49 protein-coding genes and 1 pseudogene (1 of these 50 running past the window's edge) are annotated in these 57,671 nt (G+C 43.5%); 32 read left to right on the top strand and 18 right to left on the bottom strand.

The annotated features are described in order from the left end of the window. Window positions 1-256: 256 nt before the first annotated feature. From C7H79_RS03855 to C7H79_RS03865, 3 genes are all read left to right on the top strand, one after another. Entirely contained in the window at window positions 257-1,474 is a 1,218-nt protein-coding gene (locus tag C7H79_RS03855) for a pyridoxal-phosphate-dependent aminotransferase family protein (RefSeq protein WP_106705981.1), read from the top strand. Between the two features lie 104 nt (window positions 1,475-1,578). After that, window positions 1,579-2,574 carry an MraY family glycosyltransferase gene (locus tag C7H79_RS03860; protein WP_106705982.1) on the top strand — a complete coding sequence of 332 codons (996 nt, stop codon included), beginning with the start codon at window positions 1,579-1,581 and terminating at the stop codon, window positions 2,572-2,574. Between the two features lie 5 nt (window positions 2,575-2,579). Beyond that, window positions 2,580-4,457, top strand: a complete 1,878-nt coding sequence (locus C7H79_RS03865; protein WP_106705983.1) for a polysaccharide biosynthesis protein — start codon at window positions 2,580-2,582, stop codon at window positions 4,455-4,457. 12 nt (window positions 4,458-4,469) lie between these two features. On the opposite strand, the gene C7H79_RS03870 is transcribed toward C7H79_RS03865, so the two are convergent. Then, window positions 4,470-6,119: an ABC transporter transmembrane domain-containing protein gene (locus C7H79_RS03870; RefSeq protein WP_242447130.1), complete on the bottom strand. Its 1,650-nt coding sequence runs from the start codon at window positions 6,117-6,119 to the stop codon at window positions 4,470-4,472. A gap of 215 nt (window positions 6,120-6,334) precedes the next feature. Here C7H79_RS03870 and rfbA point away from each other — a divergent pair, with 215 nt between their 5' ends. From rfbA to C7H79_RS03920, 9 genes are all read left to right on the top strand, one after another. Next, window positions 6,335-7,267, top strand: a complete 933-nt coding sequence (gene rfbA, locus C7H79_RS03875; protein ID WP_106705985.1) for a glucose-1-phosphate thymidylyltransferase RfbA — start codon at window positions 6,335-6,337, stop codon at window positions 7,265-7,267. 16 nt (window positions 7,268-7,283) lie between these two features. Then, complete coding sequence (rfbC, locus tag C7H79_RS03880) at window positions 7,284-7,829, top strand: dTDP-4-dehydrorhamnose 3,5-epimerase (protein ID WP_106705986.1); 546 nt, start codon at window positions 7,284-7,286, stop codon at window positions 7,827-7,829. Window positions 7,830-7,880: 51 nt separating this feature from the next. Next, window positions 7,881-9,242, top strand: coding sequence for a DNA repair protein RadA (gene radA / locus C7H79_RS03885; RefSeq protein ID WP_106705987.1), 1,362 nt, complete (start codon window positions 7,881-7,883; stop codon window positions 9,240-9,242). Window positions 9,243-10,346: 1,104 nt separating this feature from the next. Further along, window positions 10,347-11,093 (top strand): alkaline phytoceramidase, encoded by a 747-nt coding sequence (locus C7H79_RS03895; protein ID WP_242447131.1) that lies wholly within the window; start codon window positions 10,347-10,349, stop codon window positions 11,091-11,093. A gap of 423 nt (window positions 11,094-11,516) precedes the next feature. Next, the gene (locus tag C7H79_RS03900; RefSeq protein ID WP_106706060.1) at window positions 11,517-13,340 is read left to right on the top strand and encodes a fatty acyl-AMP ligase; all 1,824 of its coding nucleotides are present in this window, start codon (window positions 11,517-11,519) and stop codon (window positions 13,338-13,340) included. Between the two features lie 5 nt (window positions 13,341-13,345). After that, window positions 13,346-14,260: an NAD-dependent epimerase/dehydratase family protein gene (locus tag C7H79_RS03905; protein ID WP_106705989.1), complete on the top strand. Its 915-nt coding sequence runs from the start codon at window positions 13,346-13,348 to the stop codon at window positions 14,258-14,260. 29 nt (window positions 14,261-14,289) lie between these two features. Further along, a complete protein-coding gene (locus C7H79_RS03910) occupies window positions 14,290-14,547 on the top strand; it encodes an acyl carrier protein (protein ID WP_106705990.1) in 258 nt (85 codons plus the stop codon). After that, on the top strand, window positions 14,547-15,740 hold the full coding sequence (spt, locus tag C7H79_RS03915; protein ID WP_106705991.1) for a serine palmitoyltransferase: 1,194 nt from the start codon (window positions 14,547-14,549) through the stop codon (window positions 15,738-15,740). Before C7H79_RS03910 ends, spt begins: the two co-directional genes overlap by 1 nt. A 138-nt stretch (window positions 15,741-15,878) precedes the next feature. Next, the gene (locus C7H79_RS03920; RefSeq protein WP_106705992.1) at window positions 15,879-16,529 is read left to right on the top strand and encodes a hypothetical protein; all 651 of its coding nucleotides are present in this window, start codon (window positions 15,879-15,881) and stop codon (window positions 16,527-16,529) included. A 191-nt stretch (window positions 16,530-16,720) separates the two neighbouring features. Here C7H79_RS03920 and C7H79_RS03925 read toward each other — a convergent pair whose 3' ends face one another. Beyond that, a complete protein-coding gene (locus C7H79_RS03925) occupies window positions 16,721-18,055 on the bottom strand; it encodes a PhoH family protein (RefSeq protein WP_106705993.1) in 1,335 nt (444 codons plus the stop codon). A gap of 466 nt (window positions 18,056-18,521) precedes the next feature. On the opposite strand from C7H79_RS03925, the gene C7H79_RS17635 reads away from it, so the two are divergent. The 3 genes from C7H79_RS17635 to wecB all read left to right on the top strand — a co-directional run bounded on the left by C7H79_RS17635 (window position 18,522) and on the right by wecB (window position 20,734). Continuing rightward, window positions 18,522-18,719, top strand: coding sequence for a hypothetical protein (locus C7H79_RS17635; RefSeq protein ID WP_172592347.1), 198 nt, complete (start codon window positions 18,522-18,524; stop codon window positions 18,717-18,719). 396 nt (window positions 18,720-19,115) lie between these two features. After that, window positions 19,116-19,679 carry an SGNH/GDSL hydrolase family protein gene (locus tag C7H79_RS03935; protein ID WP_106705994.1) on the top strand — a complete coding sequence of 188 codons (564 nt, stop codon included), beginning with the start codon at window positions 19,116-19,118 and terminating at the stop codon, window positions 19,677-19,679. Beyond that, on the top strand, window positions 19,676-20,734 hold the full coding sequence (gene wecB / locus C7H79_RS03940; RefSeq protein WP_106705995.1) for a non-hydrolyzing UDP-N-acetylglucosamine 2-epimerase: 1,059 nt from the start codon (window positions 19,676-19,678) through the stop codon (window positions 20,732-20,734). The genes C7H79_RS03935 and wecB overlap by 4 nt, the downstream gene beginning before the upstream one ends. A 123-nt stretch (window positions 20,735-20,857) precedes the next feature. On the opposite strand, the gene C7H79_RS03945 is transcribed toward wecB, so the two are convergent. Together C7H79_RS03945 and C7H79_RS03950 are read right to left on the bottom strand one after the other, a co-directional pair. After that, window positions 20,858-22,741 carry a heparinase II/III family protein gene (locus tag C7H79_RS03945; RefSeq protein ID WP_106705996.1) on the bottom strand — a complete coding sequence of 628 codons (1,884 nt, stop codon included), beginning with the start codon at window positions 22,739-22,741 and terminating at the stop codon, window positions 20,858-20,860. Beyond that, window positions 22,728-23,867: a radical SAM protein gene (locus C7H79_RS03950; RefSeq protein WP_172592348.1), complete on the bottom strand. Its 1,140-nt coding sequence runs from the start codon at window positions 23,865-23,867 to the stop codon at window positions 22,728-22,730. The genes C7H79_RS03945 and C7H79_RS03950 overlap by 14 nt, the downstream gene beginning before the upstream one ends. Before the next feature lie 344 nt (window positions 23,868-24,211). Between C7H79_RS03950 and C7H79_RS03955 the strand changes: the two genes are divergently transcribed. From C7H79_RS03955 to ada, 3 genes are all read left to right on the top strand, one after another. Further along, window positions 24,212-25,186 carry a Gfo/Idh/MocA family protein gene (locus C7H79_RS03955; RefSeq protein ID WP_106706061.1) on the top strand — a complete coding sequence of 325 codons (975 nt, stop codon included), beginning with the start codon at window positions 24,212-24,214 and terminating at the stop codon, window positions 25,184-25,186. Window positions 25,187-25,546: 360 nt separating this feature from the next. Next, window positions 25,547-25,711, top strand: a complete 165-nt coding sequence (locus tag C7H79_RS18390) for a hypothetical protein (protein ID WP_197714591.1) — start codon at window positions 25,547-25,549, stop codon at window positions 25,709-25,711. A gap of 232 nt (window positions 25,712-25,943) precedes the next feature. Beyond that, window positions 25,944-27,026, top strand: a complete 1,083-nt coding sequence (ada, locus tag C7H79_RS03965; RefSeq protein ID WP_106705998.1) for a bifunctional DNA-binding transcriptional regulator/O6-methylguanine-DNA methyltransferase Ada — start codon at window positions 25,944-25,946, stop codon at window positions 27,024-27,026. 113 nt (window positions 27,027-27,139) lie between these two features. Here ada and C7H79_RS03970 read toward each other — a convergent pair whose 3' ends face one another. Together C7H79_RS03970 and C7H79_RS03980 are read right to left on the bottom strand one after the other, a co-directional pair. Then, on the bottom strand, window positions 27,140-28,141 hold the full coding sequence (locus C7H79_RS03970) for a sulfate ABC transporter substrate-binding protein (protein WP_106705999.1): 1,002 nt from the start codon (window positions 28,139-28,141) through the stop codon (window positions 27,140-27,142). Between the two features lie 320 nt (window positions 28,142-28,461). Further along, window positions 28,462-28,659, bottom strand: a complete 198-nt coding sequence (locus C7H79_RS03980; protein ID WP_106706001.1) for a YezD family protein — start codon at window positions 28,657-28,659, stop codon at window positions 28,462-28,464. Between the two features lie 388 nt (window positions 28,660-29,047). Between C7H79_RS03980 and C7H79_RS03985 the strand changes: the two genes are divergently transcribed. After that, window positions 29,048-29,569, top strand: coding sequence for an FxDxF family PEP-CTERM protein (locus C7H79_RS03985; RefSeq protein ID WP_106706002.1), 522 nt, complete (start codon window positions 29,048-29,050; stop codon window positions 29,567-29,569). A gap of 162 nt (window positions 29,570-29,731) precedes the next feature. Here C7H79_RS03985 and C7H79_RS03990 read toward each other — a convergent pair whose 3' ends face one another. Both C7H79_RS03990 and tadA read right to left on the bottom strand, forming a co-directional pair. Further along, window positions 29,732-30,211: a L,D-transpeptidase gene (locus C7H79_RS03990; RefSeq protein WP_106706003.1), complete on the bottom strand. Its 480-nt coding sequence runs from the start codon at window positions 30,209-30,211 to the stop codon at window positions 29,732-29,734. Continuing rightward, window positions 30,201-30,692: a tRNA adenosine(34) deaminase TadA gene (gene tadA / locus C7H79_RS03995; protein WP_106706004.1), complete on the bottom strand. Its 492-nt coding sequence runs from the start codon at window positions 30,690-30,692 to the stop codon at window positions 30,201-30,203. The genes C7H79_RS03990 and tadA overlap by 11 nt, the downstream gene beginning before the upstream one ends. 134 nt (window positions 30,693-30,826) lie before the next feature. Between tadA and prmB the strand changes: the two genes are divergently transcribed. Beyond that, on the top strand, window positions 30,827-31,726 hold the full coding sequence (prmB, locus tag C7H79_RS04000; protein ID WP_106706005.1) for a 50S ribosomal protein L3 N(5)-glutamine methyltransferase: 900 nt from the start codon (window positions 30,827-30,829) through the stop codon (window positions 31,724-31,726). Between the two features lie 1,232 nt (window positions 31,727-32,958). On the opposite strand, the gene C7H79_RS04005 is transcribed toward prmB, so the two are convergent. Further along, complete coding sequence (locus tag C7H79_RS04005) at window positions 32,959-35,199, bottom strand: bifunctional diguanylate cyclase/phosphodiesterase (protein WP_106706006.1); 2,241 nt, start codon at window positions 35,197-35,199, stop codon at window positions 32,959-32,961. Between the two features lie 576 nt (window positions 35,200-35,775). On the opposite strand from C7H79_RS04005, the gene C7H79_RS04010 reads away from it, so the two are divergent. Continuing rightward, a complete protein-coding gene (locus tag C7H79_RS04010; protein ID WP_106706007.1) occupies window positions 35,776-36,465 on the top strand; it encodes a Crp/Fnr family transcriptional regulator in 690 nt (229 codons plus the stop codon). A 114-nt stretch (window positions 36,466-36,579) separates the two neighbouring features. Further along, window positions 36,580-36,936, top strand: coding sequence for an SPW repeat domain-containing protein (locus C7H79_RS04015; protein WP_106706008.1), 357 nt, complete (start codon window positions 36,580-36,582; stop codon window positions 36,934-36,936). 137 nt (window positions 36,937-37,073) lie between these two features. On the opposite strand, the gene C7H79_RS04020 is transcribed toward C7H79_RS04015, so the two are convergent. Together C7H79_RS04020 and C7H79_RS04025 are read right to left on the bottom strand one after the other, a co-directional pair. Further along, window positions 37,074-37,409: an outer membrane protein assembly factor BamD gene (locus C7H79_RS04020; RefSeq protein ID WP_106706009.1), complete on the bottom strand. Its 336-nt coding sequence runs from the start codon at window positions 37,407-37,409 to the stop codon at window positions 37,074-37,076. A 747-nt stretch (window positions 37,410-38,156) separates the two neighbouring features. Beyond that, the gene (locus C7H79_RS04025) at window positions 38,157-38,528 is read right to left on the bottom strand and encodes a DUF4156 domain-containing protein (RefSeq protein WP_106706010.1); all 372 of its coding nucleotides are present in this window, start codon (window positions 38,526-38,528) and stop codon (window positions 38,157-38,159) included. Window positions 38,529-38,763: 235 nt separating this feature from the next. On the opposite strand from C7H79_RS04025, the gene C7H79_RS04030 reads away from it, so the two are divergent. Together C7H79_RS04030 and C7H79_RS04035 are read left to right on the top strand one after the other, a co-directional pair. Next, entirely contained in the window at window positions 38,764-39,312 is a 549-nt protein-coding gene (locus C7H79_RS04030) for a LemA family protein (RefSeq protein WP_172592350.1), read from the top strand. Window positions 39,313-39,327: 15 nt separating this feature from the next. Further along, window positions 39,328-40,257 (top strand): GIDE domain-containing protein, encoded by a 930-nt coding sequence (locus tag C7H79_RS04035; protein ID WP_106706012.1) that lies wholly within the window; start codon window positions 39,328-39,330, stop codon window positions 40,255-40,257. A gap of 100 nt (window positions 40,258-40,357) precedes the next feature. Here the strand turns inward: C7H79_RS04035 and C7H79_RS04040 are convergent, their stop codons facing one another. The 4 genes from C7H79_RS04040 to C7H79_RS04055 form a co-directional block, all read right to left on the bottom strand. Continuing rightward, complete coding sequence (locus C7H79_RS04040; RefSeq protein ID WP_106706013.1) at window positions 40,358-41,851, bottom strand: CYTH and CHAD domain-containing protein; 1,494 nt, start codon at window positions 41,849-41,851, stop codon at window positions 40,358-40,360. 44 nt (window positions 41,852-41,895) lie between these two features. After that, window positions 41,896-42,714, bottom strand: coding sequence for a polyphosphate kinase 2 family protein (locus tag C7H79_RS04045; RefSeq protein ID WP_106706014.1), 819 nt, complete (start codon window positions 42,712-42,714; stop codon window positions 41,896-41,898). A 75-nt stretch (window positions 42,715-42,789) separates the two neighbouring features. Then, window positions 42,790-43,854: an isoaspartyl peptidase/L-asparaginase family protein gene (locus tag C7H79_RS04050; RefSeq protein WP_242447132.1), complete on the bottom strand. Its 1,065-nt coding sequence runs from the start codon at window positions 43,852-43,854 to the stop codon at window positions 42,790-42,792. 309 nt (window positions 43,855-44,163) lie between these two features. Continuing rightward, window positions 44,164-45,342 carry a L,D-transpeptidase family protein gene (locus C7H79_RS04055; RefSeq protein WP_106706015.1) on the bottom strand — a complete coding sequence of 393 codons (1,179 nt, stop codon included), beginning with the start codon at window positions 45,340-45,342 and terminating at the stop codon, window positions 44,164-44,166. Between the two features lie 374 nt (window positions 45,343-45,716). On the opposite strand from C7H79_RS04055, the gene C7H79_RS04060 reads away from it, so the two are divergent. Beyond that, window positions 45,717-46,811, top strand: coding sequence for a hypothetical protein (locus tag C7H79_RS04060; protein ID WP_106706016.1), 1,095 nt, complete (start codon window positions 45,717-45,719; stop codon window positions 46,809-46,811). Between the two features lie 114 nt (window positions 46,812-46,925). On the opposite strand, the gene C7H79_RS18395 is transcribed toward C7H79_RS04060, so the two are convergent. Then, the gene (locus C7H79_RS18395) at window positions 46,926-47,306 is read right to left on the bottom strand and encodes an FxDxF family PEP-CTERM protein (RefSeq protein ID WP_197714592.1); all 381 of its coding nucleotides are present in this window, start codon (window positions 47,304-47,306) and stop codon (window positions 46,926-46,928) included. Window positions 47,307-47,948: 642 nt separating this feature from the next. Here C7H79_RS18395 and C7H79_RS04070 point away from each other — a divergent pair. Together C7H79_RS04070 and C7H79_RS04075 are read left to right on the top strand one after the other, a co-directional pair. Further along, window positions 47,949-48,278: a hypothetical protein gene (locus tag C7H79_RS04070; RefSeq protein ID WP_106706017.1), complete on the top strand. Its 330-nt coding sequence runs from the start codon at window positions 47,949-47,951 to the stop codon at window positions 48,276-48,278. Between the two features lie 91 nt (window positions 48,279-48,369). Beyond that, window positions 48,370-48,840, top strand: a complete 471-nt coding sequence (locus tag C7H79_RS04075) for a hypothetical protein (RefSeq protein ID WP_106706018.1) — start codon at window positions 48,370-48,372, stop codon at window positions 48,838-48,840. A gap of 181 nt (window positions 48,841-49,021) precedes the next feature. Here C7H79_RS04075 and C7H79_RS04080 read toward each other — a convergent pair whose 3' ends face one another. Further along, window positions 49,022-50,044 (bottom strand): cupredoxin domain-containing protein, encoded by a 1,023-nt coding sequence (locus C7H79_RS04080; protein WP_106706019.1) that lies wholly within the window; start codon window positions 50,042-50,044, stop codon window positions 49,022-49,024. Continuing rightward, window positions 50,037-51,752 carry a multicopper oxidase domain-containing protein gene (locus C7H79_RS04085; protein ID WP_106706020.1) on the bottom strand — a complete coding sequence of 572 codons (1,716 nt, stop codon included), beginning with the start codon at window positions 51,750-51,752 and terminating at the stop codon, window positions 50,037-50,039. The genes C7H79_RS04080 and C7H79_RS04085 overlap by 8 nt, the downstream gene beginning before the upstream one ends. 469 nt (window positions 51,753-52,221) lie before the next feature. On the opposite strand from C7H79_RS04085, the gene C7H79_RS04090 reads away from it, so the two are divergent. The 5 genes and pseudogenes from C7H79_RS04090 to aroB form a co-directional block, all read left to right on the top strand. Beyond that, window positions 52,222-53,274, top strand: a complete 1,053-nt coding sequence (locus C7H79_RS04090; protein ID WP_242447133.1) for an efflux RND transporter periplasmic adaptor subunit — start codon at window positions 52,222-52,224, stop codon at window positions 53,272-53,274. 15 nt (window positions 53,275-53,289) lie between these two features. Then, a complete protein-coding gene (locus C7H79_RS04095; RefSeq protein WP_106706022.1) occupies window positions 53,290-56,445 on the top strand; it encodes an efflux RND transporter permease subunit in 3,156 nt (1,051 codons plus the stop codon). A 62-nt stretch (window positions 56,446-56,507) separates the two neighbouring features. Further along, the gene (locus tag C7H79_RS17640; protein ID WP_147383561.1) at window positions 56,508-56,726 is read left to right on the top strand and encodes a hypothetical protein; all 219 of its coding nucleotides are present in this window, start codon (window positions 56,508-56,510) and stop codon (window positions 56,724-56,726) included. Between the two features lie 114 nt (window positions 56,727-56,840). Then, window positions 56,841-57,299 (top strand): annotated as a pseudogene (locus C7H79_RS18735) (shikimate kinase); the annotation flags it as partial. Window positions 57,300-57,359: 60 nt separating this feature from the next. After that, on the top strand, window positions 57,360-57,671 hold the 5' end (the start) of the coding sequence (aroB, locus tag C7H79_RS18740; protein WP_242447141.1) for a 3-dehydroquinate synthase. It continues 789 nt past the right edge of the window; only the first 312 of its 1,101 coding nucleotides appear in the window; it begins with the start codon at window positions 57,360-57,362; its stop codon lies off the right edge, out of view.

The raw sequence follows: 57,671 nt of genomic DNA on the forward strand, positions 1-57,671 counted from the left end.
TATTAGATAGTCTTTTATATCGTAGACTCGGACGAGAGCCGAAATTTTCTAAAAGTCTGTTGGGTAATGCAGGGAGAGATTCGATCTGTTTTGCAAGCAATAACGCGATCTTTCAAATTGTTATGAAAAATTCCTGGGTTATCCATGCGGATAATTTTTTGAGCATATCATGGTTTATAGTAAACTCTCGTTTCACTTGTAAAAATTAATATTTTTCAAAAATTAATCAGACTCTATTATTTATTTAGGATTGTTCATGAATACCGAAGATTTTCGTCCCGAAAAAGAAGTAAAAGTTTTTTATCCACCGCAACGGGTTCTGATGGGACCCGGACCATCAGATACGCACCCACGTGTGTTGAATGCCATGGCCCGTCCAACCCTGGGACATCTGGATCCCGTTTTTACCGAAATGATGGAAGAAATCAAAGGCCTGATGCGGTATGCCTTCCAAACCAAGAACCGCATGACATTCCCGGTTTCGGGGCCTGGATCTGTCGGTATGGAGATGTGTTTTGTCAATATGATTGAGCCGGGTGACAAGGTGATTGTTTGCAGCAATGGGGTATTTGGCGGTCGTATGATCGAGAATGTCGAGCGTCATGGTGGTGTTGCTGTGGCGGTGCATGACAAATGGGGAGAACCGGTCGATCCGCAGAAAGTTGAAGATGCGCTGAAAAAAAATCCCGATACCAAGATTATCGCGTTTGTGCATGCGGAAACCTCGACCGGCGCTTCATCGGATGCCAAAACGCTGTGCGAGCTCGCGCACAAGCATAATTGCATGACCATTGTTGATACTGTTACATCGCTGGGTGGAACGCCGATCAAGGTTGATGAATGGGGGATTGATGCGATCTATTCCGGTAGTCAGAAATGTTTATCCTGTCCTCCGGGTCTGTCTCCGGTAAGTTTCTCTGATCGTGTGACGGAGCTGGTTAAAAATCGCAAAACTAAAGTACATAGCTGGTTCATGGATATCGGTCTGCTGTTGAATTACTGGGGATCGGCTGCGCGTACTTATCACCATACTGCGCCGACCAATGCATTATATGCATTACATGAATCTTTGCTGATGTTGGCGGAAGAAGGTTTGGAGCATTCCTGGGCGCGCCATCGCAATAATTACGAGGCACTCAAAGACGGTTTTGCGACATTGGGAATGAACTATGTGGTGGCAGAGCAATATCGTCTGCCGCAATTAAACTCCGTTTTTGTACCTGCGGGTGTGGATGAAAAAGAGGTGCGTCGCCGTCTGTTGGCTGAATATAGCCTTGAAATTGGCGCTGGATTAGGTGACTTTGCTGGAAAAGTTTGGCGTTTCGGATTGATGGGTACGTCCAGCCGGATAGATAAGGTGATTTTCTGTCTGACTGCGCTTGAAGCGGTTTTATCCGATATGGGAATGAAAGTAGAGCGTGGCGCTGCTGCATCTGCGGCGCATAAGAGCTATGCTGCAAATCCAATGCTCTAAGACTATACTCCGTTAGTTGCAATAGATAATTTGAAACCACTTTCTTGTCGGGTGCGATGGGGAAGTGGTTCATTTTTTAATCTAGCACGGATGATCCGGTCATTATGGATTTGAGCTTTCCTCTATCGATAACAGTAGCAGCGCCGTTGTTATCATTTTTATTGTCATTTTTCTCCATTTTATGGTTGATTACAGTCAAAAATGACTTGTTTTTAGATCAACCCAATGAACGTTCGCTTCATCGTGTGCCCGTTTCACGCATTGGTGGTTTGGGCTTGTTGTTCGGTGTGATTGCAACCTGGTTGTGTTACTCAATTACGATACCTGATTCGGTATTAATCGGAATCGGATCGTTGATGGTAATATCATTGGCTGATGATGTGTGGCGAGCACCGATTTGGTGCCGCTTAATGGTTCAAACAGTGGTTGCCGTCTGGTTCTCCATGTCGTTATTGTTGGATGTTTATGGTTGGGGGTTTGTGGCTGGTACGGTTGTAGCGATTATCTGGATGTCGAATCTTTATAATTTTATGGATGGCTCCGATGGGCTTGCGGGTGGAATGGCCGTGATTGGGTTCGGAGTCTATGGTTGGCTTGCCTACGTGGCAGGAGCAAATGACTTTGCTGTGATAAATTTTTCAATAACTGCAGCGGCAATGGCTTTTTTAATGCACAATTTTTATCCGGCGCGCATTTTTATGGGTGATGTGGGATCGATTCCTCTTGGATATCTGGCGGCAGCTTTAGGCGTGTTGGGGTGGCTTTATCATTTGTGGTCAATGTGGATACCTGTACTCGTCTTCTTCCCCTTTATCGCAGATGCAACCGTTACACTGATAAAGCGATTATTACAAGGAAAAAAAATCTGGCGGGCGCATCGGGAGCACTATTATCAACGCATAGTGCAAAGTGGTTTTGGACATCGGAATACTGCGTTAGCGATTTACGGACTGATGCTGGCAACCGGCGCAAGTGCGGTATGGACCAATGAGCAAGATATGGCGATACAAATCCGGGTTGTGATGGTTTGGGGAAGTATATATTTAGTATTAATGGGTGTTTCTGATTGGAATCACGGAACTCATTCCGATCAAGGATAAGATAAATGTTTGCCAACCAATATGGAATTCGTACTTTTATCGCTTTTACCCACGACTTTCTTGCAGTCGCGGTCTCTTGGTGGCTGGCGTATTTGTGCCGTTTCAATTTTGAAATTCCGGCTTTGTCGGTAATATTTTTACTGCAAACCATGCCTTGGATTGTACTGATCCAAGGCAGTTTTTTTTTGTGGTTGGGGCTTTATCGAGGCTTGTGGCGTTATGCCAGTTTGCCTGATTTAAAAAGAATTGTTGTGGCGGTGGTTGCCGGCTCAGTGGCGGTTACCTTGATATTGTGGTTATGTGGTATGTTGGTCAATGTCCCTGGGGCAGTGATTCTGTTAGCTCCATTGTTATTGCTGTTGATTATGGGCGGTAGCCGCTTGATGTATCGTGCATGGAAAGAGCGTCGTCTGTACAGTCTGGAAAATTATGAAGCAAAGTTGGTTTTGATTCTGGGTGCCGGTAGCACAGCCGTTAATCTGGTGAAGGCCTTGACAGGAAGTCGGGAGTGGCATGTTGTAGGTATGCTGGATGATGATCCTCGTAAAATAGGTACGCACTTACAAGGTGTACGTGTACATGGGACGATCAATGAACTACCGCAATGGGTGCTGAAGCTGAATGTTGGACATGTGATTATCGCTATACCCTCTGTTTCTCGCCGAATACACCGTCAGGCATTGGAGATGTGTTCGGAAATCGGTGTGAAAGCAATGACGGTACCGTCATATACGGATTTGATAAGTGGCAAAACGACTGTGTCACAGATTCGTGAAATCCAGTTGGATGATCTGCTAGGCAGAGCTCCCGTGATTTTGGACGATGACGGTTTACATGGATTGCTGACAGAAAAAGTGATTCTGGTGACAGGAGCCGGTGGTTCGATCGGTTCTGAACTATGCCGGCAGCTTACTGCATTCTGCCCTGAACGTATTGTTTTTGTAGAGTTAAGTGAGTTCTTGCTCTACACCATTCAAGAAGAATTTATGGCTCGTTTCCCGACAATGAAAATGTCGTTTGTAATCGGTGATATCAAAGATCATGCGCGGATGACTCAATTATTCATGCAATATAATCCGGCAGTGGTTTTTCATGCGGCTGCGTATAAGCATGTGCCACTGATGGAGCAAGAAAATGCGTGCCAGGCTATTTTGAATAATGTATTGGGTACTTACGTGCTGGCTCAGGTGGCGATTGATTTTGCGGTGGAAAAATTTGTATTGATTTCCACCGATAAGGCGGTCAATCCTGTGAGCGTCATGGGAGCCAGCAAGCGCCTGGCAGAAATGGTGTGCCAAGCCTTACAGCAATCTATTTCAAAGAATGTAGACTCTGATCAGAGTCGCCATACCTGTTTTGTTATGGTGCGGTTTGGCAATGTTCTGGGTAGTACCGGCAGTGTTATTCCAAAATTCCGTGAACAGATTGCTAAAGGTGGTCCGATCACCATTACTCATCCAGAAATGACGCGCTATTTCATGTCCATTCCTGAGGCTGCGCAACTGGTTCTACAGGCCGGGCTGATGGGCGGTACGCAAGGTGGTGGAGAAATATTTGTGCTGGATATGGGAGATCCGGTAAAAATTGTTGATCTGGCCAATGATTTGATCCATTTGTCCGGATTGGGAGAAGGCGATATTCGTATTGTATTTACGGGATTGCGCCTGGGTGAAAAGATACATGAGGAGTTATTGGCAGCGAGTGAAAGTACGCTCCCGACACCGCATCAAAAATTACGCATTGCACAGGCATGCGAGATAGATGATCTGTGGTTGTCGGAATTGACGACCTGGCTGGATGAAGTGACTGTATTAAGCGACCAGGAAGTCCGGAATCAACTGATTAAATGGGTTCCAGAATATACCAATAAGGCAATGGAATAAGATAAATGGATGCTAATGACTGATTATACGTTTCTCTTGCGTTAATTGAGAATGGCCGAAGCTTTTTAAGTTTTCTGTAATACATCCATGTTCCAGAACGACAATTCGATCGATCCGTTTTAATTGTGGAATCTGTTGATTGAAAATCAATGTGGTACGATTTTGCATCAATCTTTCCAAAGGAGAAAGCAGGTTTGCGGAATCGGAATCTTGCGTTGCAAATACTTCATCCAGAATTAATATCGGAGCATTTTTAACAAGTGCCCGTGCGATTGCAAGTTGCATAATTTGCTTCTGACTGATTTCATTGCCATTCTTGGTAATTAGAGTTTGTAATCCCTCAGGCATTTTCCGGATAAATTCCATAGCATAAGAAGCATGGGCAGCAGCAGTAATTTTCGCTTCATTGGCGCATCGCATTGCACCGTAAGCGATGTTGCCCGCAATGCTTTCGTCGAGCAAAAAGGTGTCGGCCGTCACTAGGGCAATATTGGCATATATATGATTTAACTTGATTTGGCTGAGCGGATATTCGTCCAGTAATATTCTGCCGCTAGCGGGTTGTCGCAATCTGAGTATCATATCAATGAATGCATTTTTTTCCACATCAGTATAACCGGTGAAAACAATGATCTCAGATGGCCTAATCGTCAAGCTAATATGATTCAGGATCGGTTTTATTTGGATAGGGTCATTGAAGCGCACTTGCTCAAATACCAATTTGCCACGAAAGTGCTGAATACTGATAGTGCCTATATCCTGTTCTGGGGTCAAATCAAGAAACGAGAAAATGGTTTCTATCATTTCCTGGTTATGTTCAAATTGTCTGGGAATGCCTGCTATGCGCAGAATCGGGAAAATCAGGAGTACTGCAATTGCTATTAAGGCACCTGCTTCGGATAGGCTCAGTGCACCATTTATAACCTGTAATGCCATAATGTAAGTAGCAGCAGTTAGTATCAGTGCGGTGATAAGTTGGCCTGAAGAAATAGCGATGGCTCTGATTTTTTCAGGTTGCATTTCGGCGTGAAATAGATTCTCGGAGATGTTACCGAGGCGTTGACGTTCGTCAGCCTGCCCGTCATCCAGTCTGATTTTTCGGTAATGCTTGACTGACTGTGTAAGTTGGTCGGTCAGATTTCTCAAGTGCAATGAGTTAGTTTGATTAGTTTTGTTGAAATGACTGCGGATCATTTCATGCATTAATATGGTGAATGCTGCTACTAGCAGCAATAGCAACGAGAATTCCTGGCTGAGATAGAGCGTGCAGATCAATAATCCAATGATCGAAAGAGAATCTTGTACTAACAGAGCAAGGTGACGAACTGTGACATGGGAGATCTTGTTGATATTATTAATTAACAGGTCAATTTGATTGCTGTGATTAAGATGAGTGTAAGAATCAACTGGCAATGACAGAAGTTGGTCAAAAAAATCCATACGCAAATCAGTCTCCAGTTTTCCACTGATCGCGCTGACAAAATAAATACTGATGTAGCCAAACATCCAACGTACGACAAATAATGTAACGATTGCCAGTGAGGTCTGTTGTATCAATGATGGATCCTTCAGAAGGAACGCACTTGCTAGCATTTGTTCAACCAGTATGGGTAGAAAAGCCATGCTTGCGGCCAGGATCAACATGGCAAATAATACGCGCAAGAGTAATTTCCAATAAGGTACAAGCTTTTTGAGTAAGCGGAGGTAGAGTTGAGAAAGGATCATAATGTGTAATTCTACATCAACATACTGTGATTACTGCATCGTGTAATTTTCTGGAATAAAAACCAGATATAGTACAATCACCATTCCTTTCTAATGAGCGAGCACGGATGGAGACGAACATTAATAAGTTTGAGAACATCACGATGTTATGAATGCCAATATTAAATATTACTGATAGAAAAAAAGACTTTTCAAGAGATGTCATTCCTCGACGCAAAGGAATCGTACTTGCGGGTGGCTCCGGGACACGGCTTTATCCGGTTACGCAGACGGTATCCAAGCAGTTGTTGCCGGTATTCGATAAGCCCATGATTTATTATCCGCTTAGCACATTGATGCTGGCAGGTATTCGAGAAATTCTGGTAATTTCAACGCCGCGTGACGTTGGCAATTATCAGCAATTATTGCGTGACGGAAGTCAATGGGGATTGAGTATTACCTATGCAGAACAACCTTCACCCGATGGCCTGGCGCAAGCCTTCCTGATTGGCGAATCGTTCATAGGTAATGATTGCTCAGCGCTGGTATTGGGCGATAATATTTTTTATGGGCATGATTTTCATCATTTGCTCTTGAGCGCGATGCAGCGTATCAAAGGGGCCAGTGTTTTCGCCTATCACGTGAACGATCCGGAACGTTATGGCGTGGTCGAATTTGATGCGACGGGCAAGGTAGTGAATCTGGAAGAAAAGCCCAAAGACCCTAAATCACCATATGCGGTAACAGGACTCTATTTTTATGATCAGAATGTGGTTGATTACGCCAAAAGCCTGAAACCTTCCAGTCGCAACGAGCTGGAAATTACCGATTTGAATCGCATATATCTTGATCATTCCGCGCTTAATGTTGAGATTATGAGACGCGGTTATGCCTGGCTGGATACAGGTACGCATGAGTCCTTGCTTGATGCAAGTCAGTTTGTTGCCACGATCGAACGTCGGCAGGGATTGAAAATTGCCTGTCCGGAGGAAATCGCATTCTTGCGCGGTTGGATAAGTGCGATGGAATTGGAAGCGCTGGCAACGCCGTTGGCAAAGAATTGCTATGGTCAGTACCTGTTGCATGTGTTGAAACGTGAATTTTGACTGAGGCGTATATTGGATGAAATCGACCCCACTTACAATTCCGGATGTTCTGCTGATTGAGCCCAAGGTTTTCGGCGATGAACGCGGATTTTTCTTTGAGAGTTTTAACCAACGCAGTTTTGAATCGGTTGCGGGAAAATCAGTGCAATTTGTGCAAAGCAATCATTCGCGCTCTGCGCGTAATGTTCTGCGTGGCTTGCATTATCAAATTAAGCAAGCGCAGGGGAAACTCGCGCGTGTGATAGTCGGGGAAGTATTCGATGTGGCCGTGGATCTTCGCCGATCTTCACCAACATTCGGAAAATGGGTGGGTGGAATACTGAGCGCTGAGAACAAGAATCAATTATGGATTCCACCGGGATTTGCGCATGGCTTCGTAGTATTGTCCGAGTACGCCGAGTTTTTGTACAACACCACTGATTACTGGGCACCCGAACATGAGCGCTGTATTGTTTGGAATGATCCAACTTTGGCTATTAACTGGCCGATTACCGAATTACCGGTGTTGTCCGACAAAGATGCGGGTGGTGTTTGGTTCGACTCGGCTGAGGTCTATGATTAACTGGCAATTTTTAACATCTAAATTGCGAGCTTAATCGAATTTCTCTGAACTATGGTCAAACAAAAAACCATTTACTCGTGCACTGAGTGTGGTGGACAAATCCTAAAATGGCAGGGTCAATGTCCCCATTGTCAAGCCTGGAATACTTTGGTGGAAACGCTCGCAGAGCAAGTTGTGTCGCGTTTCAGCCCCGTATCGGAAATCGGTCAAGTACAAAACTTAAGTACTATTGAGGCTCGAGAAGTTCCGCGCTATCCGACCGGTATCCAAGAACTGGATCGGGTGCTGGGAGGCGGATTGGTGCATGGCGGCGTGGTGCTGTTGGGTGGAGATCCAGGGATCGGTAAATCGACTTTGTTGCTGCAAGCATTATCTTTTATGTCGATGCAGTATCCGGTGTTGTATGTCAGTGGTGAAGAATCCGCACAGCAAGTGGCAATGCGTGCTAAAAGACTGGCATTGAATGTGCAATCTGTAGATTTGTATGCGGAAATTCAATTGGAGAAAATCCAGGCCGTACTGTCTGAATGCAAACCGTCGGTGGCGGTTATCGATTCGATCCAGACTATCTATTCCGAGGTGCTGCAATCCGCACCAGGATCGGTTGCACAAGTACGTGAATGCGCAGCGCAATTGACCCGTTTGGCCAAATCGAGTGGTACCTGCATTATTTTGGTGGGCCATGTCACCAAAGAAGGTGCTTTGGCTGGCCCGCGTGTGCTGGAGCATATGGTCGACACGGTGTTGTATTTCGAAGGCGAGATGCATTCCAGTTTTCGCTTGGTTCGCGCGTTCAAAAATCGTTTTGGTGCGGTTAATGAGCTTGGTGTTTTTGCGATGAGCGAGAAGGGGTTGCTCGAAGTGAAGAATCCATCGGCCTTGTTTCTTTCACATCATGACAAGCAAGTGCCGGGATCATGCATTATGGTTACGCAAGAAGGTACGCGTCCGCTATTGGTTGAAATTCAAGCTCTGGTCGATGAAGCACGCTCACCTAATCCGCGACGACTCTGTGTCGGATTAGAACAAAACAGGCTGGCGATGTTGTTGGCGGTGTTGCATCGTCATGCAGGCATTCCTTGTTATGATCAGGATGTTTTTGTCAATGCCGTAGGCGGCGTGAAAATTACTGAACCAGGTGCGGATCTTGCAGTAATGTTGGCAGTGGTTTCGTCTCTAAAAAATAAACCAATAGCGGAAAAGATGATTGTGATTGGCGAGATTGGATTGGCAGGAGAAATACGCCCGGTGCAGCGTGGGCAAGAACGTCTCAAGGAGGCCGCGAAGCTTGGCTTTAATCAAGCTATTATTCCAATGGCCAATAAACCCAAGCAGATCATAGCAGGCATTAACGTCATTGCCGTTGGCAGAATTGGAGAGGCCGTTGCGCAGATGTATTCAGATAATTTGTAAGTTATTGAATGATAATTACAGATAAAAAATATGCCAATCAGTGCTTACCTCCTGCAGAAAAAATGAGCGGGCTGTCCCAGGTATGTGGAGAAAAAGCTTCAGCCAGAGTAATTAGAATGGGTATGGTCACCAGCGCGGTAATTCGCTGAATTGAGTTGAAATATTGATGAAGCAATAATATTGCGATAAAAATTGTCACAAAAACGCAAGTACTGCCAGCATAACTACGAACAAACCTTTCCTTTGTAAAATTCGCATAGGTAGTATTTTCTTTGCAAATCTTATGCCTGTTGGTTTGACAAGGCCATCTCTCACGCCATTGGCAATAATTGTAATCATAATTAACGGTAGCATATCGTGACTTTCGAGGTAAACTAATAATGAAATGAGTGCTAAATAACTGGCGATGAACTTTGTATAAAGCTAAATAGATGTAACTGGCCTATCTTCTGTTCTATCAAACGAACGAAACATTACTGAAAGTGGCCTAATTTTATCCCTTAAAGGTGCTGCAAAGAATGTCAAAAATATGAGTGCACGCAATATCCATGGAAAATGTTGCTGCGCTATATGTGTTCAATCGTTGATGACAATGCCATTGGAAGAAAGAAAAATACGAAATGATTTGTCTTTCGTGTGTAGTCAATTTTAAGATTTCGATATATTACCAATAATCCGTTTATATAATGACTTGAAGATAGTAATGCGTAAGTGAAAGCGTGATGCAACCAATATTCTAGGGGGATACTCGTGCGACTCTGGAAAATAAAATTGCATTTTCTCCTGTGAGTATTCGTTTTTCCTGTATGCAAAAGATTATAAATGGCCAGTCGACATGGGGCTCCACGCAAAAACAGAGCTGCCACCAATAATTGTTGTGTGATATAGGTCCGTTGTGATTAATTCATGTATTTCTGTTGATTAAAAACTCACAGCTTATATGGATAAAGAAGGCCTTGAGTCATTAAAATTTGTGTTGGTTTTTAACAATGTCGCGGCAGCGCAGGTAATTTCTCGCTGGTTTGATAAGGAATTCAGAATGATGCCATGTTTTTTCGGATGAACATGCGGCGACATCTTTGGTTGATATGCGGACTATCAGTTGTGATCTTTATAATAGCTATGCTGCTCCCGTCCGTTCCACAGCCGGTCGAATATCACGACTTTGCCGATCAGCGTAGCTTCCTTGGTATTCCTAATTTCAACGATGTAATATCCAACTTGGCTTTTTTGCTCAGTGGCGGCGCTGGTCTGATGTTCCTTTGGCGAGTTCAGAAAACTCCAACGCAAACCGCATTTTATAACCTCAAAGAAAGTCTGCCATACTGGGTGCTGTTTTTAAGCGTAACTTTGGTCGCATTTGGTTCCATTTATTACCACTGGGCGCCGGATATCGATCGTTTGTTGTGGGATCGGGTACCCATTGTCATTGCCATTGCCGCGCTTCTGTCCGCGACGCTGATCGAGCGGATAAGCCCAGTCATAGGCTTTAAGGCATTACCTGTATTGGTGGTTTTGGCGATGATGAGTGTATTGTATTGGTATTGGACCGAACAGCAAGGCATTGGCAACCTGAACTTTTATATCGTTATGCAATATTATTCGATCCTGTTGATAGTCTGGATCTGCTCGCGCTTCCAATCGCGCTACAGCTTTGGCAATGATGTCCATCAGGTTATGGTGTTGTACGCGGTTGCGAAAGTGGCAGAGTTTTTGGATCGACCGATATTTGCCTGGACAGATGGCTGGATTAGCGGGCATACGCTAAAACACCTGATTGCTGCGTATGCCGCTTACCGGATTGTGCAGATATTGCGTAAGAGATTTTATTTTGATGGGGTTGTGCTATGAATTCCTTCCCTAAAGAATATCGTGACGTTCCAGACTAAGGTTTTGTATATCAGTTGCAGAAAGAGGAGAATGAATGTTCGAGGCATCAATGTCGACTCTGAAAAAGGATCGATCAAAAAATCGATAGAACCAAATTGTAAATCGATCAGCGTTCTCATAGCTCTATTTGAACAAATGTTGTATTGGTACAACACCAATCTAATATTGCCTTGACAGTAAAAAGCACCTTATATAAGCTTCTGAGTGGTCAAATATGACACACTTATATTTGTTAAGCAATGTCAGCGGTAGGCGTTTAAATGAAAATTTCCAGCCAGAAAAATATGTATTATTTAAAATTGAATATAAAAATTGGCACGCTCAACCGAGTTTCTTGCAAAAAAAAAGAAAAATGACAAGTACAATTACTTCGAGGGGAAGATCTTGAGTTCGACAATAACCAAGTTGAACGCTCCGCTAACGCAAGCGTTTGATTTTCAGCCTTCAAGCGAATTGCATCTAACACCGACACCGACACTCAATACGCTAATTCAGCAGTTAGCTGGTTTTGATACACTAACAAGCGCTTTAGAATATGCAGCGAAGGGGATAACGGGGTATAATTTTTATGACGCGAAGGGAAATGTACGTTCAGTTTTGCCATACAAGACACTTAGGCAGAACGCTCGTATTTTAGCTCAACGTATATCTGGCTTTGATTTGCCCGGTGGTAGCCGGGTTGCAATCATCGCTGATACCTCCCCGGAATTTGTTGAATTGTTTTTTGCGTGCCGCTATGCCGGGTTAGTTCCATTTGCAATGCCAGTTCCAGTTAATCTTGGAAGCCATGCAATATATGTACAGCAATTGAGAGGTATGCTTGAAAGTAGTCAGGCGAGTATTGCGCTAGCTAATATTGATTACATTAATTTTCTTGAAGAAGCCGTAACGGGTGTTGCCAGCATACGGTGGGCAGGGACGCCAGGAAAATTGAGTGAGCTTCCTGTCAGTGATGTTGTGTTGCAACCTAATGATCCTGATGAGACTGCATATTTACAATTCACATCGGGCAGTACTCGTACCCCGCGGGGTGTGGTTATAACCGAGCGCGCCTTGATGTGTAATTTGCAAGGGATCGTGCGTAACGGTTTGGAAATTAAACCTGATGATCGTTCTGCATCCTGGCTGCCGTTTTATCATGATATGGGATTGGTTGGGCTGGTTCTGGCTCCAATGGTTACGCAGATTTCAGTTGATTATTTAGCGACGAGGGATTTTGCAATTCGTCCTTTACAGTGGTTGCGCTTAATCAGTCGGAATCGCTGTACGATTGCATTCAGTCAACCATTTGGCCTTAAGCTATGTACTCTTCGTGTACGGGAATCTGATCTTAATGAATTAGACTTAAGTTGTTGGCGAGCGGCTGGTATTGGCGCAGAAATGATTCGCCCTGAAACTTTAAGAAACTTCTCCGAAAAATTTGCATCGGCAGGTTTCGATGAAAGTGCCTTTTTGCCATGCTATGGACTTGCAGAATCGACACTTGCTGTTACATTTTCAAAAATTAATCAGGGATGTAATAGTCTGAAAGTGGATAGTAAGACGCTGATTGATAAGAAATTGGCTGTAAGGCTGCAAGCTGATGGTAGGAAGCAGAATGAATTTGTAAATTGTGGACGTCCACTGCCTGGGCATATCGTTAAGATAGTTGATGAGGATGGCCATCAACTATCTGAAATGATGGTTGGCAGTGTGCTGGTGAAAGGTGATAGCGTAATGACTGGCTATTACAATAATCCGGAAGAAACGAGCAAAGCACTTAGGCCTGGAAATTGGCTGGATACCGGTGATATTGGTTTTCTGTTTGAAGGTGATTTGTTTATAACTGGACGTCGCACCGATGTGATTATCGTTAACGGTCGCAATATTCGAGCGCAAGATATCGAAGAGTTGGCTGAGCAGCAACCAGAAGTTAGATCACGAGAGGCATCTGCTTTCGGAGTCAATGGTGAAGATGGTACAACGACGATTGTGCTGGTAATTGAATGTAGGCTTACCTCTACACCAGAGCGTCAGTCATTGGTTACCAGATTGCAACAGCTTGTTTATATGGCATTTGGAGTCAATTGTGTGGTTGAGCTTGTGCCACCACATACTCTGCCAAGAACTTCGTCTGGTAAGCTTTCGCGTTTTGCGGCTAGACAAGGGTATATTCAAAGAACGAAATTGGTAGATCAATTATCTTTTGTAGAGTCTGGTGACAGATAAAAGAAATGCAAAAATTAGTAGCTGTAACAGGTGCTACTGGTTTTATTGGCAGCGTACTCATTCAAAGGCTAATTCTGGATGGCTGGATAGTTCGTGCACTTACTCGAACTATCCGCTTCTCAGATACTGAATCTCTTCAGTGGATCCAAGGTGATTTAGAAAACTTAAGTGCATTACATCGCCTTGTGGATGGTGTGGCATATGTAGTCCATTGTGCTGCAACAGTAAGAGGAAGTTCTTTTCAAGAATTTGAGCGCACCAACATTACAGGCACAGAAAATATCTTGTGCGTCCTTGCTAAACAAAAACATTTTCCACGTTTTCTACTTATTTCTTCCTTAGCCGCACGTCAGCCAGAGTTATCTTGGTATGCTCAAAGCAAGTATTTGTCAGAACAGAAACTGATTGAATTCTCAGATCAACTGCAATGGGCAATCTTTCGCCCTACAGCGGTATATGGTCCGGGTGACAAGGAAATGAAGCCGCTTTTTCAATCCATGTATCGTGGATTTTTTCCAGTTGTTGGAGAAAATCAAAATCGGTTTGGACTAATACATGTATATGATCTGGTCGCGGCTATTCATGTCTGGCTTAATTCTGAAAGAATAATCAATGGCGTATTTGAACTCGATGACGGTACTCCAGAAGGATATAGTTATCAGAGTCTTAGGGTAATAGCTCAGCAAGTATGGAAGCGCCCGGTGCATTTTATTGCGATTCCAAATTTGCTTATTCGGTGTATTGCATTGACAAATCTATGGCTTGGTCGCTTCTTTAGATATTCACCCATGCTGACTCCAGGAAAAGTTAATGAATTACAGCATGAAGACTGGGTGTGCAATAATACCCCCTTAATTAATGCCTTACCAGAATGGCGTCCGAGAATTCGTTTACAAGATGTATTATCTGAAGTAATCTAACTTCAAAATTAACTAAGCTGAAATAACCTATGACTGAAAGTAATTATGATGAGATCATGCAGTTGCTCTGTGACCGCCTTAGAGATTTGGCCAGTACCGATGTCTTAATCACCCCAGAAACAAACCTGATCAACCAATTATCGATTGATTCCATTAAATTACTCAATCTGATTATGGAAATTGAAGATACTTTTGATATTTCAATTCCTATAAATGCATTGACAGATGTTCAAACAGTTGGTGAATTAGTTGACTTGGTGCATAAAATTAAAACGACATCATCATAATGAATTTACTTGAGAAGTTAGATGCTGCTGCAGCAGCAAGAAAAGCACTTTTACCTAATGGAATTGGTGCTTTCGGTATTCCAATCGAAGAGGTTTTTTCTGCTACTGAGGCCAGAATTGGAGATCGCCGCGTACTTCTGATGGGCACAAATAATTACCTGGGATTAACTTTTGATCCTGAATGCATTCGTGCGGCGCACGAGGCGATTGATAAAGAAGGAACAGGTACCACAGGTTCACGGATGGCGAATGGCAGTTATTTTGGCCACCGGGCATTAGAGAGAGAATTTGCCGATTTTTATCAATGTAGCTCGGGTATTGTTTTTACAACGGGCTATCAAGCGAACTTAGGTACCATCTCTGGTCTAGTGGGTCCGGGTGATACGGTTCTAATTGATGGTGATTCTCACGCAAGTATTTTCGATGGTTGTATTCTCAGTGGCGCGGATATTATTCGTTTCAAACATAATGACATGGTCGACATGGAGAAACGGTTGCGCCGTCTGGGTGATAGTGCTGAAACTACGCTAATTATTGCTGAAGGCATCTATAGTATGCTTGGAGATCAGGCGCCCTTGTCCGATATCGTACAATTGAAAAATAAGTATGGTGGCATATTACTGCTTGATGAGGCTCACTCGCTTGGCGTTCTAGGTAAAACAGGTCAAGGTCTTGTTGAAGCAACGGGCTTGTTAGATGAGGTTGATTTTATTACTGGAACTTTTAGTAAAAGCTTATGCAGTATTGGCGGGTTTTGTGTAAGTAATCACCCGCAGCTCGAACAATTACGGTATGTCAGCCATCCCTATATTTTTACTGCATCTCCATCACCGGCAACAATTGCCTCAACTCGGGCCGCCTTGGAATTGCTTAGAAAAGGAACTCATTTGCGCGACAAATTATGGAGCAATTGTCAGCAACTCTATTCACAGCTTAAAGAAATTGGCTATCAGCTAGGTCCGGATCCTGGTCCAGTCATTGCTGCTGTTGTTGAAACGCCACAACAAGCGCTGTTACTCTGGCAACAGTTACTCGAGCATAATATTTATGTAAATCTGATTTTGCCGCCAGCAGCACCCGAAGGTAAATCGCTCGTGCGTTGCAGCGTGAATGCTGCGCATACAGCGGAACAAATTGGATATGTAGGTGATACTTTTGCTAAGTTGTATAAAATGATAAACGTATCATCATGAATAGATTTCTGTTTTGATGGGAATTTGGGAATTGACGTGTCTGCCAGTTTTGTTGAAAAATAACATCTTATAAACAAACTCTTTGTCCTGGATCGTACATTGGACTGTGTATACTTAATTCTTACATGAGGTCTCACGATGAAAATAATGCAAGGGTTGGCCTTAACATTATTTTCCTTACTTTTGCATAGTTATACTCTGGCGACAAGTATTGTGTACGATGGATTTAACTGTCTGAATGCAGTTGATGCCAATGATCCCACCCCTGGCATTACTCGAGTACAAAGTAAATTTGAGGTCATAGAAATTGTCGGAGAAGGAATATATCGTTTAAGCCTAACAGGCGGCATCCCCCGTTTTGTTAATAACAATCAGAATGTGTGTATTGATGGTGCAACGGCAATTGGATACTCGGGAATTCCTGATGTAGACGGATTTCCGCGTCCGCTGGAATCCATCGATGCCACAGCCTATTTCAATGGACAGGAATTGGTGATTGTCATCAGTTCAATGTATACAGACCTGAGCGCAACAAGAAGTAATCCCTTTTTGCCTTTTGCTACGAGCAAAATATTTGCCATAACAAACACGCTCATCTTGGAGTTTAATTCTGATTCTGCTTCGTTTAAGTTGAAGAAAATTATAAGTAACCGTGGATTCACGCAGACTAAAGAATCAAGAAACTTAATACCGTTTCTGGAGACAATTCTGCCATCATTTAATGAGACGCCACAGGACAAACCCAGGATACTTACTCCGGCGTCTAATATAGACTTCTCGTTGCAGTAAATAATCGCACAATTGCCTAGGCACGAAAGAACAGTGAAACGGTTATGAAAAGATGCCGAGTCATCATTCAATACTGGCAGTGTGTGGATCGCAAGGCTTCAAAACAAATTTATTCTTAATTCATCGATTTTATTTCCTCTACATGATCAATTGACTTACGTTTGCCGTTATGGAAATAAAAGCGTTCATTCTTACAGCAACTGATTAGCCAAATTCGCAAGGTCAGATCGCTCGCCTTTTTCCAGTCGTACATGCGCATAAATTTCATGATGTCTGATTTTATCGATTAAATAGGATAATCCATTACTCTGGGAATCTAGATAAGGAGTATCGATTTGGTAAATATCGCCGGTAAAGACGATCTTGGTGTTTTCACCTGCACGCGTGATGATTGTTTTGACTTCGTGTGGCGTGAGATTCTGTGCTTCATCCACAATAAAAAAAACATTTGAAATACTGCGTCCGCGGATATAAGCGAGTGGAGTGATTTTTAGTTTTTCTTGATCAACGGCATCTGTAATCTGTTTATATTCCCTGTCTTTTTCAGTAAAAAGACTTTTTATGAATTTAAGATTGTCCCACAGCGGCTCCATATAAGGATTTAGTTTTGAAATGATGTCGCCTGGCAAAAAACCAATATCTTTATTGCTTAAAGGCACAATCGGGCGCGCCAAGTAAATCTGTTTGAAATGTCTTTTCTGGTCGAGTGCGCCGGCGAGTGCGAGTAATGTTTTTCCTGTTCCAGCAACACCCTGTAAGGTAACGAGTTGGATATTCGGATTTGTAATTGCATGCAAAGCAAATACTTGCTCGGCATTTCTGGGTTTAATTCCAAAGGCGGATTCTTTTTCAATACGTTCAATTCTTTGTGATACCGGATTATAAAATACCAATACAGAAGCTCGACTATTTTTAAGGATAAAATAATGATTGGGTATGGGATTCTGTATCCCTATTTCTGCAGGCATACAAAAATTCTGGGTATAAATGCTGTCAATAATCTCTTTTGTCAATCCCTCGATCACAGTTTTTCCGGTATATAAAGAATCAAGATCCTTGATCTTTCCGGTTTCAAAATCTTCTGCTGGAATGTTCAGGGATTTTGCCTTGAGGCGTAAATTGATATCCTTGGATACCAAGATTATTTTTCTTCCCGGATATGTATGACTCAGTGAAATTACTGCATTTAGAATGCGATGATCCGCTGTGTCCTCTCCAAATACTTCTGTGGCATCCAGTCCGATGATCTTTTCTTGCATGCATACCCTGAAATGACCATGATTTGTCTGATCAATGGGTATCCAGTTTTGCAGCGAATGATTTGACGACAATCTGTCCATGATTCGTATGAATTCTCTTGCCTCAAAGTTCTTGATGTCATTGCCTTTCTTAAAATGATCAAGTTCTTCCAGTACGGTAATCGGAATGGCTACATCATTGTCTTCAAAGCTGTAAATTGCGCTGTGGTTATATAAGATGACCGAAGTATCCAGGACAAATATTTTCTTTGTTTGCATTCTTGGCATGAGGAGCTGGAGTAATAAAAAACGAAACTGCTAATTATTAATTATTGCTACAAGTTGAATTTATGAAACTTTGAAAAAACAAATGTACTCTGTTTTCAGTAAAGTTGCCACATCAGTTAGCAGTCGGTATTTAGAAACGGCGAAGTCAATGCTCGAATGGGTTTTGAGCTGGTATTAAGCTCAATCGTTTTTTTAGCTTCGATATCACGATTGCGAAAATAATCTCCATCGCCTTAACCAACTTATGTCGGTACCGCACGCTATTGCGGAAGGCCAGACATTGGGGAAAATTTGCCATCGATGTGGAACAACATTTCTAAGAGGCTATCCCGAGCACACCCGATATTCCGGTCAATGGTATGCGCTATCATGAAACAAGTTCAAGAATCACCTTCGGTATAAAGGAAACAGATATTCTGAGGTTGACTTCAAACCCTCATCTGCATGACAATAAGTTGCTGAAATTATGGTAGAAGCAATGACCAGTATCCAGGGCAAGTGTCAGCAACAAGTTGCTTGCCACCTTAAATTTTCCATCTCTACAAAACCGAAGCAACCGGCACTCATTGTAACCCGTCGAGCCGATCGTCTGATGGATTGCCACTGCAGTCTGAGGCTGGCGCAAGTCTGGGACGCAGAGTACTGGCAGCATGAAGCGGTCTGATAGATAAATGTGATCAAACAGTTGCGTATTTCGGATTTTGTTACAATCGAATGAGTGCAGAAAAATAGTACTGCGGTGCATAGGCATTTTAAAACCTTTGGTACCGAAGAACTGATAGGTGAGATAAAATCGGATATGATCGGATTCGGTAAAAGATGCATCGTCTCTTGTTTATTGAATATAATTTATCTTGCTTGTCAAAATCCTGCGAAGCAAAAAGAAAATCGTTGAGAACAGATTATATTTATGCTCTTTGAAGGTAGGAAACTTTTTCTTTCCAGAGCAGGATGGATGCTAAATTCGCGCTATCACTTCCTTATTATTTTTACAGAAGTACATCAAGAATTAAGTTCGCGACATTATTATTAAGCGCAGGATTATTAGAGGAAAGGTGATATGCATTATCAGAATCTGCTTTGCATCGGAGATAGTCAAACTTTTGGTGCTCGGACTTATGGCTGTTACCCGCTGTACCTTGCTCAAATGCTTACACAACGAACGCCGTATCAATGGCGTACGATTAATCGAAGTGTTAATGGGTATACAGCCCGAGATTTATGGTTTTTGCTCAGTAATGATATCGAAGTCATCAGCGATACTTATCAGGTATGCGTACTCATAGGTACAAACGACGTGGGGAATGAAACTCCGCTTGATCTTTTTGAAGAATATTACCGGCAAATTGTTCGGACATTCTTAATCAAGAAATATAAGGCTGTTTTTTGTAGTGAAATTCCACCGATTTTTCCAGATGGCCATATTTTCTTCCGTAAAGAAGCAGTAGATCAGCGCAATCAATATAATGCCGCGATCAGGAAAATTTCAACCGAAAATAGAAAAACTCATTATGTGTCGATTGATGGATTAAGTCGTGACTGTTATGTAGATTCCGTTCACTTCAATGAACAAGGGAATCGAGTTGTCGCTGAATTATTTGCCAAGGCTATTTTAGAGCGGTGAAGATCGGGATTGTAATTGGCACTCGTCCCGAGGTCATGAAAAATTATTCCATTGTGAAAGCTTTGCGCGAAGCGAATGTGGATTTTGTCGTTCTGCATACTAACCAGCATCAGGATCCCCTGCTTCGAGAAGTGGTGTTTGCCAAAATGGGTTATGTGCCAGATTTTATTTACCCTAGATCTTATAGGATTGGCGCAGCGATTGATTGGGTATGCGAAATCATTCGCTCGCAGCAAATTGACCTGGTCCTGGTGAATGGTGATACTGCAGCCTCAATTGTGGGTGCCGTAGCTGCTGTTTATTCGGATGTTGGGTTAGCTCATGTCGAGGCTGGATTGCGTTCTTATGACAATCATATGTATGAAGAGCGTAACCGTATCATGGTCGATAGTGCAGCCCATTATTTGTTTACGTATACTGAGCGTCATACTGAATACTTAAAGAAGGTTCCGGATTTGCGCGGTCGAATTTTCAATGTCGGCAACACCACTGTAGATTTAATTCATGATTTTTCTGCCGAATTGATTAAACCACGTTCCGATACCTACGCATACATTACTCTGCATCGTAAGGAATTTACCGACAGCCGCATAAGAATGGTTGACGTTTTTACAACGCTCAACGGCTTGAGAGATGAATTTGATGCCATGATTTTTCCCATGCATCCACGGACACGGGACGCAATGAAAAGTTATGGACTCAGCTTTGATCTTTTGTCGCAGATAATAGTTATTGATCCGGTCGATCCATTTTTATCGCTTTCTTACGAAAAATTTGCGGCACTCATCATTACGGACAGTGGCTGCATTCAGGAAGAAGCCTATATTTTTGGTGTTCCATGTGTGACTGTTCGAAATAACACCGAGCGACCCGAAACTATTCAAGCTGGCGCCAATGTATTAACCGGCTTTTCCCCAGCCGTAATTCGGGACAAGATATGTTTGCAAAGAAGATTTGGCAACCAGCAATTCCCGCCCGTCTATGGGGAGTATGGAGTTGGTAATCGTATTGTTCAAGCATTGCGGAAATATTTTATAGATTGGAATGATTATTAATTGCTTGAGTAGATTTCTTTAATATTTACATAAGGCATCATTGCATCAACCAATAATATTTGGTGAGCAGTGTGCTGAGCAATACTAGTACCTAACTGTTAGTTTTCTGACCTGAAATTAAGATTATGCACATTTATCTCGTAGCATATTGATTAATGTGTCATCGATGGGAAAATCACTTTGATTTCCATGCATTGGATTAATGATTGTCAGGAACTCATGTGGCAGGCGAGTGCGGATTTCTACCCTTAGAGTATTAATAGGTTCCTTTATGCCATATTTTCTGGAAATCCAACCCAATGGCAAATGCTCGTTACCTCGATATAAGGAAAGTTTTCCGCCTTTCACGCTAATAAACCACGGTCCATCTTCGCATGCTATGACGATTCCATCACTTGTCATTTCAACATGCGCATCAACATGCCAGTGCATTGCCAGGGTGTGTTCGTCCGTACCATCAAGTCGATCCCATATCATCCACCCGAACTGGGGATCATAGATCAGCGCTCGCCAGTGCATAATTCCGATATCAGAGTAGCCATTATGGTTGGCTAGCAGTACTGTTTTGCCATTATAATTTTTTCTGTGCCATATTAGTTTTGCTGAATATGCGCGTAACCAGCCAAATGCGGTTTCCTTATTTTGCAAAGCCTGGTCAGTATTATCCACCACAATCGTGTTATGAGCTGATGTACCGCGAAAGTAGCGCCTGAAAAACATGTCTCTCCCATATAGATATGTGCCTGGGTCGACTAATAATGGTTTGTCGTCAAGATTCCAACAAACAGACAAGGCATCGGCATGTCCATGGCCGAATGTACTTGCCATGCCAAGCTTTCCATGACTGAATCGCATGTTGCCATGGTTTGCTGTGCCCAAAATTTGCGAATGCCCGGATACCGCAAAAATTTGAAGATGTTCGATGGGTAATTCGATTGCATGAGAACTGTCTTTCCATGATAGTCGGAGGTATGGTGACAATGCATATCCATCGTCGCTGTCACCCACTGCGGGCAAGTTATTAGGCGAGGAAGAAAACTTCTGTAAATAACTACTGCCACGAATCCAGGCCTGTTCGATATCATAGGAGGTGGCTTTGCCGTGATGTCTTAACAGACGAGTCACGAGCCCACAAAGATCAACAATCATCGCCAGATACTGGAATGATTGTTCGCGATTTCCTCCGTCCTGTAGAATTTGAACCTGCGCTTCACGCTCCATATATTTTAAACCAGCAGTCAGCCATTCTTCCGCATCTGGCAGTTCTGGAAAGAGAACGCCGGCGTAAACGAGTCCAGCACATTCTCCAAGCGTATGATTCCCGGCAGAAGAAAAAAGACAAAGTCGTCTCCGGATAAAGTAGGCATGGCTATGCACAAGAAACACCAATCCTTGCCAGACTTGCGAACTTAATGGGTGATTTCTCACCATATCGAATGCATGACAAATACTTATTAACCTAAGGCTGCATTCCATAGTGGAAATATAATTCACGCCGATTAGCCATGGATTCTGATTGATCCATGACAACATCAATTTTTCCATGTGCTGGATAACTGGGTACTTACTGCTGTGATCCTTTATTTGGTTATAAATCAGGCCTAAAGTAACTAAATCTTGTAGCCGGGATCGCGCCCAAACAAGCTGAATATCCCCAATTGGATTGCCCGGTGCAAATGAGATTCGCGTAAAGAATTTTAGGGGCCAGTAGCGTCCGGTATCTGGCGCTTTATGCCAGCACAGATCGTGCGTGTCGATTGCAAGGTTGGCAGGATTGTGAACAACGCAAGCTTGTTTGTCATCTGACTTGATAAGATCGGATAGTTCAAGATCTTCGCAAAACCAAGCAAATTGAGGAAGGCAAGGTAGTTCGCTGCGACAAAACGTATAGTTTTGTGGATTGATTGTCTTTCTGAAGCGAAAGCCGTAGCCTGTGCATTGCCTGATCCACATCCCGGCAAGCGATGCTCGTCTCCTGATACGGTATAGTGATTCACTGAGGTTCATTTTCGGTTCGGTGTGCCATTTTAGGCAACTCACCCGGTTTGCGGATTTTTGCCGCGTTCATAACCCACGCAGGATTACACACTTTTTTCCCAAGTATGGGTTTTACATCAGCTTCACCATAGATATCGTGATAATGTCGGTATAAGTAGTCACAAACATTTACATAAGCGCACTTTTTGCAACTTTTAGTCTTAATTCTATCTTTGATTACATAGAATCGGCTGAGTCCGGCCGTACACACAGCTCTGAAACCGTATTTGGCGACAAAAGTAATATACGGTATTTTTAGAATACCGAGTAGCAGGCACAGCCAAGTGACTAAACTTCCTTTCCTGATCAGGAAACTAGTAAAATTGTCCCACTCGTCTGGATCAAATGTCATTTGATCCATGTTTGTCACATATTGCTCGTAACCTGGAAGAAAGCAGAACGGTATGTATCTTACGTTGAAATGTGGAAGTTTATCTTCGCACGATTTGATAGCCTTGATGATCTCCCTGCCTGCATCCGCGTAATTGACATACACGTCTTTGACAATATCAATATTCTTTGCCTGTAATACTGGATTGAACATCACAAAATTGATGTTATCGACCTTTTTTTTAATGAGCAGTTGCATGATTTCAGTCAGATGCATGTAATTTGATTTACAAACAACCGTGTTGGTCCGGACCCTTAAATGAAATTCTCTGGCATGGTCAATAGCTTCCAGAATGTGATCAAAACTATGAGGTACTTTTGTCAGATCATCATGAGTAATTGCATCATGGCCATGGATGCTGAACAAAATGTCATCAACGCCTGCAGCGACGAGGCTGGCAACGTAATTCCGTTTAGACAGCCTGATGCCGTTTGTAATCAGGCAGACAATGGAAAAACCGAGCTCTTTTTTGGCATAACTAATCAGTTCGGGTAAATCCTTGCGCAGGGTCACTTCTCCGCCGGTAAACTCTATTTCTTGTATTCCAAGAATTTTGGCTTGTTTGAGCTGTGTTTTGGCTTGTTCGGTGGTCAGAGTATTTTCATTGGATTTCGTGATGACGGAATCATAGTAATAACAAAAAGGGCATTTGGCATTGCATGCATAGCCCAAATTAATCTCTACTTTTTTGGTATGGTAAAGCACGGTTAGCGATTCCTCTGTTTTTTGAATTGGAAGTAATGGATTGAGTTGAATTGAAGAGTAGCGCAATCCTAGTCGCAGAGGCTTGGTAATTTTTATATCAGGTCACAAGCTTTTGCTTGAACCGGAATTTATTTTTATGCTGAGATTATATTCAATTCCCACCAATAAAAACTATCGTAATTGAGAGTTTCGATCATATCGGCAATATAACATCACACTTTATCTGAGCGGTATGGGATAGAATAATTCTTAGAGATAAGATGAGTACGAATATGCTTGGACGTCCATAAAAATGATGGAAAAGCCCAAAACATCTTATGCAATTAATAACGGAAGTATTTTCTATGGTCGCGTTAGTTCGGTGGGGTATATTAGGAGCGGGAAGAATGGCTGATCGCTTCGCAGTTGATCTCAGGAAGACTCCTGGTATAGAAGTTGTCGCCGTGGCTGCTCGATCAATTCAAAGAGCCGAAGCGTTCGCTGCAAAGCATAGCATTTCCCGTGCGTATGGATCATATGAATTATTAGCCAAAGATTCGGAGATTGACGTTATCTACGTTGGCACAACCCATAATTTTCACAAGAGCCATACGCTTCTGTGCCTGGAAAATGGAAAAAATGTGCTATGTGAAAAGCCGATGGCGCTCAACACGACAGAAGCGCGACAAATGATTGCTTGCGCAGGTGAGAAACGACTTTTCCTTATGGAGGCTATGTGGTCGAGATTTAATCCTGTCTATAGGCATGCGATGGCATGGGTTAATGACGGGTTGATCGGGGAGGTTCGGATGCTTAAAGCCGATCTCGGATTCAGGGCGCCGTGGGAGCCTGACAGTAGATTATTTAACCCTGCTCTTGCTGGCGGCTCAATTCTGGATGTCGGTATTTATTCGATCGCTCTGGCATCAAATCTTTTTGGCTCTCAACCTTCTGAAATTCGAGCTCTGGCATTTATGGGTGAGACCGGTGTCGACGAGCAAGCAGGTATAATGCTGCAATATCCACGAGGGCAACTTGCTTTGCTTTCAAGCGCTATTCAAACGCGTACCCCACAAAACGCATTTATTATGGGCACAAAGGGAATGATTTGGGTGCCTATGTTTTGGCGTGCCCGTCTGGCCGTTCTTTGGCGTTCAAGAAAACTGCCGCGAATCACATGGGGAAGCGCGGGATACCAGCATGAGGCCGCGGAAGTCAGTCAGTGTATCCGAGAGGGAAAAATGGAAAGCGAAACAGTTACTCTTGCTGAATCCTTGGCTTTGATGGAAACGATGGATCAGATAAGGGAAAAAATCGGCTTGAAATACCCTGGAGAATGATTCGACTCAGTCGCTATCGGGATATATGAGCATGGGGGATTGTTATGGGAATCATCGCTAAATTTCGACAGCCATCGTTCCACCATCCAGAACTTGATCAATGATGCGCTCGCTTGAGTGAGAAAGACTGGATGCAAGTGGCATTGGAGCAACTCAGGCGCATGCAATCGCCGTATTTGAACTGGCTGGTAAAGCCGAGCGGACAAGCTTTGTCGTTGATATCGAGTCATTCCATGTGCATGAACGAATCGACTCGGCCACGATTCTGGCTGCGGTGCAGGAAAGTTGAAAGAAGGTCAAGGAAAAAGCGGTGCCGCGATCCAGCCGTAATTATTACATGCGCCGTTTGAGAACCAGACATTGCGCGAAGCGAGCGATTTTTACAAACTCGAGCGTGACTGGTCGAGTCGGCTTATCGTTGGCGATTCCTTGCCGGTCATGAATTTGTTGCTGCAAAAGGAAGACATGGTCGAACAGGAGCGTCTCTCAATGGGCGAAATATCTCGTGACTACACTATTCAGTAGAGTTCTAAGGAACAATAAATTAAGTGATTATTAATCAAAAAAATAATTCAATGTTCTTGTATTGATATTCGCGCCAGCAAAGCAGCCCTGCTGCTAGGTATGTTTTCGATAACTCGACAGGACGATGAGTAAAATCAAAATTCAAAAGCAATACTGGGAGTGTGACAGGTTGATCGGGACGGTAAATTGCAAATCGTTACCGAAATCATCTGATTGTTGAAAGGAGCACAACATGAACGCATTAGCGAAAAAGACACAACTCGCCGCCAAAACGGTCAATGATCCCCGCTGGGTTGCCGTCGTCGCGGGTGATATTAATGCTGACGGCAAGTTTTATTATGCAGTCACAACAACGGGGGTGTATTGTCGTCCTTCATGTGCTGCCCGTCCGGCTAAGCCTGAGAATATCAGGTTTTACACCACACGTGAAGAAGCTGAGGGCGCGGGCTTCATGGCCTGCAAACGCTGCCAGCCGGACAAGCCTCCTCGGGTCGAGCAATATGCGGCCAAAATCACGCAGGCATGTCGCATTATCGAAAGCTCTGAAGCAGCTTCAGGTCTGCAAAATCTAGCGATGCAGGTTGGCATGAGTATCTACCACTTTCATCGCATGTTCAAGCAAGTTGTCGGCCTAACACCAAGGCAGTATGCAGCAGCGCAGCGCGAGAAAAAGGTACGTGATGAACTTGCCCACGGCAGTGCAGTAACGGATGCCTTTTTCATTGCGGGCTACAGTTCTAATAGTCGTTTTTACGAAAAATCAAATCAGATTCTAGGCATGACGCCGAGTAGTTATAGCACGGGTGGCACGGATACCGAAATTCGCTTTGCTGTCGGCGAATGCTCCCTTGGATCGATATTAGTTGCTCAAAGCAGCCGAGGTATTTGTGCGATTTTCCTGGGTGGCGATCCCGATAAGTTGGTGCAAGATTTGCAGGATAGTTTTTCGCGTGCCAATCTTATCGGGTGTGATGCTGGTTTCGAAGAGCTTGTCGCGAAGGTGATTGGGTTTGTCGAGGCGCCGGGTATAGGCCTCGATTTGCCGCTGGATGTGCGTGGTACCGCGTTTCAACAGCGTGTATGGCAAGCTTTGCGCGAGATTCCAGTGGGAAAGACCGCAAGTTATACTGATATCGCTAAGTGTATCGGCGCACCGAGGGCAGTGCGGGCCGTGGCGCAGGCATGCGCGATAAACAAACTGGCGGTCGCGATTCCGTGTCATCGAGTGGTGCGTAGCGACGGAGCACTCGCAGGCTACCGCTGGGGCGTAGAGCGTAAGCGTTCTCTTCTTGAGATAGAAGCACACATTAAATAATTGTCACTGATAGAATCATTGCTTTGCTTAATTCTGGAATGCAGATATAGCAAATACGATTGATATTTTTAATAGGTGAGCTGTACTCAAAGCGTTATTGTTGATTAGAATTGTTACTCTTTTAAATAGATTTGATCAAATGTGCCGCCATCGGAGAAGTGAGTTTTGTGGGTAGACTTCCAGTCGCCAAAAGCATCATCAATATCGAATAATTCTAATTTTGGAAACTTCGCTGCGTATTTCTTTGCTACTTTGGCATTAGTGGGCCTGAAGAAATGCTTGGCCGCGATTTCTTGCCCTTCTTCAGAATAGAGATATTGAAGATAGGATTCGGCGGCTTCTCGCGTTCCTTTCTTATCGACAACTTTGTCGATTAATGTGACGGCTGGTTCAGCAAGAATACTCAGCGAAGGAACGACAATTTCAAATTTTTCTGTACCATATTTTTCAAGTACCTGAAAAGCTTCGTTTTCCCATGAGATCAAAACATCTCCGGTTTCACGTTCTACAAAAGTGGAGGTAGCGCCACGTGCGCTGGAATCCAACACGGGAACATTTCTATAGATATTGCTAACGAAATCTTTTGCTTTATCTGCCCCGTAGTGTCGCTTGCCATATTCCCAGGCTGCCAGATAGTTCCATTGTGCTCCACCGGATGTTTTCGGATTTGGAGTAATGACCGCCACATCAGGCTGCGCCAGATCTGCCCAATCCTTTATTCCCTTGGGATTGCCTTTGCGGACCAAAAAAATGATGGTCGATGTATAGGGTGTGCTGTTATGAGCTAATCGTTTTTGCCAGTCTTCCGGCAGCAACTGGCTTGTTTCTGCGATTGCGCTGATATCATTGGCTAATGCCAGTGTTACAACATCGGCCTCCAATCCTTCAATTACTGAACGTGCTTGCTTACCGGAACCGCCGTGAGATTGTTTGATTGTAATCATTTCATTGGCTTTTTTCTGCCAGTGCCGAGCAAATGCTTTATTAAATTCCTGATATAACTCCCGAGTCGAGTCGTAAGAGACATTGAGTAATATTTTTTCCGCCAGTACGGTATTGCTAATGCATAAACCTACTGTCAAGAAGCTCATGGTTAGCCATGTTTTAATGCTCATGCGGGTTCCTCCAATTGGAGTAATTGGCTGCTTCTTTTGCAATCATTTTAGAGTAAAGGGTGCCTATTTCAAGCACTCGAGCTACATTTATTATGTCTCCTTTCTCTTCAGTAGAGGTCATATTTTTTGACGCCTCGGTAGGTTGGACAAAGGTACTCAGTGCCACGATGTGTAAAAAAAACCAAATAAATTTCATTTTATTCCCCCGAATGAATTTTCCCTTGATACGGTTAAGTCATTAATTTCATTATTTCAGTATTCGAGAATCCGGATCTGTGCTGTGTTGACTTGTAACATCCATATGATTTGAAAGAACGGGTCTATGATTTCGCAACATTGCTTTCATACTCTTTTTGATGGATACGGATTTTTTCACGAAGTTCTATTTGAACAACTTTATTGTCGTGAATAACTATTTCGACTGATCCATAATCAATGCTGGCTACTGCTCGGAGAATATCCTGTGCAACTTTGGTATGGATAGGGTGATCCTCAGGTAAAGTTGACAATCGCTTCATTATTTAAGAAATTTAATTTTCAGATGTGCAAATGTACTTGTATTAGCTTATATATGGAACTAATAATTATTCATTTGCTTATTACGTTTATGCATATACGAATGCGATTGCGGTTGCGGCTTGTAGCTATAAGATGATCAATATTAGAATATCTGACCGTAGAGCCATGCAACTATGCTAATGATTAAATGAATATAGTTTTTTAATTTAGTATGAGTGTACTATGAAAGCTTATATCCATGTACTAGAATAATAGGAATAATCTCCTATAGTTTTAATGGAGTAATAAACCTAGAATGCAACTGTGTCAAGTTAGAATCAAATTAGGTTCATAAGACGGTTGGATATTTAAGGCATTTATTTTTTATTTACGCTATTTGAGATTCAAATGAGAAAGAGCTTTTTACTGAAGTTATTAGTAGCAGCTATTCTGATAGAAAGTGGAATTATACAAGCTGCACTTAAGCAAGCGCCACTTGATTGGCTTGGTCATGACACGGCCGAATTTGCCTTTTTTTCCAATGCGCTAGCTCAGGGCATCGAGCTTAATTACTTGATTAGCCTTGGCAGTAACGCAAATGCATTGGTAACCGCAGTATCTAATGATATGACAAGCATTCTTAATATCTATAGTCAAAAAATAGAATTGTCTAATAATAAAGACAATTTCACTAATGACATTTCATCAGTTCCCGTCGTAATTGATGCCGCAGCGATAAGCGGTTCATTTAACTATCTGGCAACCGGAGATTATTATCAGCAAGTATCCCGTTCTGTGGTCGGTACTTTCGGTGGCGGCTACTTGTTATTCTCTAATGTAAATCGTGTGCCAGGGCCAGAATCATATGCAATGCTACTGACAGGCCTTGGTTTGATTGGATTGTCCTTGCGTCGTCGGCAAACCATGTAGCGCTATCTGCTTTTAATTAGGCTGTTTGTTTTTGAAAAAATCAGACTAAGTTTTCTTAGCAGTGAAGCAAATCTGAATCTTTTCTTGGATCAATAGAGATTCCATTTTTTCTCCCGATTGCAATGGATTGTTATGAATAGAAAGGTAAAGTCAATTTATTTTCTATGCAATTAATTCAACCGGCGTTCCGGCGCTAACTTGATCAAATAAATCCATCAAATCATTATTGCGCATGCGGATGCATCCAATGGATCCGGGTTTACCCATCTCCACGCTATCCGGTGTGCCATGAATGTAGATATAACGACGCATAGTATCCACCGAACCAAAGCGATTAAAACCCGGTTCGCAGCCGGACAGCCATAAAATACGTGTCAGGATCCAATCACGTTGGGGAAATTGTGCAGCCAGTTCCGTTGAATAGATTTCACCGGTAGGGCGTCGCTTAATAAAAACCGTATTGACAGGTTGATCGATGCCAATCTTGGCGCGAATGATATGTTTTCCGAGCGGTGTACAGAAACTGCCATTTTTCTGTCCTGTGCCGTTCTTTGCTGAGGAAATCGGATATTGTCGGACAATTTTTTCATGCTCATCCGTTAAATCCAACTGTTGGGAGGAGATATAAATATTAACTTTCATGTTTGCTCCGTTCTGTTGCATTACGTCTTTGCGCAAAAAACTGCTTTAACAAGGCACCTGCATCAGGCGCCATGATGCCCGCATCGACTAATAAGTGATGATTTAATCGTGTTTCCGCAGGTAAATCTATAACACTGCCACAAGCACCCGTTTTGGGATCAGCTGCAGCGTAGACCAGGCGCTGGATACGAGAGTGAAAAATCGCACCGATGCACATTACACACGGCTCCAATGTGACATACAGTGTGCATCCGAGTAAACGGTAATTAGCTATATGGCCACCAGCATCGCGCATTGCAATGATTTCGGCATGTGCAGTGGGATCAGCGGTAGAAATCGGGCGATTATAGCCGCGTCCGACTATGACGCCATGCCGCACCACTACAGCACCCACCGGAACTTCGCCGTACTCCTGGGCTTGTTGCGCCAGTTCCAAAGCGACCTGCATGAAATAATGATCCGTTTCGGTATTCAATGTGATGCATTCAAAATAATTAACATGTGTAATTCCTTCACATCACGGTTTTTATGCTACATTGCAGTTCCGTATCAATAGTACCAGCCAATTTTACAGCTGCAACATGAACATTTTTGCTTCTCTATTATTTAATACTCATGCTTACCCAAGCTCAATCGCAGTTGCATACTATCCGTGATCTATTACGTTTCGCAGTCAGCCAATTCAACAAGACCGGTTTGCATTTTGGTCATGGATCGGCCAATGCGTATGATGAAGCGGCGTATCTTATTCTGAAAAGCTTATATTTGCCACTGGATCAACTGGAGTTGTTTCTGGACGCGCGTGTCACAACAGACGAATGCAAACACGTACTGGAAATAATCGAAAGACGTGTCAAAGAAAGAATTCCCGCAGCTTATCTGACGCATGAAGCCTGGCTCGGGGATTACAGCTTTTATGTCGATGAGCGCGTGATCATCCCGCGTTCTTTCATTGCCGAGTTACTTGGAAAACAACTAGCTCCATGGATTAAAGCTCCGGAAGTTGTATCCACCGCACTCGACCTCTGCACCGGTTCCGGCTGTCTGGCGATTTTGATGGCGCATAGCTTTCCTAATGCAACGATTGATGCTGTCGATATTTCGGTTCAGGCGCTTGCTGTGGCGCATAAAAATATACAGGATTACGGACTGGAAGATAAAATTGATTTGATTGAATCCAATCTGTTTTCTGTGTTACAGAAAAAGCGCTACGATCTGATTATCAGTAATCCCCCATATGTCAATGCTGAATCGATAGCACAATTACCGCAGGAGTATCGGCATGAACCGGAAAATGCGCTGGCAAGTGGTGAAGACGGGCTGGATGCAACTCGCCTTATTCTGCAACAAGCCGTTCGATATTTGACTGAAGAGGGAATTCTGGTGGTTGAAATCGGACATAACCGAGCAGCATTGGAACAGGCCTTTCCCGAATTGCCATTTACTTGGCTGGAAACCAGTGCCGGCGATGAATTTGTATTTTTGTTGCAGCGTGAACAGTTGCCGGATGCATAATCGAAATTATACCATTTGGCAACTTCCCAAGCCACGGCAGATTGCGATTGAGTCAATGGGTTTCTTGCATCTTACTTAGTATGATGATACGAGATATGCTCATGTTGAGAAGTTCAGATCTTTTATCGTGACTAAGTTGGAACGGTTAATACTGATGTAGTTGGGGATGGCCTGTATGTTTTGGAGATTCAATCTCGAAAACCAATCGCAACAATCATTCCCCGCGTACATAGTGGGTTTCACTTGAGGTGCCTGAGTAAAAAGTACGAATAAAATTTTCATCTTGCGCGATAGATCGTTTCTGCAATACACAGAAAACATATGAGAGTTTAGCTGAGTTTTAACTGGGAACCATTGGAAGTCTGGCTCTGATTCAAATTTAGTTCCAAGCAATTTGGTTGAAGTAACTCGCTATTCTAAGTTTTATTAATTTCTAAACGCCATTTCGACCAGTAAAAATATGGGAATTTTAGTTCTTCTGATCGATATGAGCATGAAGATAAAAAATATTGTTGTTCTCTCTACAGACGCTTGTAATTTTCTCGAAGGTGATTAATCAGATTATCACGGGAATTATGCATTCATTCTTTTGCAAATTTTTCTGGACAGGGCTATTGGATTCTGGTATTAAGAAGGTGGTTGTTTTGTTTTTGAATGACCGCGGAGCTGTTTCACTTAACTCATATATCATCGATGTTTAATTTTATAGGAGATAACGAACATGAAATACTCTTTATTAATCGCTGCTATTCTCGCATTCTTTTTAGTCGGATGTGGTGATCCAAAACCTGGTCAATATCCACCAAGTCTCTATGATGGAAGTAAACAGGGGGACTCTCAGTAAATTTCCCAGCCGTGGATTTTTAGAACTTTGGAGAGTCTTTTTGAAATTGATGCAGGGGTAAGCTAATATTAATACCCTACAAGCTGTTTAGCTTCATCTTTTGATTAGATGATCATTAAAAACTGTAAATATTCTACTGCTTATAAGGCCCTGGTGAAAATTCCAGGGCCGATATCTTAAATGATGGCGGAGTTGGATGTTGTAGAGTCGTTTGCTTACAGATTGCGTTTCTTGCGGTTGCAACACTTACTATTTTGATCAATTTCATAGAAGCTTCAGGATATATACCGCCTCTTTGGGCGGTAAGACATGATTCTTAAAGCTGAATACCGTCTACTTGAGTCTATGGAATCAATGTGCTTAAAAACGATAGCAGACATAGTGCATTCTAATATATCTCTGCGGTGTGTTGAAGAAATGCTTCAAATTTTTCTGTAGTCAGGGGTTTGCTGAAAAGAAAGCCTTGCCCATAGTCGCAACCCATCGCCATTAAAAGTTGTTTCTGCGATTCTGTTTCTACGCCTTCAGCAATGACCTTCATACCCAAGCGATGCGCCATTGTAATCACCGCTTCGCATAAGATTCTATCGTTAGATTTACTATCCAGATTAGAAATGAAGGATTGGTCTATCTTGAGATAGTCAATGTCGAATTTCTTTAAATAAGAGAGCGACGAGTAACCTGTACCAAAATCATCAATGGCTACTTGCACACCCGCATCACGGAAACTTAATAATTGTTTTACCACTAATTCATGGGCATCTAGCAGCAGATTCTCAGTAATTTCAACGATAATACTTTGACCGTCTAATTTTTGCTCATGTAAATGATTCACCCAATCGCTGATTCTGCTGATAAATTGTTTGGGTGATTTATTAATACTAATCTGAAAGTTACTATTGTAACTAGCCTGCCACGTCGCTACTTGATTAACTGCCTGCTTGAATACCCAATCGCCAATATCAGAAATTAGACTGGTTTCTTCTGCAATGGAAATAAATTCTCCTGGATAGATAATACCCCGTTCTGGATGTTGCCAGCGTATTAAAGCCTCGGCTTTATGGACCTTGCCAGTTTCCAATTTTATAATCGGTTGATACATTAAGAATAGTTGCTGCTCTTTTAATGCGTGGCGCAATTCATAAGCAATTCTTGAACGAAATTCTGTTGCTTTGCGCATATTTGAAGTGAAATAACTACAGCAATTACGCCCGTTATTTTTGGCGGTATACATGGCCTGGTCAGCGTTCTTCATTAGAATTTCCGCATTGCCGGCATCTTCTGGGAAAAATGTGACACCAATACTTGCGGTAACATAGGCTAATTTAGCATTCAAATGAAATGGTTTAATCAATTCCATTAAAATTAACTGGATGATTCTTTCTGCGCTGTGCTGATCACTGATTCCATTCAGGATAATGGTGAATTCATCACCGCCCAAACGCGCTACAGTATCGGTTTCACGCACACAACCATTAAGCCGCTTAGCGGCTTCAACCAACAGAGCATCGCCAACGCTGTGCCCAAATGAATCATTAACTTCCTTGAAGCGGTCGAGATCAATAAACAGCACTGCCAGCAGCACTCCTGCACGTGAAGCATTCTTAATGTCATGGCTCAGTCGATCATAAAACATATTACGGTTTGGTAAGCCGGTCAATGAATCATAATTAGCCTGCCGCCATATAATTTCGTCTGATTTTTTCTTATCAGTGATATTAGAAAAATGAATAAGATAGTAGCTGATTGAAGCATTTTTACTGGGTATCGAAGTGATGTTTAACCACGCTGGATATTCTCGTCCGCACTTGTGCCTATTCCACACTTCGCCTTGCCAGTGTCCGGATTGTTTAACACTCAGCCAGATTTTTTGGAAAAAACTAGTGCTGTGTCTGATTGAGGTTACGATTGACACGGACTTGCCGATCACCTCATCTGCGGTAAAACCGGTTATTTTATTCAGCGCCTTATTAATAGAGATGATGACCTTATTAACGTCGGCAATTATAATTGCCTCAGTGCTATTCTCGAAAACTTTACTGGAAAGATATAGCTGCTCGTTTGTTTTTTGTTGTTCTAATGCGATTCCAATAACGAACGATCCAATTTTTAGTAACTTACGGTGATATGCGCTGGGTAAGCGATGCTCAAAACTGGAAAGTGCAAACGAACCGATGCACTCGCCGCCCTTGCTGTGCACTGGTATTGACCAACAGGAAAGAATATTAAAATCGACGGCTATTTCTCGGATTCTTTGCCAGCGAGGATCATCGAGGGTATTTTCTATAAACACTGCCTCTTGACGAAAAATTGCATTGCCACAGGAACCTGTTTCTGGGCCAGGACGTAAACCATTAAGCTGTGCGATACACTGGTCCGGAATGCTGGGTGCTGCATACACATTCATGCATTGCTTGTTCTTGTCCAGAAGCATGACTGATGCCACCGCATTGTCCAAGAGGTGCTCTATCAACAGGCAGATCTTTTCACAAATTTCTTTGTAATCATTACCCAATACTATCAACTCAAGAGTCTCCTGTTGGAACTGAAGAATCTTGCCTTGTTCAGAATTGGTGAGGTCAAAATAATCGGTTGCAGCAAAAATCTGTTGTGATATGTGCGTATTCACAGAGTTATATTTTCACTCCTTATTTTTTGCTATGTGATAGTTTGTATGGATTATATGAGTTAAAAAATTTTAATGTGGAATAAGTTTAATTTTTAGATATAAGTGAGTGTAAATTATACGTAAATTAATCAGGCGCTCAAGGGCTATTGGTTGTTGTTTTGTTTCTTTAATTGTTAACCAATTGATTATATTAAATTATATAAACTGTATCTTTTTTCCAACTCACGACATAGGTTATAGTAATTTCCAATAAAGTTTCTAGTCAGTTTCCGGTATGAAGATGATTCAAGAATATTTACAAAACTTGTGCGAGATGTTAGAGAATATTAAATAATATCATTCGGTTGAATGATTTAATCCGCGATTGACGGCGGAGAAGGAGGAGATGGTGTCGGTAACAAAAATTCATACAATAGATCAGAGGAATTCCTCGGTATAATTATTTATTATACTGTTTTTAAATACGATTATGTATGTTGAGGTAATGGTGTCTTAATTGTAAATTTGTATGACATGCTCAATTTATATTTATGAAGAAATATCAAATACTTGGATCTCGCGCTAATGGGAGGGTTGATGTCTTTGTCAGTTGAAAGTACTAATTTCGAATCAATGGCTAGATTCTTCGAGAACAATTTTAATCAATTAAGAAGAGACTATCCTTCGATTCAGGAAGTTAATCTCCTCAATAAGGATTTTCTTTACCGCCAGGGCGAGTACTGTGGTTATATATTCTGGATAAAACGTGGCATCGTAAAGCTATCACATTTAACCGCACAAGGTAGCGAGATTACCATTGCTTTGCTTAAAAGCCGGGATGTAATTGGCGATTTGAGTTCTGATATTCAGACCAAGGAAGAAACAGCACAAGCATTGGGGGAGGTTAGCTGCTATCGTATGACATTTAACGATTTTAAGGCATTGTTATCGCAGCAAACAATACTGGCATGGCAGATCTTTGAGGAAACTTATGCGCGTAAGCAAAAGATTGAACAGAAACTCAGGACTATTCTCACACAACCGGTAGAGATGTGTCTGGCAGCAGCCTTATTGGAATTGGCGGAGATGTTTGGCGTCCGATGCACGCATGGGTATGCATTGGAAATTCATTTAACCCAGCAGGATGTAGCAGATCTGATTGGTGCCAGTCGTTCGGTGGTTAGCACGATTCTGAACGATTTCAGAAGTCGTGGCATGCTCGAATACACACGTGACCAGATTTGCGTCAATGATGCTGCTTTGGCTGATTATTGTGAGGCAAAATAATCAGGGAGGATAGATTGTGTTATATAGATAACAGACGCTGGTGATAGCTTTGTATTAATGTATTTATATGGTAGTCATTGAGTTGCCATACATTAATTAATCAGGAGTGTTAACATGAAAGCTATTTCACCGCATATGCATGGTTATCTGGATTTTGTAACCGTCATTCTGTTTTTGCTGGCTCCAACCTTACTCGGTTTAGATCAGTTGCCAGCTTTTCTGGCATACGGTCTGGCCGTTGTTCATCTGATAGTGACATTGGCATCCGACTTTCCATTTGGTGTCATCAAAATTATTCCATTTACTGTTCATGGCTGGATTGAGCGCATTGTTGGTCCGACGTTAATTGTCGTGCCTTTTGTTTTAGGTTTTTCCAGCGATGAGACTGCACGGAATTTTTATATGGCAGTCGGTGTGGTAATTATAGTTATTGGGGTATTGACGGATTATAAGGGGCAAGCAAAGACTTAAATATTTTAGAAAATCAGGAAGTAATGATTTTGGATTTCTTGTACCGGATCACGCTAAAAACCTTAGGAAACAGACATTATAGCGTTTAGTTTTTAGCATCATATTCAGCCATTGGCTGAATATGATCAGTGCATTGTTTATTTGCTGCCGTCAATTTTTTCTTCTAATGTATCACCGGCTTCTTCAGCATTTTCTTCTAGCGTGTCGCCGACTTCTTCAATTTTTTCTGCAGTATTCTCGACGGCTTGATCTATTTCTTTGCCCGCTTGTTCAGCAGGTCCTTCGAAGGAACTTTCAATTTCATCCATTTTATCAGATGCTTCTTCAAGAACTTCATCAATGGTTTGTTTTCCACTATCAATGGATTTATCGATTTCTTTACCTGCTTTCTCAGCAGTTCCTTCCTGTCCCGAGCAGCTTACTAACAATAAGGACAGAAAAACTATGAAAAGAGACAAAATTATTTTGTTCATGACGTACCTCGTTTACAAATGAATGGAGTGGCTTTTTGCAGCACCACTGAGAATATTTCTGAGTAATAGCGTAAATTCTTGTTGATTCAATATTCTAAATTATCTGGTTTATCCAGAGTTAATGCTAAAGAAATAAAGAACATTACTCAAGACATGGGTATGGTAACACTCATCACTCTTTTCAACAAATTTACCCGGCTTATAATAGTCAAGTAAAATCAAATAGATTTCCTCTGAGTTCTGCTGGAATCTTGTATGCAGAAGGTAAGATGCCACTTATTGGATTAATAATATAACAAAGCTCATTAAGTGCGGACTTAATGTTTGTGCTACAGCTGTGTTGCGCTTTGTTTGAAAACAGTCGCAAGTTTGTAAGAGCACGCTCCATCTACTGTTTTATCAGCAGATGCTCGCTTATCGAGTTAACTTAAGGTGCTAAAATTTCGTCCCGAACTCAGTTGCTTTATACCTTGTGCGCTCTCGTCGTTTTTTGAATATTTCGTGTGCTTTTGGAATATGAATCATTCCACTGACCCAAAGACTATGAGGCTCAGAACGAAAGTCCGAAAGTCGAGCATTCTCCAGGCTACTCGCAATACCGCGCAAGCTGGGTATAGGGTCGAATGAAAACAAAGAATTTTAACGAAATTGATTGATTGTATTTTCTTCTTTGTGCAAAGCGAAACTATGAAAATGATTTAAAAAAATAAGTTTCCTGGTTTGATTTGATGGTTTTCCGTTGCAAGCTTAATGACATCGATAAACATTTCCGATATGCATGATTTCCTTATCAGCTCCGGGAATTTCATATTTACCGGAATTGTTGGAGTGGATGACATGCACATTATTTCCTCCCAGTTTCTTCGCTTCATTGATCAAATTGCTCCTGGCTCTGATCAGTCGGTTGGTATAAGACGTAGTGTCTTCTTCGATTTCGCTTTCTTTTGAGGATCCTTTTACCTTTCCGAGAAATTCGCAGCCATCAGGGCCAAATTTTCCGACCGTGATGATAACTTTTTCACTTTCCTCAGGCTGTGCTGAAACCTCAACGCAGCCAATGACGATTGCGAACACCAATAATTGGATGATTAATTTATATGATAGTTTTGGAAAACACATGAGTTACTCCTAATGCCTAATTGCATCACTAAATTCAAGATAGCATAAAAAAGCGCGATATTATCTGTCAATATTATCGGATCATGATGAAAATTTCAGAATTTTAGAAATCGATGCAGTGGAAAAAGGCTACTCCCGTTTCTTTTTAATTTAAAAATGGATAGATCTCAAAGCTTTATTGGATTTTAAGCAATTTACAGGAGGCGTGACGTTGGACATTATTATCTATATTTCTATGGCAGGAATGACTATTGTTTTTATCTACGGTGTCATGCTCTATAACAGCTTAGTGGATATCAAACATTCAGTATCGCAAGCTTGGTCGAACATTGATATTCTTTTGAAACAGCGTCACGATGAACTTCCCAAACTGGTTGAAACTTGCAAGCAATATATGGGTTTTGAACAGGAAACACTCAAGCAGGTGATTGCGGCACGGTCCCAGGTGGCTACCGCACGGGAGTCGGGTAATATCGGTGCATTGGGTGCTGCGGAAAGTAGCTTGCGAATTGGATTGGGCAATCTTTTTGCCGTTGCAGAAGACTATCCGGAATTGAAAGCCAGTGAAAAATTTCAACATTTGCAAGCGCGCATTACCGGGCTGGAAAACAGCATCGCAGATCGTCGTGAGTTCTATAATGAAGCGGTCAAAATTTATAATGTGCGGATTGAGCAATTTCCGGATATCATCGTCGCTCATTGGTTTAAATTCAAATCACGTGATTTGCTGGAATTCAGTGAGGCCGATAAACAGGATGTCAATATCGGTAAATTGTTCGGTTAATATATTATTTCCAGCATGACACCCTTGCCAATAGAATTTACATCCGAAGAATTCCAATTTACGCTGAATGTCTCGATACTGGTGGCGTTGCTCAGTTTCTATTTCTTTGCTCGCAATTGGAAACGGTTGCGGATCATCGAGAATACGCCGACTGCTAAGCTACGTTCCGCACACCAGGGTTATATTGAACTGGAGGGCAAAGGGCAATTGGTTGATGATCAACGCATATATGCGCCGCTATCAAATCATCCCTGCCTTTGGTATCGCAGCCAAATCGAACAGCAGGAATCTTTTGTCGAAAATAACCGTACGCAAACTCGCTGGAACGTTGTGTACAAATCTACCAGCGATCACCGATTCAAACTAACAGATGGCGTAAACAGTTGTTATGTGGACCCAAACGGTGCGGAAGTCAGTGGCGATGAAAAATTGGTATGGTACGGCAATACCGAATGGCCCGCTCGCACCCAAATATTGGAAAGTCAGTCGATCGTTCATGCGATGACCAACGGCTATCGCTACACTGAATGGTTGGTGTTGCCAGGTCAATCACTATATATATTGGGGCAATTCAGTACCTGGTCTGCTGCGACGCAAAAATCAGTTCGAGATGTAATGATCAATCTGATCAATGATTGGAAACAAGATCAACTGTCGCTACAGGAGCGATTCGATACCAATCAGGATGGTAATATTGATCAGGAAGAATGGGAGGCTGCACGTCAGGAAGCGAGGTCCGAAGCACAGCGAATTCACAATCAGCTCGCTTTAGAGCCGGATACCAATATCATTGCTAAGTCGAATAATTCGGCACAGCCTTTTATTATTTCAGTATATCCTCAAGCGCTATTGGTGCGGAAATACCGCAATAATGCTTGTATCGCTTTGGCAGCATGCTTATTATCTATCTGCATAGCCGTATGGTTATGGCATGTGCACGAATAACAATCCGAGATAAGCCCATTGAAACTTGCACATGATCATTTAGTTTCAGAATTCTTTCAATGAGATTCTATGTGATGCTCATCGGTCATTCTGAGAACTTTTAGCGCCAGAATAATTTGGATCGCGCCAGTCGTTGCCAAATTGCAGCGGGTAAATGAGCCCGTTGCGCAGCTGCAAATTCCAATACACCACTAAGTCGGCCAAGTGAGAAACCAAGCTTGACCGTTTTTCTCGGGAGCTTGTGGAGCAATTGCTGGCCGATAACCAGATCGTTGGTATATCCCAATTCATGCTGAAATGTCGATAAAGCGGCAATGAAATGATCAGCGCGTTTGTTGTAGATCGGAGCGAAAGCATCCGCTATGTAACGCAACTTCTTGGCGGCAATGCGTGCCTTATGGCGCCGGCTGGAATCCAGTTTGACGAACCCATGGCAGCTCTTGCGCAGTTTCTGCCAGCGTTTATCGAGAACTGTCTTGGCCCATGTTTTTGTCTCCAGTTGTCGGGCATTAGTAGGTGCAGTAGATAAGAGGCTGCGGCCGATATCAAGTATCAGTCGGGTAAATTCGGGCTTGCGCAATATCTCTTGCGATTGCTGGCGGGCAAGTGCGGCAGTGTCTTGCAATAAGGCGGATACTGTATCGTCAATGTTGACATCCTCCATGGGTGTTTCCAGAATCGACAGGATCTCCGGTAGAATTTCCTGCTGAAATACATCCCAATCTCGTGCTGTATTCAGTGCCTGCATCAACTGGCGCAGCGGCTGATCCCAATCGGGTATTGCCAGACCTAGTGATTCCGCCAATCGTGCACCAGTGTGCAAGCGGCGCAAGGCAACACGAAGCTGATGCAGGTATTCAGTGTCATGCGCATTCTCCAGAAAGCCTGGTACGTTGGCAGATAATTGCACCAGAGCAGCGTGCAGAATTGCATTCCAAGCTTCGCCAGCCGGCTGATTTTTTTCGATCATCGGGTGAATTGTCCTGATTGGAGCAGGAATCACTGCGCCGCTCAGAATGTAGCCACGTTCGGCTTTACTACGAGGCTCAATATGAAGTGGTACGTGTTCCAGCAATTGATTTGCCACATCGAAGAGAAACTCTGGCGTTCCTGATTTGAGTTCAATTTCCACTTCGCAAATGCTGCCGGAGATATCGCCGGCGTTGATTTTTCCGCTATCGAGAGCTACTTCGACTTGTGCTTGCTCGCTATCAATAAGCCAAGTGATACGTCGAAACTCGGTAGTAAATACCGGTGTGATGTGTTTGAGTTTGATGCCAGCGAGCAAATCCAAGGCTACTGGTGGCAATGCGGAGAAATCCGGATGTTTGCCGTCTATAACCGTTACTTCCCATTCCGGACGGCTTGTTAATGCACCAGCCGATTGTGATTCAGCTTTTAAGGTCTGAATCCATCGGTTATTAACATAGCGCAAGCGCAAAGCAATGCCACGTTGCATGAGATCAAATTTCGCGGTATCGAAATAAATGCTCAGCAATGGGTTCTGTTTCGCCGTAACTTTATTTAACAAGGGATGGCGTCGAAGCCGGGCCCGGTGACGCGAATGCAAGGCCAGTTTCAGTTCGATTTCCATAACAGATTCCTTGTCTTGATTGCCATAAAGATGCTACAGCTGGATTATTCAATCTTCAATGTATCAAAGTTGATGTGTGCAGGAGGCGGGGGCGTTTTCAACTTCATCTCCTCCAATGCTATGACAACGTGATCGGCGATGATCAAATTGCGAAACCATTTGTGGTTGGCTGGTACGATATGCCAGGGTGCAGACTCGATACTGGTGGCCGCCATCATGGTTTCGAATGCTTCAATATAGTTTCCCCAGAATTTTCGCTCTTCGAGATCTGCTTCACTGAATTTCCAGCGTTTCTGCGGATTGTTGATGCGCTCTTCCAATCGATTTTTCTGCTCATCTTTCGAAATATGCAAAAAGAACTTCAATATCACCGTGCCACTTTCGGATAATAATTCCTCAAATTCCTTGATCTGATTAAACCGTTGCTTGATCACCTTGTCTGATAGCAACCCATGCACTCGGGTAATCAACACGTCCTCGTAATGCGAACGATTGAAAATGCCAATCTGTCCTTTGGCAGGTGCTTTCTGATGCACGCGCCACAGAAAATCATGACCAAGCTCTTCTGCAGAAGGTGTTTTGAACGTCACTACTTTGCATCCCTGCGGATTGACACCGGACATCACATGCTTGATCGTGCCATCCTTGCCGCTGGTATCCATTCCTTGCAATACAATCAGCAATGCCCGAGTGCTGTTGGCGTACAATCGTTCTTGCAGCTCGCTCAATTTGTCGATCAATTTTTTTGTAACCGCTTTGGATTTTTCCTTACCTTGCCTGTTTTTCTCGTAACTGCCCGTATCGTCAGGATCGCATTGTGATAATCTGATTTTGTTGCCAGGTTTTATTTGGTAGTTTTTCATTTTAATTGATGAATTGCTTGAATCATGTTTTTATGAATGAAATTTCCTTCTTATTCATCTCGTCATCATCAGTTGTCAGGGTGTAATAGCAACGGGCGAATTTGTTACTGGCATTTCATTTCCAGAATAAATTCCAATCCATGCAATGCCATCATTGCCGATAGTGCCTCGGAACATGCCTCTGGTGTTGAACCGCATCGAATAATGACCTTCTGCATTGAGAACGATCAGACCACCATCGCCGCCGATAGCGGCGATTTCTCTCAGCGCGTTATCGGCTGCTTCTGCGATGGGAGTGCGCAGTAAGTGAACCTGCGCTGCGGTGCTGAATGCAGCTGCAGTGCGAATGAACATTTCTCCGGTGCCGGTTGCGGATACCGCAACCGAACGGTTATCCGCATAGGTTCCGGCACCAATGATGGGGGAATCTCCAACACGTCCAAAACGTTTGTTGGTAAGACCGCCGGTTGATGTGCCGGCTGCAAGATTGCCATAACGATCCAATGCGACAGCTCCGACCGTTCCACGTTTTTCGTCCTTGCCAGGTTGTGGTATGCCGAAATCGACATCATGATCAAGTAGCACGCGTTCTTCAGCAATCGCTTTTTGTAGTTGCTTCCAGCGGAATTCGGTATAAAAATAGGATGGATCGACAATTTCCAGCCCCTGTTCGGCCGCAAAGGTTTCGGCACCCTGGCCGATCAGCATGACATGCTCGCTTTGGGTCATCACCGCATGTGCGGCGCGAATCGGATTGCGAATTGTGGTGATAGCGGCAACGGCGCCTGCCATGCGTGTTGCACCATCCATGATCGATGCATCCAGTTCATTGCGTCCGGCATGGGTGAATACCGCACCTCTGCCCGCATTGAACAATGGTGAATCTTCCATCACTACAATTGCTGCGGACACAGCATCTATGCTGCTGCCGCCTGCCTTGAGTATGACATAACCCGCAGCTAGTGATTGTGCAAGCACTTGCGTATACGCTTGCTCGCGCTCCGCAGTCAGTTTGCTGCGCTCAATCGAGCCGGCACCACCGTGAATCACCAGGCGGATCGGCGGAGTGTCGGGCTGAGCCAAATTTGTTTGTAAAGTCATCAATAACAAAATCAGAATATAAAAGAGCGAGCGCATCATCGCGGTCTCTTCAAATTGATCGGTAAGTTTTATGCAGCTTGAATATTGATGAAAATGTATTGAATCTTAGTCGAGCTGTCAAATGAAATACTGCAATTGATCGGAGCAAGCAGGCTTAGATTTGTCATTCGTTACCAAGCAGTGTACGAAGATTCTCAATCAGATTTTTCCTTAGCGATAGTGTTTGTTTCACGCAATAGATAAAAAAGGGAGATTCCGCCAGTTATGCAGGTATGAGCCAAGGTGATGAATAAGTTAGCTGAATTTTCTATGCCCTTATTCAGAAATTATAAAAAATATTGTGCCATTCTAACGAGTTTGTACTTCTTCTGTATTGGTCATTTCCATGACAGCGGCGGCTGTTAATTGTCCTTCCATGTTACCGTCCCAGGTTGCATTGAATGGCAGTGTGTTTTGTACGCGTTTTGCGAGATCAAGGTAGGTTTGTAACGTCAACTCAGGCTGTGTGACTGGTGTCGCAATAGCACGTGGATTCTGAATGACCTCATCGAAGAGTACTGGGTTGATTTGAACCTGAGGTCGTGTGTCAAGTTTTGCTTTGGATGAAGAGCGTGCAGCAGTTAAAGAGTTTTTTAACAATATACTGTGATTACGCTTGTCGTCTTCCAAGACAGCGTAGCTCTGCAGATACAGCGTGTTATCGCGCCAACCAAGCATATGAGGCTGATTTACGACGCGAACCGGTGTGCCTATGGACACTTCGTTATAAATGAATGCGATATCTTCCGGATACATGCGTAGACAACCGTGGCTGCCGCGCAAGCCAACACTCGGTGGTTTGTCGGTACCATGAATGGCGTAACTTGGCCAAGCAAGTCTGAGCACATGAGCTCCCATTGGATTGTCGGGTCCCGGTGGAACGACGGCAGGGAGTGGATTGCCATTTTTGGCATATTCTTTCCGAATGGAAGGTGTTGGTATCCAACTGGGATTTTCATTTTTGGCTGTGATCCGTGTCATACCTTCCGGAGTTTTCCACTCCACGCGTCCGATACCGACCGGATGCGTGATGACTCTTTGCGGATCCCCACTTTTGGTTTTCGGAAAATAAAACAATCTCATTGCGGCGAGATTGATCACAATGCCTTCACGTGGGGCATCCGGCAAGACGAACTGGGTAGGGATCACGATTTTTGTACCGGCTTTCGGTAGCCAGGGATCGACCTCGGGATTAGCACTGACGATTTCTTCATAACCCAAATTAAAACGCCGGGCGATGTCGGAAAGTGTGTCGTCCTTGTGGGCGGTAATGATTTGTAATTTACCCACCACATCTTCACGGGCAGAGTCGAAACTGTATTCATGGCTGGCGATCGGCATAGGCAATGAACGAACTACTGGACTGACTAATTCTTTGGGTTGGGATAAAAATGATTGACAGCCGGTCAAAAAGAAAAGACTGCCGAGAAAGCCGTAGGTCAGAATATAATACAGCGATGGTGAAAGTGTTTTGGTTATACTGATCATGAGGGTCACGAAACAATAGAGTCATCAATGGTACGCCAATTTACATGTTTTTTCTTCATGGCTCAATAATTAGTGATCAATAGAATTCCATGGGTTAAGGGAACAGGCCAGTCTTGAAGACTAAAATATTTTCCGGATATTCGCAAACTACTAGCAAAGATAAGCGTATTGTTTTCGGCTGAATAACATAGAGAGCCACAGGAACTGCTATGAGTAGCGAGGTATAAACTCACGATATGACAGATTACCCAGCTTCTGATTGCAAATGTTTCATACTTACCCACACTGATTTGACAGGATAACAAATGCATCAACAACCCGATTTATTTTTCAACGAAAATTCGGATATTAGCTAACAAACATCAGACAATTCTATGCTTACACTTACATTAATAGCTCAGGATAATCAGCTATCGCCGGGTCAGCAGCGCTTTAACCAGATACTGGAACGCATAGATAAATTGAAGATGCAACTGGTTGAGGTGCAGGCGATGTGTGATACACATCGCCCTGTATACCATCAGAGACTGTCACCCCTCCGTGAGCATCATAGGATATGTGTACGTGAAATGATTTTTTTCCTGGATAAACGTTTGCAACGCAGGGGATTAACTGTCCAGCAAGAACGCACAGCCGAAATCATACTTTGCAATCTCAGTATGCAATTGATCGAACAAGGAGATGAGGAAATGAGAGTGCTGCATGATAAGCACAGCAGAGAAAGTTTGGCGCAGAAGGAGCAAGCCGCCATGATGGACATGCGTGACAAGATGGAAGACATGCTGGGCGAGCCCTTGGACGATGATGAGTCACTGGAAACCGCTCATGATGTGTTTAGAGCTGGTATGGAACGTTTGCGAGAAGTGGAAGCTGCTGAACAGGAAGCACGTCAACAGGCCCGGACTCGCAAAAAGAAGCCCAGTGCAGCTCAACTCCAGGCCAAAGCCGAGCAGGAAGCAGCAGAAACCACACTGCGCAAGGTTTTTCGTCAATTGGTCAGCGCCTTGCATCCTGATCGTGCCTGTGATTCTGATGAGCGTGACAGAAAAACTGTACTAATGAGCGAAGCCAATGCCGCTTACGATCGCCGTGATCTAGTAGCCCTGCTGCAGATCCAACTGGGCGTTGCATTAACCAACCCTGCAACCATTGCAAAAATGACCGAAGAAAAAATTACTTCCTTGACGCTATTACTCAAACAGCAAGCCCTGGAACTGGAAATTGAGCTGCATCATCAGCGTCACGATGCGCGCTATGAATTTGGCCTGAAATCCTGTGAAAATTTGAGTGAAGCTAATCTTAATCGCAATCTCAGGGTGAGAGAATCGTCTCTCGAAAGAGATTTGATCAGGATGCAGCAGGATTTGCAACAGCTGACCGATGACAAGTACTTCAGGCGCTGGTTAAAAGATCAAAAACGGCTATCAGAGAAACCTCGCGTCGATGTTTTTGATGACTGGAGATATTGATTAATACTGGGAAAATAAGACTCTGGGTAAGAGAAAGAGATGTTGCGAAAGATATAAAAAGAAAAAAAACCCCAGAAAGATATTTGTCATTCTGGGGTTTTGCATCAATTTTACTTAAACTATAACTATTTTGCGGCGATGTGCAATAAAACCTATTAGACCAAGACCAGCCAGCAACATAGCATAGGTCTCTGGTTCTGGAACGGCTGTAACATGAATTAAATCCGATTCGATAGCATCGATTCCACGTGCAAACACATCGAATTTGTAATCACCCACTGCCATGCCCGTAATTGAGACTTCGAACGTACGCGATGAACCTCCTGGCACGTCATTGCAGCCCAGCACATCGGTACAAGTGTAGGTGATGCTTAAACCATCACCAAAGAATGTGCTGCCAAAGTTTAAATCAACCACCGAAGCAGCCAGGCTAATCTGAGCAGTTACGGCATCGACAAAGGCTTCGCTGGACAGACTTGTAAAGTTGTTGGTCAACGAACCGCCTGTTGATATTAATATCGCTTCAACCTTTAGTGAAAAATTGACCTGACCTAAAAGTTATGCGTAAGGTAGGCAATTCTCCTTAATAGCTCTATATATTCTGCATAAGGAAAGATATTGCCAGTGGGAAATTGCATACAGAAATTATTTAGCTGTATAGCAAGAATTTAGAAAGCAAGTCTCTGACCTGTATACTATAGATTCATGGCAAGTCATTGCAGATCATGAATTTTAAGGAGCTGGAAAAATAATCATTAAGTGTTCATGTTGATGTATTACGCTGTGTAGGGTATCGAAATATTGGTATATAGTATTTGTGAAAGTATGTATGAGTGAAGTAATGGGATGGTTGAGGGTATATGATTTATGAGCCAGTAGCATAGAGTTTGTGGGGCAGGAGTTTCAATAGATCTATATTCAATTTGATATTATCATTGAAAGAATAGAGGCTTTAAATTGCAGATTTATTAATGTAAATGCCAAGGGTTTTTCGGTCCTTCTTACAGAGTACTGAAAACTGTATAGAGAGATTCCGTATTGATGAAGTCAAGCTATTGTGTTGGAATAAAACGGGATTTTTAATACTTGCATCAGGTTTGGGTATTTTAAAATTGCATGGTAATCGGGAGAATATTAATGGCTGAGCAGAATGACGTGCCGATCGAGAATAAAACGGAAACAACTGGAGGCCATGTTTTGCAAGTCAATGTCAGAATGCAACAGGGCGAGCATGCCGGTCAGCCGCTATATTCAAATTTTGTATCGGTTCAAGGGGGGCAGGGGATTGTTATTGTAGATTTTGGATTCCTTGATCCTCAGACCATGCATACATTGAATCGATTGGTGCGTGCGGGCGAGAAAATACCAGATACTGTTGGAGCAAGAATGTCGTGCCGGATCGCTCTCAGCGTTGAAGCTGCGCATAATTTAGCGCATCAGCTCAATCAATTGTTGCCAAAGAAATAGCCGACATTTTCTAACCTTATGTTTAGATAATTTGATTTTAAGGGTTGATGTGCATTTTATGTAATTAATATTATTTAAGTGGGGGAAGCATATGGCTGATGAAACAGATAGTTTGACTCAGGACAAAGCTGAAACAGTTCAACCAGCCACGAGGCAGGTTAGTATCAGGATGTTGCCGGGAGAACAGACGGGACAGCCACTGTATTCAAATTTCTCAGCCGTGAATGGCGGACAAGGCGTTGTGCTGATCGATTTCGGTTTTCTCGATCCGCAGAACTTGAATATTTTGAAACAAGCCACCAAATCGGGTGAAAAGCTACCTGATGCGATCAATGTGAAATTGTCCAGCAGGACGGCAATCAGTATTGATGCGGCTCATCATTTGTCTCAGCAGCTTAATCAGTTACTCAGTGCAAAGCCTCCCTCTGTTGTTGTGCAAAACCATCAAGACACGACCAGTTCAGAGATACAGGCTGATCCAGATCCGAAGAATGATAGCTTGGATACTCAGAAAAGTGATAAAGGCGGTTTTCGATTTCCCTGGTCGAAAAAAAACAGCTAATTTTCATTGCAGGACCATATTGCGATCCCCTGATTGCTCAATTTTTCCTGACCGACTGGGGGGATTCGAGATTGATTGGATTGTAGAATAGAGGTTGATTCTGTATCCGTCAGTCTAATGAATTTAGCGTTTCAATTCGTCAGACAGACGGATAAATCAAAGTTGAACAATACGATACTGCTTAGTCACTCTTTTTACGCAGTGGAATTTTCTTGAATAGTGGTACGAGAAATAATCCAAGCAGTGCGCCGATCAGCACCATTCCGTAATTCTTCAGAGTGATGTTGGAAAACTCGGTCATTTCCAATGTGAGTAAATTATTTTCAGTTTTATCAGAGGATTTATTAGAAACTTTCGGCAAATCCTCAGCTTCATAGCGATCGGTTAAATTGTACGGTGTTAAGCCTGGGATGCTGGGAATATCTTCACCTCCCTTACCAACCACTAATTGCGCCTTCATGCCTTTTTCCATGTGCTGAGATATGTCGCAGTGCACTAGGTAGGTGTCATCGGAGCCGGGTACGATAATCGTGCCGGATACGGTTCTGGGGCCGGTGACTTCCAGATGAAACATACCATACTTGTATAGGTATTTAGGTAAGCCGTGCATCATAAACTGGTGGCGGATATTATCTTCATTGATGAAGTGCCAAGTGACTTTCGAGCAGGGCTTCACATGCCACTGCTGCTGATCAAATGCAAAAGCGGTTCCCGGAAATTTTGCAGAATACTTTCTACCACCACGCACGGTAATCTCGACTTCTTCCGAAATGCTTTGACAGCTACTGGGCAGTTTATCCAGATTCTGCCCCATGATCATAGTGCCTTCATGATCCATGATATGGTCATCGTGGTCCATGTGGTGATGGTGATGGAGATCGCCATGTTCCGTCGCCTGGGTATCGGTATCGTGAGTACTGTGATCAATGTCGTGTTCATGACCATGATCGGCGGCGACTCCATGCTCAGTTGCATGTTTTACTGCCGGGCCAGCCTCTTTGCTGATGGTATGGCCACTGTGGTCATGCTTATCCTGATTCATACTATGTCCACTATGATCATGCTCATCTTGACTCATGTCGTGACCGCTATGGTCATGCTGATCGTGTTGTTCACTAGGATTGACTTGCTGTTGCGCAATTGCATGCGTATTGAAAGCCAGGATACCAGCGAGTAAGAAAGTAATTGCTGTAAATTTAGCCATTATGGTTACTCCCTTTGGGGCTTTTTAGGCGAGAAATCGCGGATATAGTGCTTAGCTTGATTTGTCCCCACTTGGTGAAAATTAAATAGATCAAGAGTCCTGCCAGTAATCCGTAGAGCGCATTGAGCAATGCGGTTTGTGTCGCCGTGTCAAGCCCTGTTTGCCCGGCAGGTGATCCGAGGCTGGCCCATTCGTCGAGATCCTGCCAGACGGGTAACCTGCCTTCGTAATATTCCTTGGTGAAAAAATGACTCAGATCAATACCAAAATGACTGGTCTTCGGCATTCCGTTCTCACCCAAATAAGAAGTGTAGACGATCGAGCTTATGCTGCCGCCTTCGGCCATACCATCCGTGGTAAATCCTTTTTCCCGGTGATCATGAATCAGCCAATCGCCTTCACCGTAGCTATGCTTGCCGTCATTGACGGTTTCCAATTTCAGATCAAGACGTTGCGCTGGAGCGATATCAAAGACGTCGCGCATGATCTGTGCCATCGGATTGTGTTCCACACCATCATAATGCGTAATCGTGGCATGATGACCGTGCGTATGTACGGCTATCTGTTCCCCGCCGCTATTGAGCAAGCGCAGTTTTATTTTTTGATCTGGCTCGACAATGATGAGAGATTCCCTTAACGTATACGGGAATGACAGACCGTTCAGAGTAAAATAATCTTCTTTTGATTCGGTAATTTTATAACGCCGGTTCATGTCGCGTGCAATGAGGCGGGGATCGTTATATTTCTTAATGATGTTACCCAATTCTTTGTCCATCGAGTGATAGTGCAGATCGTATTCTTGATCGAATTGCTCACGCACGGCAACGGAAGGATGACGGACATGGCCTCCACCGATATTTAAGGTTTGCAGCCAGTTGTTCGGTTTGTTCTCTTCCACGATAATCATCCCAGCCAGTCCCATCGCTAAATGGGTATGCGTTTGTACGTGGCAGTGGTAAAACATGGTGCCTGGTTGACGGGCCTGGAACTCGTAAATACGACGCTCGCCGGGCATCAGTTCTATTTCGCTGGTCTGTGGCACGCCATCCTGGCCACCATGTTCGCCATGCGAAAAGGGATGGTCTACACCATGCAGGTGAATACTATGCGGAAAATAATGCGTGTTTTCCAATACGATTTGCACGATATCACCGACTTCAACGCGAATGACCGGTGAAGGCAGTCTTAACAGCGGATTGGCACGTATACTCTCAAAATTCTCAGTCGACATGCCGCTGCCTTTAGGCGCAAATACCCATGCGCCAGGCTGTATGCCGGGAGCAATATCAAAGGTTGGAAGCACTCCGGGAAAATCAGGTGTTTTGCCGTTTAGCTCCATGATTTCCAGTTTAATGATAATTCGGTCTGGATCACCGTCGCCGTCCAGATCATCGGTTTTAAGGATGGCATCGGGCGAGAGTCCCGTTTTCATCAAGGTGTCCATCGAGATATTATTGGTTCCTTTAACCGCCGCTACGATCCATGCAGGATTATCCGGACTGCAACCTGGAGACGCTTCAATTTTGACTCCTTCAATTTCCTGAGCTTCTCGCCATGCGGCAGAAATGATTGGATCGCACATTGGTTCAGCAGTTAACGCAGCTGGATCAACTTTTACAGTTTCAGGTAGTTTCAAGGATGCCTGAGCAGTAGCAGTTGCAAGCATCATGCAGAAAGTTAATATGGCAAAAATAATATGGATAGGCATATATATCGCACCTTTAAATTTTATTTAGCATTAAAGAATAGGGTTGATCGGATTATGCGATATTGAGTGATTGGTATCAGTTCTAATAATCAGGATCAATCCAATATGGTAGATCTGTAGATATAAATACTCAACTGCGCATCTGTAGGCAGGTAAAATAATGAGGAATATCTAATCTTCATCTATGCAATACTTCTACATTGTCCGTCAAACTATCGTCATGCATATTATACAGAACCCTATTATGCTTTTGTGGTTTTTCCATAATTGATGAACGTTAAACCTATAACTTATTGAGTAAATTGTTCGAGTGGCCATCTCTATTTTTTCGATATTGCTGAATCATGCTTGTTTTTTAACAACTATTAAGCCAGTCATGAAGATGTGCGCTAATTTTTTTTACTATGGATTAGCATGCTTCATATTGACAGGTTGCGGAGGCAAGGAATCAACTCAGACAGCAGTGGAAATGAATCCACCCATTGAGGTGACATTTATGGCCGCCGAACCGGTGAAAATGCCCATGAGCCTCGAAACAATCGCACAAACTGAGGGCGCAAAAGAAATTGAAGTTCGTCCACGGGTCGGTGGCATTTTGCTCAAACGGCTGTATGACGAAGGTGCAGCGGTTGAAGCCGGTCAGCCATTGTTTTTAATTGATCCAGAGCCTTTTCAGAATGCCCTCAAGGAAGCCAATGCCTTGTTGCGCGAACAAAGTTTCCGCATGTTACGTGCCCAAAGTGATGAAAATCGCCAGCGGCAATTACTGGCGGAAAATTTTGTCAGTCAACGCGCCTATGATTTGGCCGCAGTGGACCTGGCAATAGAAGAAGCCGCCTTGCAGGCTGCAAAAATCCGTGTGCAACAGGCGCAACTTAATCTTTCTTATACCACTGTGAAGGCGCCTGTGAGCGGAGTGACTGGGCGTTCACAATTTTCCGAGGGGACGTTGGTTTCAGCCAATAACAGCTTGCTGACCACATTGACTCAACTGTCACCGATATGGGTACGGTTTAGCTTTTCTGATAATGAAGTGGCCAGAATCGGTGGACATTTGAACGAAAAAAATGTGCACAGTGTGCGAATGATACTCCCAGGTGGCTCCGAGTATCAGCAGGATGGCAAGATTAATTTTGCCGCCAGTAAAATTGACCCAATGCTAGGTACACAACAATTACGCGCCACTTTTGACAATACCGAGCAGAGGATATTGCCCGGTCAATTTGTGCGGGTGCGAGTTATCGCGGGTGAATTCAGAACTGTGTACATAGTTCCGCAGGTTGCAGTACTGGCTTCGGACTTGGGTCGGTACGTTTATGTCATCGACGAGCATAATGCTGTTATACAGCGTCCCGTTATCGCAGATGACTGGATCGGCAAGGATTGGATTATTCTGGACGGGTTAAATGCGGGGGATCGGGTGGTTGTGGATAATCTCATTAAATTGTCGCCTGGAAAAATTGTCGACCCTAAATTACGGGATGCGACCTCTTCATCACCTGTCAATGTGCCATCTTTATAATTAGCAATCTAACATATGGCTAGATTTTTTATTGAGCGGCCGATTTTTGCATCGGTTTTGTCGATCATTATTGTGCTTGCAGGATTGGCAGCGGCGATGCAATTGCCGGTTGAACAGTATCCAAGAATTACTCCGCCGACGGTCATTGTAACCGCAAACTTTCCGGGAGCCAGTGCCGAAACGGTAATAAAAACAGTGGCTGCACCGATAGAAGAGAAGCTCAGTGCCATTGAAGGATTGCTATACTTTAATTCCAGTGCTGACTCGAGTGGGCGCCTGACGATTACTGTCACGTTTGAGATTGGCACTGATATAGATCGTGCTACTTTCAATGTCAGCAATGAGGTGAATACTGCACTGGCCCGTTTACCCGATGAAGTCAGACGCACAGGGGTTACTATCCAAAAACGTACCAATGATCTGTTGTTGGTTTTTGCAGTGACTTCCCAGGATCCTCGACACACAGGGTTATTTCTAAGCAATTTTATTACCAATAATATTCTGGATGATTTAAGACGTGCGCCGGGTGTTGGTGAAGCCAGAATTTTTGGCGCTCAGGATTATTCTATGAGGATTTGGCTGCGGCCGGATCAAATGGCTCAACTGGGCATAACAACCAGTGATATCGCAAGCGCCATCCGAACGCAAAATGCGCAGCCAGCAGTTGGAAAGATTGGGCAGGAACCGGCATTAGCCGATCAACAATTGGTTTATACCGTCACTGCAAAAGGCAGGTTATTAGAGCCGGAGCAATTTGAGAATATCATTCTGCGCTCGGATGGACCGCGCGGGGTGCTTTATCTTAAAGATGTCGCGCGGATTGAGTTGGGTGCACAAGACTATGCGACACGAACGTTATTGAATGGGCAACCTGGTTTGGGGATCGGTGTTTTTTTGCGTTCTGGAGCTAACGCACTTGATACGGCCGCAGCGGTTAAAGCCAGGATTGATGAGCTGAAGCATTATTTCCCTGAAGGAGTGCAGTACGTTGTTTCATATGATATCAGCTTGTTTGTAAAAGCCTCTATCTGGGAAGTGGTAAAAACCCTGGGAGAAGCCATGTTGCTGGTTGTTCTGGTGGTTTATCTGTTTTTGCAAAGCTGGCGCGCCACGCTGATTCCCATTATCGCCATTCCGATTTCCTTAATTGGCACGTTTGCCGGACTCTGGCTGTTGGGCTACTCGATTAATACCTTGACGCTCTTTGCGATGGTGCTGTCAATCGGCATTGTTGTTGATGATGCGATTGTTGTGCTGGAAAATATCGAGCGTTTAATGACGCAAGAGAAACTATCGCCAATCAATGCCGCGATCAAGGCAATGCAACAGGTTTCCAATGCCGTGGTGGCGATGACCATGGTTTTAGTGGCCGTTTTTATTCCGGTTGCGTTCCTGGGTGGCATAGCCGGAGAGTTGTATCAACAGTTTGCGGTAACAGTGGCTGTGGCAGGTGTCATTTCCGGTATTGTGGCATTAACACTGACACCAACTTTGTGCGCGGTTTTACTTCGGCCCACGCATCGTCAATCGGTTTTTTTTATCTGGTTCAATACACATTTCGAGCAACTGCGCAGATTTTATGTCGGCATGGTCAGTTTGAGTCTGCGTCACTCGATCAGATGCGTACTGATCTTCGCCCTGGTGATTGTGGGACTGATTTATCTGGTCAAGCATATTCCGGAGAGTTTTGTTCCTCCGGAAGATCAAGGTTTCGTGATTGCGGCTGTGATTCTGCCCGACAGCGCGACGTTGGCAAGAACCGTCCAAACATCCAGTGCAATTGTTGCCGAGTTGAGCAAAGAGCCTGCCGTAATTTTTCAGTTTGCAGTAAATGGACTTGATTTTATTGGTGGCGGTAACAAGACCAATGTTTCAACGTTATTTCTGCGCTTGAAAGATTGGTCTGAACGCACAATCAGCGCGGAAGAAACGGTCAATAAGATATTTCAAATCGGGGCGCAGCAGCCGGATGGTCTGGCAATCGCCTTTAATCCACCGGCGATACGGGGATTGGGCAGTACTGGTGGGTTTGAGTTGTTTGTGCAGAGTCGTGCAAGCTCTGATGCTGCACAGTTGGCCATGGTAGTGAATGAATTTATGCAAACACTGAGAGAAGAGCCGCGGCTGGCTACGGTGAACTCTTTTTTGCGTTCGTCGGTACCGCAATATTTTGTCGAGGTGGATGAAGCTAAAGCCATTGCGCAAGGGGTTGCTATCTCGGATATTTATGACACGCTGCAAAGTACCATGGGGACATTCTATGTGAATGATTTTAATAACTTTGGCCGGACTTATCGTGTGCAATTGCAGGCTGAAGCCGCGTATCGCATGAAAGCGGAGGATTTGGGAAAAGTATATGTGCGCGCGGAATCCGGTTCGATGATCCCCCTTTCAGCCTTGAGCACAGTAAAACACACGATTGGTGCGGAGCAACTGGAGCGATTCAATGGTTTGTTGTCGGCAAAAATAATGGGGAGCGGTGCCCGCGGTGTCAGTTCCGGCGAGGCGATTGCGCTAGTTGAAAGCATTGCGGCCAAAACCTTGCCGGAGGGGTATCAGATTGCCTGGACCGGCGCTGCATTTCAAGAAAAAAGACTGGGGTCGGCGGCAATCTTTGCTTTCAGTCTTGCGGTCGTGATGGTTTTCTTGATTCTGGCTGCGCAGTTTGAAACTTGGGCATTGCCCGTGGCAGTCATTATGGCGATTCCTTTTGCGATGTTGGGTGCACTGCTTGCGATTCTGCTGCGCGGTATGCCCAACGATATTTATTTTCAAATCGGGATGGTGACTTTAATCGGATTGACAGCGAAGAATGCGATTCTTCTGGTTGAATTTGCCAGCCAGAGAATGAAGCAAGGCGTTGGTATTACACAGGCAGCGATACAATCAGCACAGTTGCGTTTTCGTCCGATCGTAATGACTTCAATGGCATTTATATTAGGCGTAGTTCCTTTGGTCATCGCCACCGGCGCCGGTTCAGCAGCGCGGCAATCGATGGGAACCGGTGTTTTTGGCGGGATGATCATGGCAACAACCATCGCAACTATTTTTGTGCCGTTGTTTTTTTCCTGGTTTGTGCGCAAAAGTGAACCCAGGTTGCCCGAGGCTCAAAAAAATATAATGCACAAGCCGCTACAATCTGATAAAGCTGGCAGAGATTCTCAAGATTGATTGATCTAAATCGCTGAGAAACCCTCTGCGTTGTCACCACGCTGTTAAGAACAGGCAACAATTTGTCAGATAGTACGAGTACCCTGAAGATCAAAGGCAACGTCGGAGATAGCGTGGTTGGGTCGATGGTGTTGTTCCAGCGTAGTTTTAAACGTTATCTGTCCAATCGTTGCGGTTGCTGGTTACCCATATCTGTAACGCCTGCTGCCGATGCATCATTCGTAACTGCAAGAATGCTTAATCCCTCATGTTTGTGGCTTGTTTTCGGACAGCTAACCTAGTGCAATGTAGGAGTTAATTCAGCTACAATCGCAGGCATGAATTCGAGTAAATCAAAAGCATCTTCATTCATTCAAAAAAAACTGGGGCATACTAATGTAATTTTAGTGGGCATGATGGGTGCGGGGAAAACGACGATTGGTAAGGCTTTATCCAGTTTTCTAGGCAAAACTTTTATCGACTCTGACCACGAAATTCAAGAACGCACCGGGGTGAAAATTCCAGTAATATTTGAAATCGAAGGGGAGGCTGGTTTTCGTAAACGTGAGTCAGAAGTATTGGCTGAATTGGTTGAGAAAAAAAATATCATTCTGGCGACGGGTGGAGGTGCAGTTCTGAATGATGAGAATCGCCAGTTGTTGCGGCGAAGTGGAATTGTTATCTATTTACGGGCATCGGTAAATGATTTGTACCGACGTACTCGGCATGACAAAAACAGACCATTGCTGCAGACCCAGAATTTATATGCACGATTGAATGAACTCTATATGCAAAGAGATGCGCTTTATCGTGAATCAGCGCATGTCATCATTGATAGCGGCAAACAGGGGGTTCGTTTTTTAGTACAGAAACTGATAAACAGATTAATATCTATAGATTTCAATACAATCATGCAAAACAATCGTGGAAGTACCATGCAGACCATTACAGTTGATTTTACCCCTTCATCAGAGAAGCGTAGTTATCCGATACATATTGGTTATGGAATTTTGCAACAAGTTGACTTGATCGTATCCTGCTTACCGCAAAAGCGGGTTGCTGTCGTTAGTAACACAACCATAGCACCTCTTTACTTGAACAAGCTCCGTATAGCATTGGAGGAAAGGGGGGTTAGTTCTGTTCCGATTATTCTTCCAGATGGTGAAGCACACAAAAACTGGGAAACTTTAAATTTAATTTTTGATGCGCTGCTGCAAAATCACTGCGAGCGGAATACTGCAATATTG

Source organism: Nitrosomonas supralitoralis, from assembly GCF_003011925.2.
GTDB lineage: Bacteria > Pseudomonadota > Gammaproteobacteria > Burkholderiales > Nitrosomonadaceae > Nitrosomonas > Nitrosomonas supralitoralis.

Bases quoted from the DNA above. Each gene is read 5' to 3' on its own strand.
- C7H79_RS03855 (WP_106705981.1), top strand. From the start codon at position 257: ATGAATACCGAAGATTTTCGTCCCGAAAAAGAAGTAAAAGTTTTTTAT.
- C7H79_RS03860 (WP_106705982.1), top strand. From the start codon at position 1,579: ATGGATTTGAGCTTTCCTCTATCGATAACAGTAGCAGCGCCGTTGTTA.
- C7H79_RS03865 (WP_106705983.1), top strand. From the start codon at position 2,580: ATGTTTGCCAACCAATATGGAATTCGTACTTTTATCGCTTTTACCCAC.
- rfbA (WP_106705985.1), top strand. From the start codon at position 6,335: ATGCCAATATTAAATATTACTGATAGAAAAAAAGACTTTTCAAGAGAT.
- rfbC (WP_106705986.1), top strand. From the start codon at position 7,284: ATGAAATCGACCCCACTTACAATTCCGGATGTTCTGCTGATTGAGCCC.
- radA (WP_106705987.1), top strand. From the start codon at position 7,881: ATGGTCAAACAAAAAACCATTTACTCGTGCACTGAGTGTGGTGGACAA.
- C7H79_RS03905 (WP_106705989.1), top strand. From the start codon at position 13,346: ATGCAAAAATTAGTAGCTGTAACAGGTGCTACTGGTTTTATTGGCAGC.
- C7H79_RS03910 (WP_106705990.1), top strand. From the start codon at position 14,290: ATGACTGAAAGTAATTATGATGAGATCATGCAGTTGCTCTGTGACCGC.
- spt (WP_106705991.1), top strand. From the start codon at position 14,547: ATGAATTTACTTGAGAAGTTAGATGCTGCTGCAGCAGCAAGAAAAGCA.
- C7H79_RS03920 (WP_106705992.1), top strand. From the start codon at position 15,879: ATGAAAATAATGCAAGGGTTGGCCTTAACATTATTTTCCTTACTTTTG.
- C7H79_RS03925 (WP_106705993.1), bottom strand. From the start codon at position 18,055: ATGCCAAGAATGCAAACAAAGAAAATATTTGTCCTGGATACTTCGGTC.
- C7H79_RS17635 (WP_172592347.1), top strand. From the start codon at position 18,522: ATGGTAGAAGCAATGACCAGTATCCAGGGCAAGTGTCAGCAACAAGTT.
- C7H79_RS03935 (WP_106705994.1), top strand. From the start codon at position 19,116: ATGCATTATCAGAATCTGCTTTGCATCGGAGATAGTCAAACTTTTGGT.
- C7H79_RS03945 (WP_106705996.1), bottom strand. From the start codon at position 22,741: ATGAACCTCAGTGAATCACTATACCGTATCAGGAGACGAGCATCGCTT.
- C7H79_RS03955 (WP_106706061.1), top strand. From the start codon at position 24,212: ATGGTCGCGTTAGTTCGGTGGGGTATATTAGGAGCGGGAAGAATGGCT.
- ada (WP_106705998.1), top strand. From the start codon at position 25,944: ATGAACGCATTAGCGAAAAAGACACAACTCGCCGCCAAAACGGTCAAT.
- C7H79_RS03970 (WP_106705999.1), bottom strand. From the start codon at position 28,141: ATGAGCATTAAAACATGGCTAACCATGAGCTTCTTGACAGTAGGTTTA.
- C7H79_RS03980 (WP_106706001.1), bottom strand. From the start codon at position 28,659: ATGAAGCGATTGTCAACTTTACCTGAGGATCACCCTATCCATACCAAA.
- C7H79_RS03985 (WP_106706002.1), top strand. From the start codon at position 29,048: ATGAGAAAGAGCTTTTTACTGAAGTTATTAGTAGCAGCTATTCTGATA.
- C7H79_RS03990 (WP_106706003.1), bottom strand. From the start codon at position 30,211: ATGAAAGTTAATATTTATATCTCCTCCCAACAGTTGGATTTAACGGAT.
- prmB (WP_106706005.1), top strand. From the start codon at position 30,827: ATGCTTACCCAAGCTCAATCGCAGTTGCATACTATCCGTGATCTATTA.
- C7H79_RS04010 (WP_106706007.1), top strand. From the start codon at position 35,776: ATGTCTTTGTCAGTTGAAAGTACTAATTTCGAATCAATGGCTAGATTC.
- C7H79_RS04015 (WP_106706008.1), top strand. From the start codon at position 36,580: ATGAAAGCTATTTCACCGCATATGCATGGTTATCTGGATTTTGTAACC.
- C7H79_RS04020 (WP_106706009.1), bottom strand. From the start codon at position 37,409: ATGAACAAAATAATTTTGTCTCTTTTCATAGTTTTTCTGTCCTTATTG.
- C7H79_RS04025 (WP_106706010.1), bottom strand. From the start codon at position 38,528: ATGTGTTTTCCAAAACTATCATATAAATTAATCATCCAATTATTGGTG.
- C7H79_RS04030 (WP_172592350.1), top strand. From the start codon at position 38,764: ATGGCAGGAATGACTATTGTTTTTATCTACGGTGTCATGCTCTATAAC.
- C7H79_RS04035 (WP_106706012.1), top strand. From the start codon at position 39,328: ATGACACCCTTGCCAATAGAATTTACATCCGAAGAATTCCAATTTACG.
- C7H79_RS04040 (WP_106706013.1), bottom strand. From the start codon at position 41,851: ATGGAAATCGAACTGAAACTGGCCTTGCATTCGCGTCACCGGGCCCGG.
- C7H79_RS04045 (WP_106706014.1), bottom strand. From the start codon at position 42,714: ATGAAAAACTACCAAATAAAACCTGGCAACAAAATCAGATTATCACAA.
- C7H79_RS04050 (WP_242447132.1), bottom strand. From the start codon at position 43,854: ATGATGCGCTCGCTCTTTTATATTCTGATTTTGTTATTGATGACTTTA.
- C7H79_RS04055 (WP_106706015.1), bottom strand. From the start codon at position 45,342: ATGATCAGTATAACCAAAACACTTTCACCATCGCTGTATTATATTCTG.
- C7H79_RS04060 (WP_106706016.1), top strand. From the start codon at position 45,717: ATGCTTACACTTACATTAATAGCTCAGGATAATCAGCTATCGCCGGGT.
- C7H79_RS04070 (WP_106706017.1), top strand. From the start codon at position 47,949: ATGGCTGAGCAGAATGACGTGCCGATCGAGAATAAAACGGAAACAACT.
- C7H79_RS04075 (WP_106706018.1), top strand. From the start codon at position 48,370: ATGGCTGATGAAACAGATAGTTTGACTCAGGACAAAGCTGAAACAGTT.
- C7H79_RS04080 (WP_106706019.1), bottom strand. From the start codon at position 50,044: ATGGCTAAATTTACAGCAATTACTTTCTTACTCGCTGGTATCCTGGCT.
- C7H79_RS04085 (WP_106706020.1), bottom strand. From the start codon at position 51,752: ATGCCTATCCATATTATTTTTGCCATATTAACTTTCTGCATGATGCTT.
- C7H79_RS04090 (WP_242447133.1), top strand. From the start codon at position 52,222: ATGAATCCACCCATTGAGGTGACATTTATGGCCGCCGAACCGGTGAAA.
- C7H79_RS04095 (WP_106706022.1), top strand. From the start codon at position 53,290: ATGGCTAGATTTTTTATTGAGCGGCCGATTTTTGCATCGGTTTTGTCG.